At 48.1% G+C, this 57,671-nt stretch carries 54 protein-coding genes and 2 tRNA genes (1 of these 56 running past the window's edge); 20 read left to right on the top strand and 36 right to left on the bottom strand.

Annotated elements, in window-relative coordinates:
• Positions 1–394, top strand: partial view of a LysR family transcriptional regulator gene (locus H503_RS0104240; protein ID WP_014129178.1) — the final stretch only. Its footprint begins 602 nt before the window's first position; the window shows 394 of its 996 coding nt (coding positions 603–996); its start codon lies off the left edge, out of view; its stop codon occupies positions 392–394.
• 52 nt (positions 395–446) lie between these two features.
• On the opposite strand, the gene H503_RS0104235 is transcribed toward H503_RS0104240, so the two are convergent.
• The 4 genes from H503_RS0104235 to H503_RS0104220 form a co-directional block, all read right to left on the bottom strand.
• Positions 447–1,880 (bottom strand): amidohydrolase, encoded by a 1,434-nt coding sequence (locus tag H503_RS0104235; protein ID WP_014129179.1) that lies wholly within the window; start codon positions 1,878–1,880, stop codon positions 447–449.
• A 20-nt stretch (positions 1,881–1,900) separates the two neighbouring features.
• Positions 1,901–2,944 (bottom strand): GTPase, encoded by a 1,044-nt coding sequence (locus H503_RS0104230; protein ID WP_009015027.1) that lies wholly within the window; start codon positions 2,942–2,944, stop codon positions 1,901–1,903.
• Positions 2,928–4,133: a GTPase gene (locus H503_RS0104225; RefSeq protein ID WP_009015026.1), complete on the bottom strand. Its 1,206-nt coding sequence runs from the start codon at positions 4,131–4,133 to the stop codon at positions 2,928–2,930. Before H503_RS0104225 ends, H503_RS0104230 begins: the two co-directional genes overlap by 17 nt.
• 136 nt (positions 4,134–4,269) lie before the next feature.
• Positions 4,270–4,740, bottom strand: a complete 471-nt coding sequence (locus H503_RS0104220) for a hypothetical protein (RefSeq protein ID WP_016459871.1) — start codon at positions 4,738–4,740, stop codon at positions 4,270–4,272.
• A gap of 696 nt (positions 4,741–5,436) precedes the next feature.
• On the opposite strand from H503_RS0104220, the gene H503_RS0104205 reads away from it, so the two are divergent.
• Together H503_RS0104205 and H503_RS0104200 are read left to right on the top strand one after the other, a co-directional pair.
• Positions 5,437–6,450, top strand: coding sequence for an asparaginase (locus H503_RS0104205; protein ID WP_009015024.1), 1,014 nt, complete (start codon positions 5,437–5,439; stop codon positions 6,448–6,450).
• Positions 6,451–6,599: 149 nt separating this feature from the next.
• The gene (locus tag H503_RS0104200) at positions 6,600–7,826 is read left to right on the top strand and encodes an aminotransferase class I/II-fold pyridoxal phosphate-dependent enzyme (RefSeq protein ID WP_009015023.1); all 1,227 of its coding nucleotides are present in this window, start codon (positions 6,600–6,602) and stop codon (positions 7,824–7,826) included.
• A 210-nt stretch (positions 7,827–8,036) separates the two neighbouring features.
• Here H503_RS0104200 and H503_RS12710 read toward each other — a convergent pair whose 3' ends face one another.
• The 9 genes from H503_RS12710 to H503_RS0104155 all read right to left on the bottom strand — a co-directional run bounded on the left by H503_RS12710 (position 8,037) and on the right by H503_RS0104155 (position 18,577).
• On the bottom strand, positions 8,037–8,807 hold the full coding sequence (locus H503_RS12710) for a carboxymuconolactone decarboxylase family protein (RefSeq protein WP_009015022.1): 771 nt from the start codon (positions 8,805–8,807) through the stop codon (positions 8,037–8,039).
• Positions 8,808–8,964: 157 nt separating this feature from the next.
• Positions 8,965–9,708 carry a DUF3824 domain-containing protein gene (locus H503_RS0104190; protein ID WP_009015021.1) on the bottom strand — a complete coding sequence of 248 codons (744 nt, stop codon included), beginning with the start codon at positions 9,706–9,708 and terminating at the stop codon, positions 8,965–8,967.
• Positions 9,709–9,924: 216 nt separating this feature from the next.
• Positions 9,925–10,893, bottom strand: a complete 969-nt coding sequence (locus tag H503_RS0104185; protein ID WP_009015020.1) for a stalk domain-containing protein — start codon at positions 10,891–10,893, stop codon at positions 9,925–9,927.
• A gap of 129 nt (positions 10,894–11,022) precedes the next feature.
• The gene (locus H503_RS0104180) at positions 11,023–11,967 is read right to left on the bottom strand and encodes a LysR family transcriptional regulator (protein ID WP_014129182.1); all 945 of its coding nucleotides are present in this window, start codon (positions 11,965–11,967) and stop codon (positions 11,023–11,025) included.
• 283 nt (positions 11,968–12,250) lie between these two features.
• Positions 12,251–12,940, bottom strand: coding sequence for a response regulator transcription factor (locus H503_RS0104175; RefSeq protein WP_009015018.1), 690 nt, complete (start codon positions 12,938–12,940; stop codon positions 12,251–12,253).
• On the bottom strand, positions 12,937–14,424 hold the full coding sequence (locus H503_RS0104170) for a sensor histidine kinase (RefSeq protein ID WP_014129184.1): 1,488 nt from the start codon (positions 14,422–14,424) through the stop codon (positions 12,937–12,939). The genes H503_RS0104175 and H503_RS0104170 overlap by 4 nt, the downstream gene beginning before the upstream one ends.
• A gap of 91 nt (positions 14,425–14,515) precedes the next feature.
• Positions 14,516–15,997 (bottom strand): ArnT family glycosyltransferase, encoded by a 1,482-nt coding sequence (locus tag H503_RS0104165; protein ID WP_009015016.1) that lies wholly within the window; start codon positions 15,995–15,997, stop codon positions 14,516–14,518.
• Positions 15,994–16,941, bottom strand: a complete 948-nt coding sequence (locus tag H503_RS0104160; protein ID WP_009015015.1) for an NAD-dependent epimerase/dehydratase family protein — start codon at positions 16,939–16,941, stop codon at positions 15,994–15,996. The genes H503_RS0104165 and H503_RS0104160 overlap by 4 nt, the downstream gene beginning before the upstream one ends.
• A 364-nt stretch (positions 16,942–17,305) precedes the next feature.
• Positions 17,306–18,577, bottom strand: coding sequence for an S-layer homology domain-containing protein (locus H503_RS0104155; protein WP_009015014.1), 1,272 nt, complete (start codon positions 18,575–18,577; stop codon positions 17,306–17,308).
• A gap of 252 nt (positions 18,578–18,829) precedes the next feature.
• Here H503_RS0104155 and H503_RS0104150 point away from each other — a divergent pair, with 252 nt between their 5' ends.
• Complete coding sequence (locus H503_RS0104150) at positions 18,830–19,429, top strand: GNAT family N-acetyltransferase (RefSeq protein ID WP_009015013.1); 600 nt, start codon at positions 18,830–18,832, stop codon at positions 19,427–19,429.
• 309 nt (positions 19,430–19,738) lie between these two features.
• Here the strand turns inward: H503_RS0104150 and H503_RS0104145 are convergent.
• From H503_RS0104145 to H503_RS0104130, 4 genes are all read right to left on the bottom strand, one after another.
• A tRNA-Val gene (locus H503_RS0104145) sits at positions 19,739–19,815 on the bottom strand.
• Positions 19,816–19,867: 52 nt separating this feature from the next.
• Positions 19,868–20,557, bottom strand: coding sequence for a DUF554 domain-containing protein (locus tag H503_RS0104140; RefSeq protein ID WP_009015012.1), 690 nt, complete (start codon positions 20,555–20,557; stop codon positions 19,868–19,870).
• Positions 20,558–20,567: 10 nt separating this feature from the next.
• Positions 20,568–21,548 carry a ParB/RepB/Spo0J family partition protein gene (locus H503_RS0104135; RefSeq protein ID WP_009015011.1) on the bottom strand — a complete coding sequence of 327 codons (981 nt, stop codon included), beginning with the start codon at positions 21,546–21,548 and terminating at the stop codon, positions 20,568–20,570.
• Entirely contained in the window at positions 21,538–22,326 is a 789-nt protein-coding gene (locus H503_RS0104130; RefSeq protein WP_014129187.1) for a ParA family protein, read from the bottom strand. Before H503_RS0104130 ends, H503_RS0104135 begins: the two co-directional genes overlap by 11 nt.
• An 824-nt stretch (positions 22,327–23,150) precedes the next feature.
• Between H503_RS0104130 and H503_RS0104120 the strand changes: the two genes are divergently transcribed.
• Positions 23,151–24,269, top strand: a complete 1,119-nt coding sequence (locus H503_RS0104120) for a 5-methyltetrahydropteroyltriglutamate--homocysteine S-methyltransferase (RefSeq protein ID WP_009015009.1) — start codon at positions 23,151–23,153, stop codon at positions 24,267–24,269.
• Between the two features lie 68 nt (positions 24,270–24,337).
• Positions 24,338–25,162 (top strand): MetQ/NlpA family ABC transporter substrate-binding protein, encoded by an 825-nt coding sequence (locus H503_RS0104115; RefSeq protein WP_009015008.1) that lies wholly within the window; start codon positions 24,338–24,340, stop codon positions 25,160–25,162.
• A 325-nt stretch (positions 25,163–25,487) separates the two neighbouring features.
• Here the strand turns inward: H503_RS0104115 and H503_RS11770 are convergent, their stop codons facing one another.
• The 12 genes from H503_RS11770 to H503_RS0104055 form a co-directional block, all read right to left on the bottom strand.
• The gene (locus H503_RS11770; protein WP_016459866.1) at positions 25,488–25,694 is read right to left on the bottom strand and encodes a hypothetical protein; all 207 of its coding nucleotides are present in this window, start codon (positions 25,692–25,694) and stop codon (positions 25,488–25,490) included.
• Positions 25,695–25,752: 58 nt separating this feature from the next.
• Positions 25,753–26,022 carry a hypothetical protein gene (locus tag H503_RS0104100; protein WP_009015007.1) on the bottom strand — a complete coding sequence of 90 codons (270 nt, stop codon included), beginning with the start codon at positions 26,020–26,022 and terminating at the stop codon, positions 25,753–25,755.
• 9 nt (positions 26,023–26,031) lie between these two features.
• Entirely contained in the window at positions 26,032–26,319 is a 288-nt protein-coding gene (locus tag H503_RS0104095; RefSeq protein WP_009015006.1) for a helix-turn-helix domain-containing protein, read from the bottom strand.
• Positions 26,320–26,565: 246 nt separating this feature from the next.
• Positions 26,566–27,294: a 16S rRNA (guanine(527)-N(7))-methyltransferase RsmG gene (rsmG, locus tag H503_RS0104090; RefSeq protein WP_014129189.1), complete on the bottom strand. Its 729-nt coding sequence runs from the start codon at positions 27,292–27,294 to the stop codon at positions 26,566–26,568.
• Complete coding sequence (mnmG, locus tag H503_RS0104085; protein ID WP_009015004.1) at positions 27,291–29,171, bottom strand: tRNA uridine-5-carboxymethylaminomethyl(34) synthesis enzyme MnmG; 1,881 nt, start codon at positions 29,169–29,171, stop codon at positions 27,291–27,293. Before mnmG ends, rsmG begins: the two co-directional genes overlap by 4 nt.
• Positions 29,172–29,199: 28 nt before the next feature.
• A complete protein-coding gene (gene mnmE / locus H503_RS0104080) occupies positions 29,200–30,567 on the bottom strand; it encodes a tRNA uridine-5-carboxymethylaminomethyl(34) synthesis GTPase MnmE (RefSeq protein ID WP_009015003.1) in 1,368 nt (455 codons plus the stop codon).
• Between the two features lie 59 nt (positions 30,568–30,626).
• Positions 30,627–31,385 carry an RNA-binding cell elongation regulator Jag/EloR gene (gene jag, locus H503_RS0104075; protein WP_016459865.1) on the bottom strand — a complete coding sequence of 253 codons (759 nt, stop codon included), beginning with the start codon at positions 31,383–31,385 and terminating at the stop codon, positions 30,627–30,629.
• Positions 31,386–31,422: 37 nt separating this feature from the next.
• The gene (locus tag H503_RS0104070) at positions 31,423–32,055 is read right to left on the bottom strand and encodes a YidC/Oxa1 family membrane protein insertase (protein ID WP_009015001.1); all 633 of its coding nucleotides are present in this window, start codon (positions 32,053–32,055) and stop codon (positions 31,423–31,425) included.
• 27 nt (positions 32,056–32,082) lie between these two features.
• A complete protein-coding gene (gene yidD, locus H503_RS12205; protein ID WP_009015000.1) occupies positions 32,083–32,292 on the bottom strand; it encodes a membrane protein insertion efficiency factor YidD in 210 nt (69 codons plus the stop codon).
• Between the two features lie 14 nt (positions 32,293–32,306).
• Complete coding sequence (gene rnpA, locus H503_RS0104065) at positions 32,307–32,672, bottom strand: ribonuclease P protein component (protein ID WP_242603459.1); 366 nt, start codon at positions 32,670–32,672, stop codon at positions 32,307–32,309.
• A gap of 60 nt (positions 32,673–32,732) precedes the next feature.
• On the bottom strand, positions 32,733–32,867 hold the full coding sequence (gene rpmH, locus H503_RS0104060) for a 50S ribosomal protein L34 (RefSeq protein WP_009014998.1): 135 nt from the start codon (positions 32,865–32,867) through the stop codon (positions 32,733–32,735).
• Between the two features lie 129 nt (positions 32,868–32,996).
• The gene (locus H503_RS0104055) at positions 32,997–33,737 is read right to left on the bottom strand and encodes a gamma-glutamyl-gamma-aminobutyrate hydrolase family protein (RefSeq protein WP_009014997.1); all 741 of its coding nucleotides are present in this window, start codon (positions 33,735–33,737) and stop codon (positions 32,997–32,999) included.
• Between the two features lie 599 nt (positions 33,738–34,336).
• Here H503_RS0104055 and H503_RS0104045 point away from each other — a divergent pair.
• Positions 34,337–35,788 (top strand): phosphoethanolamine transferase, encoded by a 1,452-nt coding sequence (locus H503_RS0104045; RefSeq protein WP_226828519.1) that lies wholly within the window; start codon positions 34,337–34,339, stop codon positions 35,786–35,788.
• Between the two features lie 69 nt (positions 35,789–35,857).
• On the opposite strand, the gene H503_RS0104040 is transcribed toward H503_RS0104045, so the two are convergent.
• Complete coding sequence (locus H503_RS0104040; protein ID WP_227077600.1) at positions 35,858–37,102, bottom strand: MerR family DNA-binding protein; 1,245 nt, start codon at positions 37,100–37,102, stop codon at positions 35,858–35,860.
• 216 nt (positions 37,103–37,318) lie between these two features.
• Here H503_RS0104040 and H503_RS0104035 point away from each other — a divergent pair, with 216 nt between their 5' ends.
• Positions 37,319–38,740, top strand: a complete 1,422-nt coding sequence (locus H503_RS0104035) for an alanine/glycine:cation symporter family protein (RefSeq protein ID WP_009014994.1) — start codon at positions 37,319–37,321, stop codon at positions 38,738–38,740.
• Between the two features lie 25 nt (positions 38,741–38,765).
• Positions 38,766–39,515 carry a gamma-glutamyl-gamma-aminobutyrate hydrolase family protein gene (locus tag H503_RS0104030; protein WP_009014993.1) on the top strand — a complete coding sequence of 250 codons (750 nt, stop codon included), beginning with the start codon at positions 38,766–38,768 and terminating at the stop codon, positions 39,513–39,515.
• A gap of 221 nt (positions 39,516–39,736) precedes the next feature.
• Here H503_RS0104030 and H503_RS12425 read toward each other — a convergent pair whose 3' ends face one another.
• From H503_RS12425 to H503_RS0104005, 5 genes are all read right to left on the bottom strand, one after another.
• Positions 39,737–39,937 (bottom strand): hypothetical protein, encoded by a 201-nt coding sequence (locus H503_RS12425; RefSeq protein WP_131219498.1) that lies wholly within the window; start codon positions 39,935–39,937, stop codon positions 39,737–39,739.
• A gap of 452 nt (positions 39,938–40,389) precedes the next feature.
• Positions 40,390–41,313: an AEC family transporter gene (locus H503_RS0104025; RefSeq protein WP_009014992.1), complete on the bottom strand. Its 924-nt coding sequence runs from the start codon at positions 41,311–41,313 to the stop codon at positions 40,390–40,392.
• Positions 41,314–41,334: 21 nt separating this feature from the next.
• On the bottom strand, positions 41,335–42,654 hold the full coding sequence (locus H503_RS0104020) for a uracil-xanthine permease family protein (RefSeq protein WP_009014991.1): 1,320 nt from the start codon (positions 42,652–42,654) through the stop codon (positions 41,335–41,337).
• Positions 42,655–42,669: 15 nt separating this feature from the next.
• Positions 42,670–43,254 carry a xanthine phosphoribosyltransferase gene (locus H503_RS0104015; RefSeq protein WP_009014990.1) on the bottom strand — a complete coding sequence of 195 codons (585 nt, stop codon included), beginning with the start codon at positions 43,252–43,254 and terminating at the stop codon, positions 42,670–42,672.
• A gap of 457 nt (positions 43,255–43,711) precedes the next feature.
• Positions 43,712–44,692 carry an alpha/beta hydrolase gene (locus tag H503_RS0104005; RefSeq protein ID WP_009014989.1) on the bottom strand — a complete coding sequence of 327 codons (981 nt, stop codon included), beginning with the start codon at positions 44,690–44,692 and terminating at the stop codon, positions 43,712–43,714.
• A gap of 124 nt (positions 44,693–44,816) precedes the next feature.
• Between H503_RS0104005 and H503_RS0104000 the strand changes: the two genes are divergently transcribed.
• The 11 genes from H503_RS0104000 to H503_RS0103940 all read left to right on the top strand — a co-directional run bounded on the left by H503_RS0104000 (position 44,817) and on the right by H503_RS0103940 (position 57,324).
• Positions 44,817–44,890, top strand: a tRNA-Gly gene (locus H503_RS0104000).
• A gap of 887 nt (positions 44,891–45,777) precedes the next feature.
• On the top strand, positions 45,778–47,154 hold the full coding sequence (gene dnaA, locus H503_RS0103990) for a chromosomal replication initiator protein DnaA (RefSeq protein WP_009014987.1): 1,377 nt from the start codon (positions 45,778–45,780) through the stop codon (positions 47,152–47,154).
• A gap of 277 nt (positions 47,155–47,431) precedes the next feature.
• On the top strand, positions 47,432–48,550 hold the full coding sequence (dnaN, locus tag H503_RS0103980) for a DNA polymerase III subunit beta (RefSeq protein WP_009014986.1): 1,119 nt from the start codon (positions 47,432–47,434) through the stop codon (positions 48,548–48,550).
• A gap of 5 nt (positions 48,551–48,555) precedes the next feature.
• Positions 48,556–49,704 (top strand): DNA replication/repair protein RecF, encoded by a 1,149-nt coding sequence (recF, locus tag H503_RS0103975; protein WP_014127984.1) that lies wholly within the window; start codon positions 48,556–48,558, stop codon positions 49,702–49,704.
• A complete protein-coding gene (locus tag H503_RS0103970) occupies positions 49,691–50,440 on the top strand; it encodes a DciA family protein (RefSeq protein WP_009014984.1) in 750 nt (249 codons plus the stop codon). The genes recF and H503_RS0103970 overlap by 14 nt, the downstream gene beginning before the upstream one ends.
• Positions 50,400–50,627 (top strand): extracellular matrix regulator RemB, encoded by a 228-nt coding sequence (gene remB / locus H503_RS0103965; RefSeq protein ID WP_014127986.1) that lies wholly within the window; start codon positions 50,400–50,402, stop codon positions 50,625–50,627. The genes H503_RS0103970 and remB overlap by 41 nt, the downstream gene beginning before the upstream one ends.
• Before the next feature lie 25 nt (positions 50,628–50,652).
• On the top strand, positions 50,653–52,599 hold the full coding sequence (gene gyrB / locus H503_RS0103960; RefSeq protein WP_009014982.1) for a DNA topoisomerase (ATP-hydrolyzing) subunit B: 1,947 nt from the start codon (positions 50,653–50,655) through the stop codon (positions 52,597–52,599).
• A gap of 11 nt (positions 52,600–52,610) precedes the next feature.
• On the top strand, positions 52,611–53,300 hold the full coding sequence (locus tag H503_RS0103955; protein ID WP_009014981.1) for a thiamine diphosphokinase: 690 nt from the start codon (positions 52,611–52,613) through the stop codon (positions 53,298–53,300).
• 5 nt (positions 53,301–53,305) lie between these two features.
• The gene (locus H503_RS0103950; protein ID WP_009014980.1) at positions 53,306–54,070 is read left to right on the top strand and encodes a sulfite exporter TauE/SafE family protein; all 765 of its coding nucleotides are present in this window, start codon (positions 53,306–53,308) and stop codon (positions 54,068–54,070) included.
• A 77-nt stretch (positions 54,071–54,147) separates the two neighbouring features.
• Positions 54,148–56,676, top strand: a complete 2,529-nt coding sequence (gene gyrA, locus H503_RS0103945) for a DNA gyrase subunit A (RefSeq protein ID WP_051201273.1) — start codon at positions 54,148–54,150, stop codon at positions 56,674–56,676.
• Positions 56,677–56,856: 180 nt separating this feature from the next.
• Positions 56,857–57,324 (top strand): type III secretion system chaperone family protein, encoded by a 468-nt coding sequence (locus H503_RS0103940; RefSeq protein ID WP_009014978.1) that lies wholly within the window; start codon positions 56,857–56,859, stop codon positions 57,322–57,324.
• 63 nt (positions 57,325–57,387) lie between these two features.
• Here H503_RS0103940 and H503_RS0103935 read toward each other — a convergent pair.
• A partial coding sequence (locus H503_RS0103935) for an IS3 family transposase (RefSeq protein ID WP_026385417.1) occupies positions 57,388–57,671 on the bottom strand: 284 nt, incomplete at its 5' end.

Below are 57,671 nucleotides of genomic sequence, written 5' to 3'. Positions count from 1 at the left end.
TCTTGTCCTTGGACATTCTGCTTCCACTACGACGACAGCCGTCTCAAATTTTCTGATGCAAAAGCATATTGCTGCCTCCCTGCCTATTCAGGTCAGCAACTTCAGCATTATGATTGATTTATGCAGAAGCGGTCACTATTCAACCATTTGTGCCCAATTGAACCTGCAGCAGCTCGATTGGACAGGGATACTTCCGACAAAGGAAAGACTGCATATCCTTCGCATCAAAGGACTTACCTATGAGTTAACAAATGTTATTGTATCCCATAGGGATAGCCAAAGTCTTCATTATGTTGATGAATTCAAGGATCTGCTCAAAAAATTCATCCATCTTGAGAATGCCTATGTAGCTTTACAGCTGCAAAAACTGCAAAACACAATGATCAGTAGATAAAAAAGGAACCCTGCAACAGATTTCTCACTGCTGCAGGGTTCCTTCCGTGTCCTTATTTTATTTTTGCGTATTTGGTTGGCCACACATCCTTGGGGATGGGGCATTCATAGGATGTTCCACCCAGCCGGCCGGACAGTTCCTGTTTGGCCCGGTCAAGAAGTGCAGGCTCTTCCATGACTTTCTTCGTGCTTTCCGCCATGACGCGAGCCGCGTAGTACATCCCCGAAAGAGCTACTGGACTCTGACCCATAGCCACCCACTGCCAGGAATGAGCGGTTGTACCAATAGGGAAGGTTGCCGTGTAGCACTGGGCAAGAGGAGTCACATAACTTACGTCCCCTGTATCAGACGATCCCATTTGAGTAATGGAATTGGGCTGGAAGGGAACAATGAATTCTCCAAAACGATCCTTCTTGATAAGATTTTCCAAAAACTCCCGATCAAGAAGGGGCGTCATACCCGGATCATGAAGGATATTTTCTTCTGGCACGGTCTTTTGGAATTTTTCCAAATACGCTTTTTCTTCCGCCGTGCGTTTCGGTGCGCCCACTTCCACCATGGCTTCATGCATAACCGCTGCAAGCGTATCGTTCCGCACCAAATTTGATACGGCCTTGTCAAAACGGAGGGAAACGGATGTTTCCGTCATAAGAGCCGCCCCTTGGGCAATCTTCTGTACCCTTTTATAAAGCCGTTTCGCTTCGGCGTTGCTCTTGCTGCGGATAAGATAGAGAACCTCGGCATGCTCCTGAACGACATTCGGGGAAACCCCGCCCGTATCAAGGACTGCATAATGGACGCGTTCATAATCTGCCATATGTTCCCGAAGATAGTTCACGCCCACATTCATCAGTTCCACCGCGTCAAGGGCACTGCGGCCCTTTTCTGGAGAGGCTGCCGCGTGGGAAGCCTGACCGGTAAAGGTAAAGGCCGCCTGGATATTGGCTTGGTTACTGCCTGTTGCAACAGCATTCATCGTTGCCGGATGCCACGTAAAGGCAGCATCCACATCGTCAAAAAGGCCTTCCCTCGCCATATAGGCCTTCCCGCTTCCGCCTTCTTCGGCAGGACAGCCATAGACCCGCACCGTCCCCTTGTCAGGATGGGCTTTTAAATAATCCCGGAGCAAAAGACCAGCTCCAATGGCGGCCGTTCCCAAAAGACAGTGGCCGCAGCCGTGTCCGCACGAGGTCCCAGACCGTGGCTTTTTTTCTGCCACGTCAAGTTCTTGGCTAAGACCGGACAGGGCGTCATATTCGGCGAGGATGCCGATAATGGGATGCCCAGACCCAAATTCCGCTACATAGGAGGTTTTCATGCCAGCAAGACCTTCTTTTACGGTAAAGCCTTCCTGACGCAGAAAATCCGTCATGGCCTTAGCCGATTTTGTCTCGGCAAATTTCAGTTCAGCCGCGTCCCAGATCACGGCATTGAGGGCCTTTAGTTTTTCCTCGTAGTTATGGGGAAGATATGCTGTCTGTTCCATGCTGCTACCTCTTTTCCTTGTTATGATCTCCGGGCATCAAGGGCCGACAGCAGCCGCTCCCGGGCAAGTTCATAACAGGCATTGACATAATCACGGCCCGTCTTGTTCACAAGTTTGTAGCCAATAAGGGCCGCCGTCGCCTGCCCCACAACGGGAACGACTTTGAGAAAGGTCCGGGCCACGAGCTGCCGACCTGCATTCTTTAGGATAAGATTGATGCCTTCCCTGCTCATGCCGCCTAGGACAAGGCGTTTATCCTTATCAGACACTTTTTTGCTTGACGCAATGATTTCTTCCGTAATGCCAAAGGTCTCCCGAATGTTGTTATAAAGCTGATACAAGATCATAAAATCCACAGCCGCATCAACAGCGATGATAGGATTGAGTCCATTATACGCAGAATAAGTAGCACTGCGCTTGACAAAAGTCATGGCCGCCGCCTTTTTGGCCTCAAGCTGTTCCTTTGTCCGCGCTTCAGCTGTCAGGATATATTTTTCTCTCCGAGCTTCATTCATCTTGCTCATGATGACATCATTCAGGACATCGATGCCCACCGGCCGATCCCTACGGGCCGACACAAAAACCAGATCGATATCCCGCGTACCCAGCTGCGTTTCCACATCACGGCGGATAACGGCCTCACACTCTTCCAAGGTCCGGCCTTCCTCATAGATCAAGTCAATTTTGCTGCGAACAAAGATGCAGGGCTTTTTCAGGGCTTCCAACATGCAGAATAGCCGTGTGTCAGCAGCCCGCAGCTTATCAGAAAAGACGCAGAGAAAAAGGTCGTATTGAAAAGGCCGGAACCGTTCGAGAAAAGCTTCTTCCGGGAATCCATCCGTTCCATAGCCAGGAAGATCGATAAACGTCACATCCCCATTTTCCACAACCACAGCGTCGGTCGTCGGTTCCATCAGTTCACCCGTCTTTACAGCCTCCCGTCCGCAGACGGCATTGATCAGGCTTGATTTCCCGCTTCCAGGTTGGCCAAAAAGGACAATGCGCACATTCTCCTCATCAATTTCTTTTTCAATTTTCTTGATATCTTCACGTTCTGTGCTCATGGGTCCCCCACTCGATTTCTGTCTGGAGCCGTCTGCGGGCATACTCGTAACAGATCCTGACATATTCTTTTCCAACATAATACATACTGCCCGCATTCATCAATGAAGCGGCAGCGGCCCCGGCAAGGGGAATAAATTTGGCTGCCTTCTCTCCGGCCCGTTTGCGTAAGAGGAGGCTCAGGCCCTTGGTCACGCGCTCGCCTGTAACCCCACCGGCCACTTTTTTTACAAGATTTACTCGGTTTCCTTCGATAGGAAGATCCCATTTCCCTAAGCCAAAATCCGTCCGGATTCCCTGATACATTTCCTTGAGGATACGCGCGTCAATAACAGCATCCATACCGACAACAGGATTAAGGCCGTTGGCGGCCGCCATGGCTGTATACTTACGCACCCGACGGTCTGCCGCCCGACGCTTCAAAAGAAGGGTATGCTCCGTATACGCTTTTGCATGACGGGCATACCGGTCTTTCAAAGCCGGCTCCAAATGATCCATGATGGCTTCCTGAAGATTCGGGATGCCTCGTTTTTGGGCATTGCCCCAATCCTTTCGGCAGCTCGTAAAATAAAGCGGAGCACAAGGTCCTACCTGATGACGGACATCTTTTTGGATTTCCTCTTCAAGACTTTTTAAGGACCGAAAAGGAGCATAAAGCCCATCGATCTTATTGCGCACAAAAAGGCAGACCCTGCCCAGCCGCTGGAGACGGGAAAAAAATTCTGTATCAGCCTCCGTAAGCTTGCCCGAAAAAATGCAGAGAAAAAGGTCGTATTGGAGGGGATCAAAATGGCTGAAATAGCCTTTTTTGGGAAAACGCGCCGTATCATAGCCAGGCAGGTCCACGTAGACAACACTTCCCGATTCGATGACTTGGGCCTCCTTGGTCGTATCCGTCCCGGTTCCAACCTTGGCTTTTTTCTCCCCTATCAGTTCATTGATAAGGGAACTTTTGCCGGCACCGGGCTGCCCAAAAAGGCAAATCCGAACTTTTTGTTCCTTTTCTTTCTGCCAGGCTTCCAAAAAACGAAAAGCAAGTTCACCATAGACATCATGGGGAATCTTGGAGGCAGGGGCAGTTGGTTTGACCGCGTCCGTGCGAAAAGAGGCAGCCTTTTTCTTATGGAACGGACCTGTAAAACGGCTCGCAAGGTCCATCAAATATGCTTTTCTAAGCTGGGAAAGCTTCATCTTTCCACCGTCCTTTGCGTGCTATGGGCCCCAGGCCCAATGGGATGTTCCAAATTGGGATAGATTATCTTTTATTATAGCATAAGCAGGGCACTTCCTGCGGAAACTTCCCCCGATTCCCATCCTACTTTGAGACTCAAGGTTTAGGGACAAAAATTTGGACAGCCCCCGGTCTTGAAGGAAAAGAGGCAGCCTGACGCTGGGGCGTGCCGCTGTAGGGACGGGGCTGGCGCACCAAAAATGGCTGCTTTTCCTCGGGCCCCACAGCCGTAGGAAGGTGGGCGCTTTGGGGCGGGAGGAGGGGCCGTACCGTGCGAAAGACAGGGGTCCTCCTGCGCATGATGCCATAAATAGGACGATAAAATCCAGTTTCAGGCGCCAACAGTCCCTGCGGCTGATTGCGCAGCCGGATGGTCCAAAGGGGCGGGTCATCATAAAAAGAAGGACGCTCTACCGTAAGGGGCATGAGATCTTCCCTGTAAAGCGGCAGGGATCCGTATTTTGTAAGAATTTTCGCCGCACTTACGTTCCCGTTGCTGAAAAAAAGCAGGGAAATCGTCAAAAGGCTCCCTCCAAGCCACCTGATCCACAGTCTTTGTTTTTCCATGTTTCTCACCTCATTTTCTGTTGGGGCCATTCCCCAAAAAAAGAAAGAAGGAACCCTGATTCCCCAGAGTTCCCCTATGAGTTATATTTTATCAAAAGAACGGAGCGGAGGAAAGGGGCCTTTCCCTAAGCGTAAAATGTTTCTTGATAGGGTATACATAATACTTGCAAAATAAAGGAGAGCCCCCTATTGTTAAGATAGTGTTGACGGCACGAATATCAGGACAAGGGAAGATCTCCCATAGAATGGATTATATCAGATGTCATCAAAATAATAAAAAAGGAGGGTAAGAACAAAATTGGGATGAAGGAAGGTCCTTTGGGCCTTCCTTCTAAACACCATGATTGCCATTATTGTCCTTTTCCCAAATCGGTCATAAAAGACCTACTTATGATATAATAAGACTGTTTCTCATCCTTAAAAGAGCTCCGATTGGTTCACTGCTGGCTTTCGCCGCTCTTTATGGAAGGGCAGGAGCACGTCCCAAGACCAATGGTCAAGAACATATGGAGGAACAAATTTACAGCCTTGACGGGATTTTTCTGTCATCTGCCGATTCAGGATTTTCTGTTAGAGGGGCAGATGCTGCGAAGGGTTACCATCTTTATTTGGTTTTGCAGATCTGGTGCCTTACTCGTTCTCATGTGATATCACCGAGTTTGCTGTAATCATTATTTTACTGGAAATCTATTTATTTTGGAAAGTGAGGTGAATGGGGCATTTCTCCCCGACCTAAAAAGCCGGGGTATCCTGCCCCACATCGAAATGAAAAAAATCCTCTTTTTGACGACAGGCGGCACCATTTCCTGCGTTGCCACGGAAGATGGCCTGGAGCCTACCCTTTCCGGCAATGACATCCTTACATCCGTCCCTGAGCTGCGCACGCTTGGAGAAATTACCGTAAAAGACCTGACCAAGATCGATTCCAGCAATGTGGTCCCGCAAGACTGGAGCAGCTGGGCGACCCTTATTGGGGATAACTATACGGAATATGATGGCTTCGTCCTTACCCATGGAACGGATACCATGGCCTACACAGCCTCTGCGCTCTCCTACATGCTTGTAAATCTGGGAAAACCAGTCGTCCTCACCGGCTCACAAGTACCTTTGTCACTATCCAACTCCGATGCCCGCAGCAACTTGGAACTGGCCTTTACCATCGCGTCAAGCGGCCTTCCCGGCGTATTTGTCGCCTTTGGCAATAAAGTCATCAAAGGCGACTGCTGCAAAAAAATCTTTACCCGCAATTTCAATGCTTTTGAGAGCGTCAATGAAGCACCGGTTCTCTTTTTTGATAAAAACGGCATTAAAAAGAACCTCCCCGACCGACGGAATGTGGGAGGGTTCCGTGTTGAAAGCAAGATGGAAGAGAAAGTCATGGCACTTACGGTTACGCCTGGACTCAAACCTGACATCATCGACTATGCGGTCCAACGCGGCTACAAGGGCATCGTCCTTGAATGCTATGGCGCGGGCGGCGTCAATACAGGCCGGGATAACCTCCTGCCCGCCATCCGCCGAGCCATCAAGGCCGGAGTACGTATGGTCTGTGTCTCCCAGTGCCTTTTTGATGGAGTTGACCTGTCCCTTTATCCCATGGGGATCCTCGCCGCCCAAGCAGGGGTCGAATCAGGCGGTCCCATGACCTTGGAAGCAGCCGTCACCAAACTTATGTGGAGCCTTGCCAATCCGGCCCTAGAGAAAAACTGAAGGTAAGGTCTAGCAACCACAGGGGAAAGCCAGTCTTTCCCCTGTATTTTCTTTCCTATTTACGTTAACCTTATTTATTAAAATGGTATACATATTTTTTGATTGGGGCTATACTACTCCTATCCTATCGACCTAAGGAGGGTTCCCCATTGCAATCCACATATTCTCATGCTCCCCTTGCCAGCTCCTCTGGAGCACGCCTTCGGCACCGCGTCGAAAAAAGGCTCCGCACCCTGCACGCAGCCGGTCTTGCGCGGACCATCACAGACCTTGACATGATTGGTCCCGTTACGGCAAGAAGCCGCAGCGGCCAGATCTATACCGTCTTTTCAAGCAACAATTATCTCGGCTTGACCCACCATCCAAAAGTACTGCAGGCCGCGGCTGACGCCTTGATAAAAGGGGGAACGTCCTCCACGGGATCGCGCCTCATTTCAGGAGGAATCGCCCGAGGAAGTGACCTTGAAAAAAAACTTGCCCGCTTCAAAGGCTGTGAAGCAGCGCTTCTTTTCAATACCGGCTACCTGGCGAACTTAGGCGCCCTCTACACACTTCTCAAAAAAGGTGACCTTGTTTTCAGTGATGAGCTGAACCATGCCAGCATCATCGATGGCTGCCGGATCAGTGGCGCCGAGGTCATCGTCTATCGTCATAATGATATGACGGACCTGGAACAAAAGCTAGCTGCCTACGCCAGCAATCAAACAGCTGTCAAACTCATTGTTACAGACGGCGTTTTCAGTATGGATGGCGACCTTTGCAGGCTGCCGGAACTGGCAGCGCTCAAAAATCGATATGGAACGCTCCTGATGGTGGACGACGCCCACGCAGAAGGCGTCATTGGACCTGGTGGAAGAGGAACGGAAGCCTATTTTGGTCTTCAAGGCACCATCGATATCCAAACAGGGACTCTCAGTAAAAGCCTCGCCTCAGAAGGAGGCTATGTGGCTTCCTCCAAGGAAATCATTGCCTACCTTACTTGCCGCGCCAGGCCCTTTGTTTTTAGCACCTTCATCAGCCCCCATGATACAGCGGCGGCTTATGCCGCACTCCAAGTCCTTCAGGAAGAAGGGCCCATCCTCATGAAAACACTGCGCGAACACACAAGGTTCATGCGGGAGGGACTCCACACCTTGAAGCTCCCCGTTCTTCCAGGAATAACGCCCCTGATTCCCATTATAGTTGGGTCTGTAGAAAGAGCAGCCGCCATTGATGCCTTTCTCAAGGAAAGAGGCATCCTGCTATCTGCTATCCGACCGCCGTCTGTTCCCATGGGTACCGCCAGGCTACGTCTCACGCTTTCAGCAGCCCACACAAAGCCTCAGCTTCAGCAGGTTCTTTCCCTTCTCAAAGAAGCTTGGCAGCAAATTCCATAAACAAGGCTCCGCTAAAAAGGATCTTTTTTAGCGGAGCCCTATTCATAAGAAAAAAGCATATACAGGATATTTTCATTACTGCAGCCACGTGTCGCCGGCTTTGCCCCATCCCAGTAAGAAGAGAATGAGTTTTTTCATGATGAGGACCTTCTTTCTTCGTAATCCCCGTTCAGCAAGTTCCCCACCGTCTGATTCCGTCCTGCCTTCGATTTACGTTAAAGCAGCCAAAGTTTTTTCATATTGCGCATCCGACACTTCCTCAAGCCACTCATTGGATGTATTGACGCCTTCGGGATCCATGGCCAGATGGCTGAACCAGGCATCGGTCACGGCACCATGCCAGTGCTTGACCCCCGCTGGAATGTGAACGACCGATCCTGGCAGCATGAGGACGGGTTTCTTCCCCCAAGCTTGATAGATACCTTTTCCGCCGACACAGATGAGAAGCTGGCCCCCTCCTTTATCGGCGTGGTGGATATGCCAGTTATTCCGGCATTTAGGTTCAAAGGTCACATTGTAAATGGGAACCTGTTCCGTCGAAACAGGGGCCAGATAGCTTTGCCCCTTGAAATATTTGGCATAGGCGTCATTTGGCCCACCAATCGGAAACATGAGCTCTTGAGCAAACCGCTCCTTTTCAGTAAGGGCGGGAGCCGCATCTTTCCATACAGCCCCAGCAAGTCCAAAAGCAGCCCAGGCCTTGGGCCAGCCCGCATAAAAGCCAACCTGGGTCAAGATACCGGCGATTTCCGCTTTGCTGACACCATGATTCTTGGCATTTTGGAGATGGTAAGACAAGGATCCATCCGTTATCCCCATGGACACAAGGCTCGTCACCGTAATAATGCAGCGCGTTTTGACATCCACACTGGGGTCGTTCCACACCTTGCCAAAAAGAAAATCATCATTGGCCTCGGCAAAAAGCGGGGCAAAATCCCCTAATTGGGTCCGTCCAGCAGTCTGGACAATCTTTTTCTCCATATAGATTCAACTCCTTATTGATTACGCAGTCCTTTGCACAGATATCGCTGCCTTTGAGTATAAAGAGATTGAATACCCATTTCCAATACTTCTTTTTCATCCTTGCCCATGCTCCAAAAGCATAGGCAAGGAGATGGTGCTCATTACCCTTGAGGCATCAGGAAAAAAGCTTTTCCACAATGCCCTTTTGATGAACCTTGCTGTGGAGGATTTCCCCAGTCTGTGCGTTTAGAAGGAACTCATAACTCATATTTCCTTGATCCACTCTGGCTTCGTAGAATACAGGACGATGGGAACCCATCGGTCCTGCCATAGGCTGCATGCCTTGAGGAGGAAGTGCCTTGTTTTGTGCAGTCGGTGCAGCAAAATCAGCAGGATTGCCGCCCGTAGGAGCGGGGGCCTGATCAGATGCCTTATTGGGGCCTTCCTGAGGGGTCAATTGAGGCGTCCTTGGGTCCTCCCCTCCCCTTACACGGTCACGATTGTCATGATCTTTTTTGAAGAACTTGCGATCATGATCCCTTTTTTCTTTATCTTTATGCTCTTTGTGCTCCCGCAAATCAGGTTTTGCCTCTGCAAGGCGCAGTCCTTTCAGCGTAACGCTCCCTTCATCAGTACCGAGCAGGCTCGCAATCTTACCGAGCACTTCATCACTTGAAAGAAGGGGTTCATTTCGCTCCACTGCCAGTTTTTGGGCAAGTTCCACTTTGGCAGCAGCTTCCGCCTGCCGACGGTCAAAACGCATCTTTTTCAAGGTCACCTTTCCTGCTCCCGCAGCTACAGCAACAAGAACAACCACGGCTGCCCCTTTCTTAAGGTTGCGGGGTGAAAACCCTTTTTTGCAAAGGGCGGTCATTTTCTTTGACACACATTCCCATTTTTCAATTTTTTTCTCATCCATGATAAGATTCCTCCCTTTTTCCGGATAAGGTAACGGGATCTGCCCGTTTTATTGAATCCGTGTTGTTGAACCTTATCATAGAGGGAACGCATGAAGTCCCTATGAAAGAAACTTGAACATCTTATTACATGTCATAAAAATTTTAAAAACAAATGAAAAGGGCTGTGAAACGATGAAAAGCTCATACAGCTTCACAGCCCCTTAAGGCACAAGGCGTTATTTTCCACGAACGATTTGATTGGCAGCCGCTTTGGTCAGCGCGCTCTGGGAATGATAGGAATAGGTATAGATGCCATCTTCCCAAGTAAGGGTCCGGTAGGCATCTTTATCACCGCGGCCGCGGATTTTATAGGAACCATCGATCCAATGGGTATCAACGGCATACTTGGTGTAATCCCCACTGATATCACCAGCCGATCCCTTTTGTGTCCTGTACAGGGATCCATCTGCATAGTTGATCTGGGCAAGGCCATCCGAAAAGAGATACATGCCGGCAACCTTTTTATTTTTCAAAGAAGCCGGTACCTTAATCGTATGCCCCACCTTCTTTTCCATTTCGGTCAGGGAGCTGTATTCCACCATGGGATTGGGGGCTTGTGTTTGGCTTTTTTCAGCAGCGGCTTCTGTTAACAGACGTGCCGCATCCTGAAGCTGGGATTTTTGTACGGTAATGGAAATCGTTTTGCCTTCAATCTTTACCTCATTGAAAAAGACACCAAAAAGGGACACGGGAACGTATGTCACGCCCTCAACGACCTGGGGCGCATTCGTAAATTTATACGCGGCATCAAGGTTTATAACTTTAAGCTTGCCTTTTCTCTGATAGAGGGTTTCACCGGGACGAAATTCCATGGACGCAATACTCATATCCAGTTTGGAAGATGCCGTTTCTGGATTCCAGGAAACAGTATACCCCAATGCTTCTGCCACAAGACGCAGTGGAACCATGGTTTCCTTTTGACGCACAAGAACTGGCGTTGGCAATGAGGCGGCATCAAGGGTCTTGCCGTTTACAATGAGGACATGGTCTTTCTGGAAGACGCCAACCTCCTCCTTCGGACTGCTTTTTACTACAGCTGCCGGAGCCGCGTCTTTAGACGCGCTAGGGGAAGCGGCGGCGGCAAAGCTAAGGGAAGGAGCGGCAAGAAAGCCGCAAAGAACAAGGGCTGTCAGTCTTTGATTCATAGCAATTCCTTCTTTCTATCGTAACGATGTTCTCTTTTCATTGTACCACAAAGAATAGACAATGCAGGGATAAATCGCTTCCTTCGTCTGCCGCTCAGCGGTTTGTCCTAAGCATCTATCCTTTCAAGATCAGCCCTTATCAGAGGCAAACACATCCCGGATCATGACTTCCAGTTGACGGATATAAAGCGGTTGATCTGCCTCACGGTGCGTGACAAGATCAAGACGCAAGGTTTCTGTCAGCTCCTTGATGGCAAGAATACGCAGGGGATTTCCCGCTGTTTCCGCTCCGTGGAAACGGGCCATTTCGACAAGACTTTCCGCCAGGTACATCCCTACAAGCCCCGTCCCGCAAAGCCGGATCTGCGCATTGGAATCGCTGACCCTCACAAGCGTATCCTGAACGAGGTTCCGCTTTTTTTCATAACGCTCCACAACGGTGACAAGGGTACTTGCTTCCGCATTCTGTACGAGAGGGAGCGTATCATACTCCTTCATGTCGATGATGCCGGTCCGCAGTGTCTTGGGATAAGCGCCTGGACTTTTGGCGTGGGCTTTAAGGTAGGAATCCGTTGCAAGGAAAAAAACCTTCTCTTCCTTTAACGGGGTGAAGACAAGATCCCTGTCCACGGGACAGTTGACGCCTACCAGAAAGTCAATTTTCCCATCAAGAAGGCGACGAGCTTGGTTTTTCACATCATCAATGACCACCTTCAGCGTCACATGAGGAAATTTTCGATGGTATGCTTCATACAAACGCGGCAGAAAGAACTGGACACGCCCGGCATTCATGCCAAGGGTCACTTCCCCCTGCGTCCCTTCCCGAATGGCTTCGATATTTTCCCGGCAGGATCGCTCAATCAATTCAATGCGGCGCAGGGAGCGATAAAGAACCTTACCGGCAGGGGTCAGCGCCATGTAAGGGACTCGTTCAAAAAGGGGCGCCCCCATTCGTATTTCCAGTTTCTTGATATGGGCACTCAAGCACTGCTGAGTCACATAGGCCCGTTTAGCGGCACGGGTAAAGTTCAGTTCCTCCGCGGCAAGGAGAAACATTTCCGAGTCCGTATCCAATCACATCACCTCCAAGATGAGGTTATTATATCACAAATAAATAATTGTGATGCTCTATATATTTCCTTTTAATCTATTGTAGAATCTCCTCTTTCATGGTAGAGTATGACCATCAAAGGAACCGCGACTTCCTTTGATGCCATGTATGGAGATCACGAGAGTGGAAGGGCCTCCACGATTATCTTCTCTCTTGTGCACTGCATGAGTGAACCCCCTTTCAACATTTTCCTTTTCTAATGACAAAGAACCCCTGCGCAGCGGCGTGCGCAGGGGTTCTTTGTCATTACCGGCGAAAACGGTAACCGGCACCCCAAACCGTTTCAATATAGTACGGTTTGGATGAATCCTCCTCAATCTTTTCCCGGATTCGATTGATATGAACGGAGACAGTAGAGGTATCACCCAAGGAATCTTCGCCCCATACCCGCTCAAAGAGCGTATCCTTGCTGAATACGATGCCTGGATTCTTGGCAAGAAAAGCAAGCAGTTCAAATTCTTTGTTGGGAAGAAGGATTTCTTTATCCTGTAAAAAGACCTGATGTGAAGATAAGTCTATGACCAGGTTTCCGCAGCGAAGCACTTGGGGCCTACTAGACTCCCGATTGGTCAGCTGTTCATAACGGGAAATATGGCTTTTAACCCGGGCCACGAGTTCAGTTGGACTAAAGGGTTTGACAATATAGTCGTCGGCACCCAGTCCCAATCCCCTGATTTTATCGATATCTTCCTGTCTTGCGGAGACCATCAGGATAGGGATATCTTTTTCTGCTCGGATTTCGCGGCAAACCTGGAAACCATCTTCTCCGGGAAGCATAATATCCAAAAGAATCAAATCAACAGGAGAACTCAGGGCTGCTTTTTTTCCCGAAAGACCCGTAAATGCCATCTGGACTTCAAATCCATTGGCTTCCAAATAATCCCTCTCCAGTTCAGCAATCCCTTTATCATCCTCGATAATCAGTACCTTTTTCATGCTTCCTCCTTTGCTAATGGAAACTCCATGACAATCTTCAAGCCATGGGGCGTTTCATTTTCAGCCCAAATGATACCCTTCATTCCCTTCACTAGCTCCCGTACGACGGCAAGCCCAAGTCCACTACCCTTGGCCGGATTGGTCCTTGCTTTATCAGTACGGTAGAAACTTTCAAACAGATGGCTTAAATCACTGGGCGCAACCCCTGGCCCATCATCGCTAAAAGCCAGCTGAACCCACTGTTTCCTTGGAACCGACAAACTCATGACCACATGCCCCAAATCAGCCGTCTTATATTTGATGCTGTTGGAAAGAAGGTTCGTTACAATCCGGGAAAACTGAATCCGGTCAAGAAGGACTACGCATTCCTCCCGGGGAGCCTCCACCTTGAGTAAGAGTCCTTGGCTCTTGAAGTGTTCCGACTGTTCCTCAACATAGTCTTCCAAATATGCCTTAAGAGGAACCTTCTCCATATGGTATTCCATCTGCCCCAGGTCCAGCTTGGAAAAAAGGAACAAGCTTTGGACCAAGTTTCCCATATGCCTTGCCGTATCAATGATCATCCGAAAATAATGGTCTTTTTTCTCCGGTGTATCTGCAATCCCGTCTCGCAGGCCGCAGGCATACCCTTCGATCTTGGTCAGAGGGGTTGAAAGGTCATGGGAAATTCCTGCAATCATTTCCTTGCGGTTCCGTTCATATCGATCCCGGGTTTCCCGTGCCATCTTAAGCTGGCGGCGCGTCAGTTCAAAGGCCATCATCGTCATCCCAATTTCGTCTTCGCTATCTACAGGAACCGGCGTATCAAGATCCCCTTGGGCAATATGACTGGCCGTCACCTGCAGGACCTGCAGCGGTTCAATGATCTGTCTGCCAAGATACCGGGACAGCTTCCAGCCAATGATGAGGATCAGCAAGGTAACCAAGCCGCAGACCACATAAAAGCTCTTTTTTAGTAGAGCCTTGGAACTGATATCGATCAGTTCCCCGTCCACGACCAAAGGCCCTTCTCCAATTACGGCAAGACGGACCCCACTCTCATCAGAAAAATAATGGAACGCAAGGCCCTTTTCCCCCCAGGAGATGGAACCTCTTCCGCTGGGAGCTTCCGAAAGTGCTTGGGAAAGGGTTTCCATGCCCTGTGTATCTTCTGTTTGATAGATGATGGCACCCTGCTTTCCAACGATGACCACCCGACATCCCAACGCCTCCAGATGATGGGCAGAGTCCACGAGGTCCTTGCTCTTTTTCTTAAACTGATCGGCTCGGACACGGAACCGGGTCAATTCAAATTGGGTTGAAAGTGTCGGCCCACTTTCCGGCCAAAGAAAGGAGAGGATTGTTGACCGATTCAAATTACCAAACTGAAGGCTCAAGAAGACAAGGGCACTTAACAGGGCCATAAAGATCACGGGGATGATGATCATGAAAAAATTAGAAAACAGCAGCCGCTTTTTTATGGAAAAATCTCGTATATGTATCATGCGTCCTCCTACACAAACACGCTGGAATCCACTTTTTTATTATACTACAAAAAGAAGGGATTCCTGCTAAGAGGAATCCCCTTTATCGGGGTCATCGTACAACTTTTCTAAGAACCATCCACATTCCATCATCATGGACGCATTCCCAGATTCCGTCAATATCTGTCTCAAAATCTTGCAGGTCCCCGCTCCGCACAACGGCAAGGATGTCCTTATCTTCTGAAAGGGATTCTATAGAAGCAAAAGGCATCATGTTCTTTGCGTTCCAGTCCAATGCGCCCGGAAGCAGCTCTGGAATTTCATCCTTCCATTTGAGCCGTTTGGCCACATAACCCGAATAATAGGTAAGGGAAACCGGATAGCGTCCGCCATAGGTAACGACTGTTGTGTCATTTCTGATCATGGTTCTAACTATCTGGGCCGCATCATAAGCAGAAGCTTTCCGGCATTGCGGGATGGCTACCATATAAGTAAGAATCAGATACACGGTCAAAGCGCCTCCCGCCAGTCCTTTTACAAGCCGTTCATGTTGGACCAAAAAGGAGGAAAAGAAGACGGCAAACGGCAGCATATAAGGAAACGTATAGGTCATATATTTTGTCTGGACAAGTTCAAAGATAAAAACCGTCACAAAAGCCCAGGAGGCAAAAAAAGCCGTCCGAACATCCACTTCGGGGAGCTTTTTCTGATAGGCTGCATGCCTGCAGAAATTCCGGATTTTAAGGGTCCACTCCCGCCTTGATCCTGAAAGGGGCAGGGTAAAAGACCAAGGGGCCCAGCCCAAAAGAAAAACAAAGAAATAGTAGTACCAAACATTTTGGCGTGGGTGTTCCGAAACGGTAGCCCTCAAAAAATTATGGACGCCAAAGAAATTCAGAAGAAAGTCATGACCATGCAGGACCGTCATGGGTCCATACCAAAGGCCGGTCAAGATCAAATAGAGAAGCCCTCCGGAAACCAGTTTCATGTGCGCCAAGGCTTTTATGTCCCGCCGCCACCAGAGGAAAAAAAGGATGATAAGGCCAGGAAGCCCCAGTCCTATCGGGCCTTTGACCAAGGTCCCGATGGCAGCGGCCGTATAGGCCGCATAGTACCAGCTGGATTTTTTCTGCGTATAGCCTAGATAAAATGCCATCAGTGTCATTTCTAAAAAGACAAAGAGCGTCATATCCGTAATGATGGCCTTTCCAATGTAAAAATATTCAGCACTGGTCAAAAGGAGCAAAGAAGCCGCCATGGCCCGTTTAGCTGAATACAACCGCTTCACAAAAAAGTAGGACAGCTCAATCCCTAGAAGGCCAAATAAAGCAGAACCAAGGCGTGCAGCAAAGGAAGTTACGCCAAATAGCTTAAAGGAAAGGAGCAGTTCCCAATAATAAAAAATGGGCTTGTCATACCAATAATGACCATAGATCATTGGGGAAAACCAATCCCCACTTCGAAGCATTTCAAGCGCGGTTTCAGCATAATTTGATTCAACCGGGTCGGTCACAAGAAGGTCCTGGTTCCCGGCAAATAAAAGGATGGCCCCTAAGACCAAAAGGAGCCAAGGATAAGCACGTTCTTTTTTCATGACTGAACTTCCTCCTGACGGGCTTGATCCTGAGCAAACCGAAAGGTTCGAAAAAGTCCTTCTTCCAAGGTCATCTTTGGGATCCATGCCAATAAAGTCCTTGCCTTTGCGCAGCTCAGCACGGAACGATGGATGTCTCCGTACCGCTTAGGACCTTGTTCATGAGGAACACTGTACCCGGCTGTCCTTTCGAGCATCGCCAGTACCGTTTTCAAGGAAACTTCTTTTCCCGTACTAATATTGTAGACCGCATCACCACGTATTGTTACAAGGCTCTTTGCAAGAGCTTCGGCTACGTCACGGACATAGATCCAATCCCTGGTAGGATCAGTTGCTCCAAAAAGGGTGATGGGGCGATGACGCGCAATCTGATTGGCAAAAATCTGAATGACACCACCGGGATCCTTACGGACTTCCCGCTCTCCATATACATTGGCAAAGCGAAGAATCACCCATTCCATAGAAAAAGAAGGTGCCAGCATACGGATATAGTTTTCTGCCGTCACCTTGCTCAATCCATAAGGAGACAGCGGACATAAAGGCGCTTCTTCCGCCAGCGGCAGGAGTGCTTCTGACGGATGACCATAAACGGCTGCGGAAGAAGCAAAGACGAACCGGCTGACATGGGCCTTTCTGGCACCTTCCAAGACGGCAAGGGTCCCACCAATATTAAGGGAGGCATCCCGCAGCGGATCTCGTTCCGAAGAAGCAACTTCAATTTGGGCGGCCAAATGGATCACCGCGTCAAAATGTCTGGCTGCCATAAATTCCTGAAACTGAGGCGTCAGGATATCGATTGGATAAAAATGAGCTTCCAAAGGAAGCAGTCCTGCATTGCCTCGCGAAAGATCGTCGACAACGGTTACATCATATCCTTTTTCGATTAGATACCTTACAGTGTGATTGCCGATGAATCCGGCTCCTCCAGTGACCAGCACGTTCATGGGACCACTCCTTTGATTCCTTGATTTTCATCAGTATAAAAGCTGAATCTAAACAAAGCCTAAACAAAGGAATAAGCTTTCCGTAAGCCCCTGCAAAATCCTTGTAAGGAAGCCGCCTTGATTGTCTTGACGAAATACGATCAGGAAGAGCAGCCATATACAAAACATATTGTTTCACGTGAAACAATAAAAAAGTCTCCCCGGATCATCCAAGGAGACTTTTTAAGGTAACATTGATGTTAAGTTGGGGTGACACAGGCACACGATTCTTGCAATGAAGACGGTTGCCCTTTTCAGAAATTGTTCCCGTTGCGCTCCAGGAACGACCCTATATTAGATAAAATTCCCAAAGGGGAGCTTATCATTAGAAAGTAACAACGAGCTGGCTCCAGAGCGTACGGGCATGTTTATCGGAGGTTTCTCCCCGTTTGCCCTTCAAATCATAGTAGTCAACTTCAGCCACCATATTCTTGGCAAGGGTCAAGTTGGCTCCCACCTTATAGCCTTTGAAGCCATAACCTGCAAAGGCATCCCATGCACCATCCATAGTGTGGGCAATAACCGTCGGAGCAGACTGATCATAATAAGTTGCAATCAGGCCCCAGCTGCCCGGCTTATCTTCCTCAGCACCGCCATAGGTCAGACCAACGACGTAACCGTCATCATCGCCGTCTCGATATTCGGAAAGAAGGACATCTTTATCACCTTTCAGGTACATACCGGAAAGATTCAGCTTGCCAGCGGTATAATCAGCGCCAACCGTCCAAATTTTATTGTCACCATTCAGGCCAAAATCTTCAAATTTAACGTCCTTGGCCTTAAGGTAGGAAGCCGCCAGATTGAGGTTGCCCCAAGTCCCGCCCAACTCCGCTTGGTAGAACGTATCAGCAACGGAAGCATCCGTATCATCGTTCCAGCCAAAATCACTTTCACTGGCCATTTTTCCATAGGCTGCCGAGAGATAGGCATTACCGAAAGGTACGGTCGCCCGAACCGCGTCGACCTGGCTATCATAGATATTGCCATTGCCGAGGAATTCATCATAGCGGCCAGCTTTGATACCGACAACTCCAATGTTTCCTTCCAAGAAGGCTCGCTGGAAATCGGTATCACTGTCGCCAGATTCATTCTTGCCTTGAAAATACTGATGATTTTCAAGCATGGCCGTATAGTGCCAGTTATCGTTCACTTCACCAGTGAACCAAAGACGGGTTCTCAGGTCCGATTCAGAATTGCTTTCCCCATCGTCCTTGAATATACCGCCTTTATTGCTTGCATAGCTCATCTGGACCTCGCCAGTCACACGAACATGATCCGCATTCTTTTCGAGTTTTGCAACTCTAACTCCAAGATTATCGAGCTCATCGGCAAATTCACCAACAAGCTTATCATCAGCACCGATAGCTCCCTTAGCCAGTGCCTTTGCAACAATCTGGGCCATTTCATAACGGGTCATGGTACGGTCGCCTTTATAGGTGCCGTCAGGATAACCATCGACAATCCCTGCCGCGGCCAGCTTGGCAACAGCGGCATAAGCCCAATGACCAGCGGGAACGTCAGAAAAAGGATTGGCTGCAAGTGCTGTGCCGCTGATTCCCAGGGCAAGAACCAGGGCTGTGACAAATTGTTTTTTCATTGTTTCCTCCTTTTACACCAAAAGAAAGGAGTAAGCAAAGTTTCCAAGTTTCCTTCACTTACTATCTTTTGTTTTAGTTAGTTTAATCTAACATGATTAGTATACCGGACATTGCCGCTTTTGACAAGCCCTTTTTTATTATCCTTACGGCCTTCTATCCGGCTCCGTCCTAGATAGAAAAAATATATGGGTTCCATTGCTTTTCCGCGTGCTATAATGATTCTAATCTAATACTGAAAGAAGATGAAATCGATGAAGCCCTTTGTTTCATTCCCTCCTCTTGTCATCCGTCCTGCAAGTCCGGATGATGCTGCGCTTTTGCGTTTGATTTATGCTCCTTATATCCAAGAAACAGCCATAACATTTGAAAAAACGGTTCCCTCTTTAAAGGAATTTCGAGAGCGGATCGTCCATACCCTTCAGCAATATCCTTACCTTGTCTGTGAAGAAAACCAAGAAGTCGTAGGATATGCCTACTTAAGCGCATTTAATCCCAGATCTGCTTACCGCCACTGTGCAGAAACCAGCATCTACGTAAAAAAGAATATGCGACATCATGGAGTAGGAAAAGCCCTTTACCAAGCTCTCGAAAAGTCTGCTCAATCCATGGGAATCCTAAATCTAAATGCCTGCATCGCCTATCCATCAAACGAAAAGAAAGCAGATCCCTTTTTAAGCCTAGATAGTCCTCACTTCCATGAGCACCTAGGCTATACAGTTGTCGGGCGCTTTCATCAATGTGGATTTAAATTCGGTCGCTATTATGATATGATTTGGATGGAAAAGATGATTGGCCGCCATGACAAATCGCCTCATCCCTTTACTCCCTATCCTGAACTATCTGCAAAATGAACAAAATGATGGATGGGGTAATAGGGAGAGAAGAATCTTCTTATTTTTGAGGGATTCCTCATATCCCTTCAAAAATCCTTTCTGAGCGTTTTTATTGTTTTCCTTATAGATTGAGTCGTATTTTAAGAAAAATCCATTGAGAAATGATTTTTACGCAAGTATTGAGATGAGAGTTCTTTAAAAAATTCCTGTCAACTAATTTTCCCCTTTGCCAGCATGCGAAAAGAAATGGGGCCCAGTGGTTGATCCACTGGGCCCCATTTCTTTATAAAAAAAGGACCGCTTCCGCGTGCCCTATAGGGATTCAATTGGTGGGGTTATGCGGGTTCGAACCGTAGACCTCATCGATGTGAGCGATGCGCTCTAACCAACTGAGCTATAACCCCGATGTACCCGTCCATTATACTCCTTAGAGAAGAAATTGACAAGTCTTCATTCCTATCCAAAAAAATACGTCATAACGGCAACAATAAATAGGCCAGGAATCATATTTCCTACTCGCATCGCTATTATCTTTGACATTGTAAGTCCGATACCAAAAATAAGGATTCCCCCTGCTGCCGAAATCTCTTGGGCCACTGCATCTGTAACAAAAGGTCCAATGAAACTGGAAAGAAGTGTCAGTGTCCCTTGATAAAAAAAGACAGATAAAGCAGATGCCATAACCCCCGCTCCCATATTGGCACCATACATGATGGCGCTCAGACCATCAATCATCGCTTTTGTATACAGCGTTGATGCATCCCCATTTAATCCATCTTGAATGGATCCAACAATAGCCATGGCACCAACACAATAAATAAGGCTTGTCGTTAAGAATCCTTTTGCAAAGGCTCCGGTCTCCCCTTTTTGGGAAAACCGTTTTCCCAGATAAAGGCCTACTTGTTCCAGTTTTCCCTCAATATTCAGCGCCTCCCCTACGAGGATTCCCAGGACGAGACCAGAAATGACAAAAAGGGTATGCTGCCCAGCAAGAGCCATCTTGAGTCCCAGGACCATTACACAGAGACTCAGTCCATGGATAACGGTCTCCTGGTACCGAACTTTGATGCCGCGTCCCGCCAAAAGACCCAGAGCTCCACCTGCAGCAATGGCCACAGCATTGACCACCGTACCTGTTCCCATCATGATGCTTCACCTACACCGTAAACGGTTTTCCTTCTTCTTGCAAAGCAGGTCCTTCTTTTTTTAGAAGTTCCATGACCCGTTCCAGATCGCCTTCATTATAGTATTCAATGACGATACGGCCTCCATGTTCCTTCTTATCAGGCTGGACCTTGACTTTTGTCCCAAAATATTGGGTTAGATCTTCTTGGATAGCCTTCACATAGATGCTTTGACTTTCCTTGACAGACCGTCTTGCTTTATCCTTCGCTTTTTTCCCATTTTTAGCGGTCTGTTGGGCTTCCAGTTTCTCAGCTTGTTCCTTTTCAGAAAGGCCTTCCTTTTCACTGGTAACGTATTCTTCTACCATACGAGCAGACCAACCTTCTTCTGCTGCACGAAGCGCGAGCTTATCAATTTGCTGGGGATCCGTCAAACTAAGGAGCGGACGAACTTGACCCGCAGTCAATTTTTTATCCGTCACCAGTTGGGCCGCTCCTTCAGGAAGCTTTAAAAGCCGCAGACTGTTTGCCAAAGCAGCCCGGCTCATACCAAGGCGTTTGGCCGCTTCTTCTTGAGTGACCTTAAGAGCGTCCATCATATTCTTGATGCCCCGAGCCTCTTCTATGGGGTCAAGATCGCTGCGCTGCATGTTTTCAACAAGAGCGACTTCCATCATAGTGGCGTCATCATAATCACGGATGACAACAGGAACCTTGACGAGCCCCGCTGCCTTGGCAGCTCGCCAACGGCGCTCTCCGGCAACAATTTCATAGGTTCTCCCCTTTTTGCGGACAATAAGGGGTTGGATAATGCCGCTTTCCTGAACCGATTGGGTAAGTTCTTCCAAAGCCTTTTCATCAAAAGTGTGACGCGGCTGGTAGGGATTGGGAATTAAGTTTTTAACAGCCAATTCCCCTACATTTTCACCCGCCTGCCGTTCTTTGACCACTTTCTTAACCGGTTCAAACATCACATCAAGACCATTTTTCCCCAATCCTCTTTTACTTGGCACGGCGCTTCACCTCCCTTGATAGAGCCCGATATGCATCAGAAGCCTTGCATTTCGGATCATAGGCAATGATGGGTTCCCCGTAGCTAGGTGCTTCTCCAAGGCGTACACTGCGAGGAATCATCGTCTTATAAAGAAGATCTGGGAAATGCTCATGGACGGCTGTCACAACATCATTGGAAAGGTTCGTTCTCGTATCCGCCATGGTCATGACAATTCCTTCTACGGAAAGATTAGGGTTGCTCGTTTCCCGAATACGATCAACGGTCTGGATGAGCTGGGTGACCCCTTCCAAGGCGTAGAATTCACACTGGATGGGAATCAGTACTGAGTCTGCCGCTGTAAGGGCATTGATAGTCAATAAGCTTAAGGAAGGCGGGCAGTCAATTAGGACATAGTCATAACTTTCCTTGACCTTATCCAACTGTTTTTTTAGACTTAAGGCCCGGTTTTTCTTCTCAATCAATTCAATCTCCGCGCCGGCCAGGTTCATTGTAGCCGGAGCCACGCTGAGATTTTTCCATTTTGTTTCTACAACGACCTTATCCATATGGATTCCATGGATGAGGACATCATACATATCTTTTTCAAGGGTATTTTTATCGATTCCAAGGCCGCTTGTTGCATTTCCTTGGGAATCAAGGTCCACAAGGAGGACTCTCGTTCTCGTGTTTGCAAGACAGGCTGCAAGGTTGATACTTGTTGTTGTCTTACCGACACCCCCCTTTTGGTTGGCGATGGCAATGATCTGCGTCATGACATTTTTTCTCTCCTTATTCATAGGTTCACGTCCTATTCTATCACAAATTACATCATCAAGGGAAAAAATCCCTGTTCACCTTGTCCATTTTTTTGAATGTTTCACGTGAAACATTCAAAAAAAATCTTAAATCCATTCTTTTTGGTGCCTGTCTCCCATTTTTTAGCTGTCTCGGAGAATTAGGCGAATGTTTCACGTGAAACATTCGCCTAATTCCCATGTTTTAAAAGCCTTCCCATTGGGACACCACCGTTCCCCGTTTCTATTCCTCCCCAAGAGGAAAGCAAGAGGACTAAAGAAGCAAAACAGATTCCTCCCTCGTATCCATAGGATTCCCCCTTCTGGAGCCATCCCAGAAGATCAGCATTTGGTCATGGATCGAGCTTTTCCCAGCGTATGATCGCATAAAGCCTCCTTCCTATGGATACTAAGACAGTAATGCCGTACCAAAGAAGTTTTTCTTCTGCTCCGATACTTATTTATATCCTCAGAAACAGGCCTAATCATATGAGCCCGTTTCTATTCTTCCGATTTGATGCCGTTACCCAAAAGGTCACTTATATGCTTTTGCCAGATTACAATCTTTCACTTTTATTTTTAACAGCTTCCACAACTAAATGGACAGATGTGCGACTGTCATCAACATTTCCTATAATTGACGCATCCGTTTCTTCCCATCTATTATTCATTTTTTCTTATGATAAATTGAAGTATGCTGATTTTGCTATGCGTTAAAGTTATATCCATTCATTCTTTTTTGGGATTATACAAATAATCCTTGATGAGATACAATACCCTACATCAATACTATGAATCAGAATATTAGAGCAAAAGGGGACGATACAATGACTGCCACCGCACCATTTCGTTACGATATTGTTGGAAGCTTCCTGAGACCGGCCTCTCTCAAAGCGGCAAGAAAAGCCTTTGAAGAAGGGACCCTTTCCCTAGAAGCACTCTCGAAAGCCGAAGATGAGGCCATCCTTGACCTTGTAGAAAAGGAAAAAGCCTGCGGCCTCAAAGCCGTCACAGACGGCGAATTCCGTCGCCGCTACTGGCATCTGGACTTTTTGGCTGCCCTTGATGGTGTCACGGAAGTCCATGCCGATCATTGGTCTGTTGCATTTAAGGGTGCGCAGCCTAAAGCATCCACCATCGCCATTACAGGGAAAATTGATTTTACGGACCATCCCTTCCTGAATCATTTCCGTTTTCTTAAAAAGGCAGCAGGGGAGACCCTAGCCAAGATGACCATTCCTTCTCCATCCATGCTTCACCTCATCGCCTGCGTGCGGACGGAATCCTACACACCGATTGAACGCTATCGCGATGAAGCCGTGCTTTTTGAAGACATTGCCGCTGCCTACCAAAAAGCGGTCCTGGCCTTCTATGACGCAGGCTGCCGTTATCTCCAGCTGGACGATACGTCCTGGGGCGAATTCTGTGATGAAGATAAACGCGAAGCCTATGCCAAACGCGGTTTTGACCTGGACCGTATTGCCAAAGAATATGTCAAGGTCCTCAACAAGGTCCTTGCCGTTAAACCCAAGGATATGGTCATTACCATGCATATCTGCCGCGGCAATTTCCGTTCCACCTGGTTTTCTTCCGGCGGATATGGGCCCATTGCCAAGACCCTCTTTGCGCACTGTCTTGTCGATGGATTCTTTCTCGAATACGATACGGATAGGGCAGGGGACTTCAATCCGCTCCACCATATCAAGGACCAAAAGGTTGTTCTGGGCCTTGTTACCTCAAAATCGGCAGACCTTGAAAATTCGGAAGCCATCAAAAGACGGATCAAGGAAGCAAGCGCCCTGGTTCCCCTGGATCAGCTGGCCCTTAGCCCGCAATGCGGCTTTGCTTCCACGGAAGAAGGCAATCTCCTCACGGAAGAAGACGAGTGGAAGAAGCTCACCCTTATCCGCAGCATTGCCCGTGAAGTCTGGCCCGATGCCGATTGAGTTCCGCTTATCCTAAAAGCAATGTTTCACGTGAAACATCTAGTCGAATCAGAAAGGAAGTCTTTTCTATGCAAAAACGCGTTCTTACCCTTCTTGCTGTCAGTCTTCTCGGGCTCGCTCTCGTAAGCGGCTGCGGCAGCAGTGAAAAGAAAGAAGCCAGTACGCCGCAGAACAAGGTCATCAAGATTGGTGCGACGGCCGGTCCTCATGCCGACGTTGTGCACGCCGTCGCTGACGAAGCAAAAAAGCAGGGAATCAATGTGGAAGTCATCGAATTCTCTGATTATATTACGCCGGACAAAGCCTTGGCGGAAGGTGATTTAGACCTCAACAGCTATCAGCACGCACCATTTCTGGCAAATTTTGCCAAGCAGAACAATGCCAAGCTCGTTCCTATTGGCAATACCATTCTCATGCGTATGGGCATCTATTCCAACAAGATTCATGATATCAATGCCGTTCCTGACGGCAGCGTCGTGGCCATCCCCAATGACCCAACAAACGGCGGGCGTGGCCTCGTCCTTCTTGAAAAAGCAGGTCTCATCAAGCTAAAGGAAGGCGTCGGTTTCAAAGCAACAGCAGCCGATGTGGCAGAAAATCCAAAGCACCTCAAATTCAAAGAACTGGAAGCAGCTCAGCTGCCCCGCAGTCTGGATGATGTAGACCTTGCCGTCATTACCATGAACTATGTCATGAGCAGCGGAATGGATGTCAAGAAACAGGGCCTTTTCTGGGAAAAGGATGATGAGCCCCTTGCAGTCATGGTCCTTGCTGCTCGCGAAAAAGATAAGGACAACCCGACCTATAAAAAGATTGCGGACCTTTTCCATTCCGACGCAGTAAAGAAATTCATTGGAGAAAAGTTCAAAGGAACCATCATTCCTGCAAAATAATGTAAAAAAAGAACCGATCAGAAAGAAGATTATTCCTTCTGGTCGGTTCTTTTTGTCGTAGGGGAGGGGCCTTTGGCCCATTTTTGTTGTACCTTCTTCTTGCAGCCTGCGGATGGCTTCCTCATTGAGCCAGTACCATTCCTCTCGAGAAAGTTTGGTACTTTGCAGGGCATCATAATAGGCAGCGACCCGGCAAAGGAGAGGCCGCTTTTTATGAATGAGACACAAATGAGTCTTTTCATCATAATGGCGGAACACGCCATTGCTGCAATCCAGGGTGGCTCCTTCAGAGATGGTGTCCACACGTTCAAAGAAAAGGCTAAATTTACTGCAGGAAAAGGGCATGATTTCCTTCAATCTTGATGATGGCTTTCCCTGATTCTTCCGTCAACGTCCCGTTTTCGCGAAGGAGGGGCATATCAATGAGGATTTTCAACGTCTTATCAAGTAGAGTTGCCTTTCCGACAGTCTTTTTTTCCTCGCCTCCATCCATCCGCCAATCCGCCCCTTCTCGTCGGATGATAAGTTTCATTTCTGATGCCGCCCATTTCAAAATGAACTTCGAGTTTTCCCATGATATCTCAGATCTGCTAGGCCCGCGTCTCAATGGTTTCAAGAAATGCAATACGGCTCTCGCACACTTCTAGCAATTTCCGCGACTCGGCGAGGAAGCTTCGGGCATCATCTATCGCTTCATCAGCCTTATTTTCCATGAAAACATCCGCTACAAGAAGAGCAGAGGCCGCAACAATCCTGCCGAGGTCAGCCGTTCCGCCAGCAGCAAGGATGGCATTGGTTGCCGCCGCATCGTTGAGGCCGGCAATGGCCGTTCCCATCGACGCACTGGCAAGGGATCCCACTAAAATTCTTTATGCTTCGTTCTCCTTTTCCCAATGAAGAAGTTTTTTTCCCGTTTCCGTCAGTGTCATCAGTTCCGATACATCAATGCCCAAAGCATCGGAAATATCCATGAGCGTTGACAGAGGGATGCTGTCATGATAGGTTCCCCGCTCAATCCGGGAAATCGTATCCGGATGAAGATGGGCCAAACTCCCCAGGTCTGCCTGACCGAATCCGTTATGCACGACAGCCCGCAGCATCCGGTAATAGCGGATCTTGGCCCCAATGAATCGACAAAGCTTATGTTTTTTGTCCATTATGCGGCGTCTCTTACACGCTCACCAACCTTTCTCTCATCCTGTCTTTCAAACTTGCATATCCTCCTTCCCTATTTATCGCATTGTATCATGGCAGGATATGATTATGGGGGATTTTTTTAGTACTCATTCCTTAAAAGCCCGATTTCAAGGGAAATTTAGAAATAAATCAGTATGATAGAGTAAAAAAGGACTGGGTCCGAAGTCATTCCGGTCCAGTCCACAGTTAAGGTATCTTCTATTTTATTATTTAGGTTTCACAGCAAGTGGACGCTTAGTCGCAATACCCGGCCGTCTGGGATACTGCTCGCCCGTAGGACGGATTTTTTCAATGGTAATGATATAACGCTTATCGTCAAGGCCGGGCAGGGTCAGATGGCGAATATCAACAATCTTTCCGCCCAAGATGGAAATGGCCTGACGGCCTTCTTCTGCTTCTTCCATGCCCTTGCTGCCCTTCATGGCGTAGAAGACGCCGCCAACCCGCACAAGGGGCAGGCAGTATTCCGCAAGGACGGGCATAGGCGCTACAGCCCGGGCAACGACAACATCAAATTTCTCGCGCAGCTTCGGGTCCCGCCCCGCTTCTTCGGCTCGCGCATGGTGACAGCGAATCTGGCCAAGGCCCATGTCCTTTGCCACCTTCTCAAGGAAGGCAAGGCGCTTTGCCAAGGAATCGATGAGGGTGAGACGCATAGTCGGATCGTAGATCTTCAGAGGCAGTCCTGGAAATCCCGCTCCCGTTCCCACATCGGCAATCGTCCGATTATGGAAGCGCTTTTCGTTATAGATAGTCAGGGAATCAACCATATGCTTTACCGCCACTTCTTCCGGGTCTGTAATGGCTGTCAGGTTAAGGAAGCGATTTGTCTCCAGGAGTTCATCCTTATAGATTTCAAAACGCCGGAGCGCTTCGTCAGAAAGGGTCAGGCCAATTGCTTCGGCACTTTGCTTCAAGGTCTCCAAATAGGTCATGCTTCTTCTCCTTTGCGTCTCCGCGATTCCAAATAGACCATAAGGACGCTGATATCAGCAGGGGAAACACCGGAAATACGGCTGGCCTGACCAATGGAAAGGGGCCGCTGCTTTTCCAGTTTTTCCGCTGCCTCCGAAGATAGTTCATGGAGGGCACTATAGTCGATATCGTCCGGGAGCAGGCGGTTTTCGAGCTTCATGGCCCGCATGACTTCCTGTTTCTGCTTATCGATATAGCCCTTGTACTTGACTTCTACGTCCACTTCCTCTGCAGCAACGGGGGAGAGGGGTTCGAGGTCAAAGGCTTGCTGGAGCTTTTCGTAGGTAATTTCCGGACGGCGCAAAAGTTCCATCATGTTGATAGAGCTCTTTAAGGGCACGGAGCCCATAGCCATAATCTTTTGCTGATTTTCTTCCGACGGGGCCAAGTTCTTTTTCGAAAGGGCAAAAAGTGCCCGTTCGATTTCGTCCCGTTTCTTCGTAAAGGCAGTATAGCGGTCGTCCTTGACAAGGCCCACATTGCGGCCTTTCTGCGTCAGGCGCAGATCGGCATTATCCTGCCGCAGAAGCAGGCGGTACTCGGCACGGCTTGTCATCATGCGGTACGGTTCCGTCGTTCCTTTCGTCACGAGGTCATCAATGAGGACACCAATATAGGCATCGCTCCGTCCCAAAATGAAAGGCGGCCGGTGATCAAGCTTCAAGGCGGCGTTGATGCCTGCCATAAGGCCCTGGGCCGCTGCTTCTTCGTAGCCACTCGTGCCGTTTGCCTGCCCGCAGCTAAAGAGCCCCTTGATGGCTTTATGTTCGAGGCTTGCCGTAAGCTGCAGGGGATCGAGGCAGTCATACTCAATCGCATATCCAGCCCGCATCATCTTGCAGTGCTCCAGACCCGGAATGGTCTGCATGAAAGCAACCTGGATTTCGGCGGGGAGAGAGGAGCTCATGCCCTGGACATAGATTTCATTGGTCCTGAGCCCTTCCGGTTCCAAAAAAAGCTGATGACGGCTCTTATCGGCAAAACGGACGATTTTTGCTTCAATGCTCGGGCAGTAGCGAGGGCCTACACCTTCGATGGTTCCGTTGAACATGCAGCTCCGGTCAAGGTTGTCCCGAATGATCTGATGGGTCCGGGGGTTGGTATAGGTCAAGTAACAAGGAACCTGCTGACGTTCCGTAATAGGGCTGATAAAGGAGAAATTCCGCACCGCTTCATCACCGTACTGCGGCTCGGTCCGCGAAAAATCAATGGTCCGACGGTCCACACGAGCCGGTGTACCGGTCTTGAAGCGCATGAGCGTAAGCCCGGCTTTCACGAGGGAATCGGTCAGTTTCATGGCTGAACGCTGCCCATTAGGGCCTGCCATATAGGCAACTTCCCCATATAGGATACGCCCCCTTAAATAGGTCCCTGTGGCAAGGATGACGCAGGGAGCTTCAAAGACTTCCCCTGTTTCAGCAACGATACCTTCTACAGCACCGCCGCGAACAAGGAGCTCATCGATCATGAGCTGCTTGACGTCGAGGTTTTCTGTGTTTTCCACGACTTCCTTCATAATGGTATGGTAGAGCGGCTTATCTGCCTGGGCCCGGAGCGCCTGGACAGCATAACCCTTGCCTGTATTGAGCATGCGCATCTGGATGCAGGCTTCATCAGCCGCAATCCCCATTTGCCCACCCAAGGCATCGATTTCCCTCACCAAATGGCCTTTGGCCGGTCCCCCTACAGACGGATTGCAGGGCATGAGGGCAATATTATCCATGGAAAGGGTCGCAAGGAGGGTCTTTTTTCCCATCCGAGCTGCCGCTAGGGCTGCTTCGCAGCCAGCATGGCCCGCACCTACGACAACAACATCATAATGATCCACAACGATCATGCTACTTTTTATCCTCCTCTACCGCGTCCTATTTTCCGACGCAGAACTGTGCAAAGATCTCATTGATGATTTCCTCAGGCACATCATCACCCGTAATTTCGCCCAGCTCATGAAGAACCTGGGTCAGGTCAATCGTGAGGCAGTCGTAGGGGAGATGGGCCCGCGCATCGCGAAGCGTCTCTGCAAGATGATGGGCTGCCTGTTCAAGCAGCATTCCCTGACGGGCATTTTGGGTCATCAGTCCCATTTCGGCATCGGATCCTTCGCCCATGACAAAATGACGGAGATGGATTCCGACCTGATCCATTCCAGCACCATCTTTAACGGAAAGAGAAAGGACGTCGCCGCCCGAAAGAGCTTCCACTTCCTCCCGCGAAAGGGCCGGTGCAAGGTCACTTTTATTGAGGAGCACCAGATGGGGACGGTTCTTGACCGCTGCAAGGAGTTTCCGGTCTTCGTCCGTGAGGGGACTTGCGCTGTCCAAGACGACAAGGACCAGTTCCGCGTCTTCCAAAATGGCGCGGCTGCGTTTTACACCAATCTGCTCCACATAGTCTTCTGTATCCCGCAGACCTGCCGTATCGGTCAGTACTAAGGGGATCCCGTCAAGGGTCATCTGCTCTTCAATGATGTCCCGCGTCGTGCCGGGGATATTGGAAACGATGGCCCGGTCCGTCTGGAGCAGGCGATTCAGGAGACTTGATTTGCCAACATTGGGGCGGCCCACAATGGCTATCCGCAGGCCCTCGCGAAGGATCTGCCCCGTCTCTCCTTTCTTGCGCAGCTGCATGACTGCATCATAGCACTGCTGCAGCACACCTTCGGTTTCGTCATAGGTCACGTCTTCAATATCATCTTCCGGATAGTCGATGATGGCTTCCAGATGGACCACCAAATCCCGCAGGCGGCCGCGGATTTCCCTGATGGAACGGGACAGGGCCCCTTTATGGCCTCTTCCGGCTGCAACAAGGGCACGGCGGCTCTTGGCATTGATGATATCCATGACCGCTTCTGCTTCCGTAAGGTCAAGACGGCCATTAAGAAAAGCCCGTTTTGTAAATTCTCCAGGTTCTGCTGGTCTTGCCCCTTCGCTAAAGGTCAGCCGCAGGATTTCTTTCAGCGCTTCCCGTCCGCCATGGCACTGGATTTCCACCACGTCTTCTCCCGTGTAGGAATGGGGGCCCGGCATATAGACTGCCAGGACCTCATCCACATCGACACCCTTCCCGTCATGGATATGACCATACTGCAGATAACGGGGACGGGAAGAGGAAAGGGGTTCTTTTGCCCGAAAAATCCGATTGACGAGACGGAGACTTTCCGGTCCGCTGACGCGGATGATGCCCACGGCGCCAACGCCCAGGGCGGTCGCAATGGCACTGATTGTATCTTCCATGATTCCTCCAAAAAAAAGCTCCGAACAAGGGTCCGGAGCACGTAACGTTCAAGTGTGATTTATTTAAGGTCGATGACGACTTTACGGTAAGGTTCTTCGCCTTCACTGTAGGTCACGATCCCGGGCTCGTTTTGCAGGGCCTCATGAACGATCTTCCGTTCATAAGGATTCATCGGTTCAAGAAGCGCCTTGCGGCCCGTCCGCTTGACGCGATGGGCAAGGTTGTGAGCCAGTTTTTCCAATGTATCCCGGCGGCGTTTCCGGTAGTTTTCGGCATCAAGGACAATGCGGTGCCATTCTTTCTTTCCTTTATTGGCTGCAAGGTTTGTCAAATATTGCAAACTGTCCAGCGTTTGGCCATGCTTGCCAATAAGGACACCCAGCCCATCCCCATGGAGTTTCAGTTCAATTTCACCATCCTTGCGATTGATGAACTTTTCGATGATGAGATCCATCCCCATGGCCTTGAAAAGGGTTTCCAGAAAGGTCTTGGCATCTTGGGCAGCGGCTTTCCGTTCTTCCTCAGCATCAGAAGAAACAGGCGCTTCGGTGACTTCAGGTTCCTCTTTCGGAGCAGGTCCTTCCGGCGTTTCCGGGACCGTTTCTAGTTGTTCTTCAAAAGAGTCCGGTGCCGCAGCCTTTTCCGCTTCCTTTACAGTAACCCGTACCTTGGCGTCCCGCTTGATGAGTCCAAAAAGGGCATCCTTGCCTTCTTCCAGGACCTCAATGAGGACATCTTCACGGCTTACGCCGAGTTCCTTGAGGGCAGCCTGGACAGCATCGTCCACGGTACGCCCCGTCTTTTCAATGCGATTCATATCCATGCCTCCTTGCCGCTTGGCATTGTCTACTCTTTTAGGCTTTCTTATCGGCCCGGTCCATAAAGAACTGCTGACCAATCTGCATGAGGTTCATCACGACCCAGTAGAGAACCAGACCAGCCGGGAATTTCAAGCTGATATAGCCAATGAACAAGGGCATGAAATAAAGCATGACCTTCCCCGTCGGATTATCGGACGGCGGCATGCTCTGCCGAGATTGGATATAGGTCGTCAAAGCAGACAGGATAGGAAGGATATAATACGGATCGGGCTGACCGATACTCTGCATCCAAAGGAAGCTGCTCGGCCCTTCATAGTTAAAATCACGGATTCCGTAGAAAATGCCAATCATGATTGGCATCTGGATGACAAGGGGAAGGCATCCAGCCAGGGGATTGACCCCTTCTTTCTTGTACAGCTTGGACAGCTCTTCATTGAGCTTCATCTTATCATCGCGATAACGCATCTGAAGTTCCTTCATACGAGGCTGGATGCGACTCATAGCCTTTGTTGAGGCGATTTGACGCTTCGTCAAAGGGTAGAGGAGCAATTTGATGAGGATGGTCATGATGATGATGGCAAGCCCGTAACTCGGCTCTCCAATCATGCGGGTTGCTTCATAGATGGCAGAAACCACCTGCTGCACAAACGAACTTAAGAATTCCAAGTTTTTTCTCCTTTTCTCCTGCTGCGGTCAGGGTACCGGGTCATACCCGCCCTTATGGAAGGGATGACATTTCAGTAATCTTTTCGTAGCCAGATAGGTTCCTTTCAGAAAACCATACTTTTTCACCGCTTCCAGCGCATATTGGGAGCACGTAGGATAGAACCTGCAGCGAGGCGCGAGAAGAGGGGAAATGCAAATCTGATAAAAACGAATCAGGAAGATTGCGATCGTTTTCATAGGCCTCTCCGGATCTATAACAGTCCGGCTTTCTTTGCCAGACGCAAAAACACAGTCTCATACATAGCAAAGGGTGCATGGGCCAACCGACGTCTGGCTACCCAGACGATGGAAACGGGCTTTTTAAGGCGGTACTGGTGCTGACGAAAGGTTTCCCTCATCCGCCGTTTGATCTTGTTGCGCAAGACCGCATTTCCCAGTTTCTTCCCTACGGCTGTTCCCAGCTGGGAATGGTCATGAGGAGAAGGCAGAAAATAAAAAACGCCATAGCCATCCACAACGGATTGACCCTTGTCATGGATCTTTTGGAAATCCTCATGGGCCTTGACCCGATGAGCCTGCGTATAGGTGTTTTTTCTGGGCATTTGTTCTTGTTCCAAAGCGATTGGCACCTGCCTCATAGAGTAAAATAGGCCGCGAAAGGCGGCCCATCTCATAGTTTATGCAGATAATCTCTTTCTGCCCTTCGCACGTCTTCTTTTCAAGACTTGTTTTCCACCCAAAGTCTTCATTCTTTCTCTGAAGCCATGAGTTCTTTTTCTTCTCGTGTTGTTAGGTTGGAACGTTCTCTTCATCTATTAACCCTCCTTACTTCAAAGGTGATTTGCCAAGATCGATCAAAAAATCATTTGACAGCTCATACAATTATATGCTATGGGACGGGGTGTGTCAACCGATTTTCCCGCTCAATCTTTGTGTTTCTCTTATTTTTGCACGCTTTTCTCAACGCGTGCAATGAACTGTTCGAAAAGAGCCCGCATTTCCGGATGCTCGCGCCACATATTCTCCGGATGCCACTGTACGGCAGCAACTTGGTCACTGCCTGCTGATTCTATGCCCTCAATGACACCATCCGGTGCCATAGCCGTAACAACAAGACCCTTGGCTACATCCTTCAAGGCCTGATGATGCCGAGAGTTTACATAGGCCGTATCCCCCAAGGCCGCATGGAGCAAGCTGCCTTTCTTGACATTTACATGGTGGACGGGATAGGCCCCGTAGGCTTTTTGGCTGTGGCCGATGTAAGCACTGGGGCAGTCAGCCTGAAGATCTTGATAAACCGTACCGCCAAGGGCAATATTGAGGACCTGGATGCCGCGGCAAATGCCAAAAATGGGTTTTCCTGCCTCATAAAAGGCCCGAATGAGATCGATTTCAAAGCGGTCCATCTTGTAATCCGCACCGCCCACTTTCCACGTCGGTTCTTCTCCAAAAAGGGTCGGGTCCACATCCTGTCCGCCGGGAAGAAAAAGTGCGTCGGCAAGGTCCACATAATCCTTTCCACTAGCGCCTTCCACATCGGGAAAAACAATGGGAAGCGCGCTCAGTTCACCCAGAATGGTCACAATATCCCGTGGCACGTAGGGTGCCTTTTGGTAAGTAGGTACCTCGTCCCGTAAGGTCAAAGTCCTGCTCACAAGACCAATTCGAATTTTTTTGCTCATGAAAATCACTCCTTCAGTTTCATGCTCATACGCCGCATTATACCATATTTTAAGGAAAACATAAGCGGCATCTCATTTTCCATCCCTTTTTCCGCCCTTTTATCTGGAAAAGTCGCCCTTTTTTGCCTAATATCTATTTCTGTCCATTTTATCTCCCCACTAAAAGCAAAAAAAAGTTGTATGATATAAGGCGTTATATTTATTACAATTTTTTCTAGTTTTATCTTATTATTGCATGAATTTATAACCAAGATGGAGGTCTAGCCGTGCGTTCTTTTCAAATTCATTTCTCCCAATCCCAGAATCATTTCCTGCTTGCTTTTTCTTCTTATGCTATTTTATTCTTTCTTTTTGAATATTTTCTCGGGCAGCCTCTTTCTCAATCCTATAAGTTAGTCCTTTTTGAATCGCTTTTCTTTGCCTTGCTAGGGTATATGATGAACTTTTCTACAGCCTTTCTAAAAAGTTGGACCGTCCTTTTCCTTCTCTATGAAAGTCCAATCCTTGTGCTTTCGCAGAACCCCCAAAGCACTCTTTTTCCTCGTGACGCCGTCCTTGCCTCCGGTCTGGTTCTTTTTGGCTATGGAGGAAGTCTTCTTTTGGAATGTCTTGCAGAGCATACATCCTACAAGAAAATAATCACTTGCATTTCCAGATTCTTATTCATATCCGCAATTGTTTTTCCCTTGCCCACATTGGTTTATCTTTTGATCAGCGGTGGGAAGGCACTTTCTTCAGATATTATGCTGACACTCTTTCAAACAAATGAGGAAGAAGCCTTAGCTTATATCAAGAGTCTTCCTTCCGCAGCTCTGGTCGGAAGCCTTCTCCTTTTTTCTCTGCTCGGTGCCTTAGGCCATGATCTCTTAAAACTCCGGCAACAGGTTCTTTCAAAAAAGAGGCCCGACTTTCCTGTTAAACTAATCGTATTTCTTACTTTATGCCTTATCATCTTTCCCGTAAAAGCAAAAAGTTACTCCTTTTTTGTAGCCATGAAAGAGACAAAAGAAATTCTTGCTGACTACAGTCATTACGAGAAATCACGTAATAAACGGCTTGACCGCCTAGAACAATTGAAAGGCCTTTCTGTTTCACCTAAAGCAAAAGGCCTCTATGTCCTTGTCATTGGTGAGTCAGCCACAAGGGATCATATGGAAAGCTATGGATACAAACGCCATACAACACCATTTCTGGAAAGCTTCAAAAAAGACCCAGGAACCCTGCTTTTTTCTAAAGCATTTTCCAATCATACGCATACCGTCCCCGTTCTCACCTATGCGTTAAGTCAAAAGAATCAATACAACAATATTCCTTTACAAAAAGCATATTTCTTGATTGAAATAGCTAAAAAAGCAGGATATGAGACCTATTGGATCAGCAACCAGCGAAAATATGGAGCATGGGACACACCCACATCAGAAATGGCCGGAACAGCAGATCACCAAGTGTTTATCAATGGCCGTGCGGGAAAAGGAGTGGGTTCCACTTATTATGACAAGGCCCTGTTGGATCATGTACCGATTGTCGATAGCGCTCATCCTACTCTTATTGTTTTTCACGTGATGGGGAGCCATGCTTCTTATGAAGATCGATATCCAAAAAATGAAACCTATTTTTCTGGGGGCAACAATCATATCGATACCTATGACAACACCATCCTTTATACGGACCAGTTCCTGAAACAACTCTATGTTAAATTAAAGAAAATGCAAGATTTTCGTGGCCTAGTCTACTTCTCCGACCATGGTGAGGACAGCCGTAAAGGCATCGGTCACAACGCCACTCAATATGAACCCATCATGACCCATATTCCTTTTGTTGTCCATCTTTCATCGGAAAGCCGAAAAGAGAGGCCTCTTTTATGGCAGGTTCTTCAATCCCATAAGGACTGCTGGTGGACCAATGACCTTCTCTATAATTTTATGGTGACACTTCTTGGTATCGAAAACGCGCCAGAAAGTGACTCTTCCCTTGATATCGCATCACCTAATTATAATCTTCCCCTTGAAAAGGCTCGGACACTTCACGGCAAAAAGAAATTGGATCCCTAAATAAAAAGGATCGTTGGACATTTTTCCAACGATCCTTTTTATTTAGGGAAAATGAGCAATCCTAATGATTCACTTTTTAAAAGATGGATCCCTGGATGCATGAAAACAACTAATCTGTAATTTTTCCCCATCCACATGATTACGATAGGCGAATTTTTTCCGGATGACTTCCATCTCTCCAATGGCTTGTTCCTGCCATCGAAACCCCAGTTTTTCATAAGCATTGCAGGTCATGCCCCGACAATAGCCGTTTCCATTTCCTTCCGGATAGCTTTGACGAAGCCGCTTCAAACTAAGGGCTCGTGAATCATATTCCAGCTTTGCTCCCAATACATGGGCAGAAGGGCTCAAATAAGGTTCACAATCAGCAATATAGGAAGAACGGAAATACAAACTGTGTTCATTGTCTCCTGTAAAACTGATCAATAGGTCGACACTTCCTTTTTTTAGTGGCGGCGTGGTACTTGCATCGGCAATATAAAGGATATTTCGTTCCAAATGAAGCTGCTCCAAATTGGATTTGTACATTTTCAATACTTCCGGATATTTGTCAATCAAGATGTACAGACAATCTGGATCAAGAGCCTTGAGATTCGTGTATAGAAAAAAGTACCCGTTGATATGGCCCTCTAATACAACCTTTCCTTTAATGGCCCGGCCTTTCATCCTTGAAACAATATAATCGGAGCATTTTTGCAGATGAGTGGCGAGATTCTCATTGATATCATAATAGATTCTCCGCTGGAGATCAGGTCGATCATAATCACCTTTGTACACATTCCCCGTTTGGATGATTCCCTCCTGGATCTGCATTTCACAGCCACAGGCACATTGCAGTCTTCCCTGATAGATATAACGATGATCGAGAACAGCATCTGTCAAGGTAAAGGATCGGCCGCAATGAGGACATGAAAGCAAGGACAAAGAGAAAAGAGGAGCCCCTGTCCTGAGTTTTTCGCAGTCGGGCTTTCCAATTTTCCCCAACAAATCTGCAATTTCATTTTCAGCAAACTGCAGCTCTGCTCTCTTTTTCTTGAGTTCTTCCAATTTACCTGCAAGGAGTCGCTTGACATCTGTTAAGCTCTCTTCCTCCACCATATTATTCATTCTATGGATATCCAAATATTCATGGATTTCATGAAGGGAGAAATAGAGGTGCTTCATTTTTAAGATTATTTCCATATCATTTTGTTCTCGTATACCAAAAGACAGCTGCGCACCTTGGCTGTTAGGAATCAATAAGCCCAAGGAAATATAATAGCGGATGGTATCGACACTCACGCCGACAGAACGTGAAAAATCACCTATTTTCATACTGATTCCTCCCGTAAGGTTTTCCATATCTTCCGTTTCAGTAATTATTGTATCAGGCCCCTGCTTTTTTTGCATAGTTTCTTCGAAAAAAGGTGGAGTCAACTCCATCTTTTTCTTGATTTTAGATAATTCTGTAATTGACATCAAGCCTCATCCATCCCCTACGATAGTAATAGATAGGATGTCGACAGCCTGATAAAAAAAGGAGGCTCATTCATGAACGCATTGTTGGAGGCTATTTTGACCTTTACCAATTGGATATGGGGGATTCCCATGCTGATTCTTCTTGTCGGCGGCGGGTGCTTTCTTGCCGTAAGACTGAACATGCTCCCTTATCGGAAATTGCCATTTATTCTGACACACACCATTGGAAAATCATTCACGAAAATTGAAGGTTCCGACGGTCAATTCAGCGGATGGCAAGCGGCCAGTGGTGCACTCGCTTCAACCCTGGGAGCGGGGAACATTGTGGGGACCGCCATGGCAATTGCTTTTGGAGGACCGGGCAGTGTTTTTTGGCTCTGGATTGCCGGCCTTGCTGCATGCGCCGTAAAATACACGGAAGTAACAACGGCCATGCTCTACCGCGAAATTGACCAAAAAGGCAATTGGGTGGGAGGGCCCCAGTATTATTTAGGAAACGCCACCGGATGGAAGTGGACAGGAGAACTATATACGATTCTCTGCCTGTTTGCCCTATTTTTCGCAGCTTCTGCCCAAATTGGATCAGGAGTCGATCACTTAGTCGCCTTAGGAGCCAATCGTACCCTTTCAGCCCTCATTCTCACCCTTTTCTGCATTGCCGTGGTTGTTGGTGGAATGCGCAATCTTCTGGCAGTCAGTGAAAAAATCGTGCCTTTCATGAGTATCCTGTATGTTGGGGGTGCGCTCCTTGTTATCTTACTGAATATCGAAAACTTTCCTCATGCTTTTTACTCCATTTTTCGTTATGCCTTTACAGGAAAAGCCGCAGTAGGAGGGTTTGCAGGCGCTACGCTGGCTGCCTGTATCAGATGGGGCATCTGCCGTGGAGTCTATTCCAATGACGCAGGAACCGGTTACACGACAATGGTCCATACCGTTGCAGCTGTGAACCATCCCGTTCAGCAAGGCATGTGGGGAGTCTTTGAAGCCTTTTTTGATACCTTGGTTGTCTGTAATCTCACCTGTTTTGCGATTTTATGCACTGGCATCTGGACAAGTCCCGGTGTAACCGCCTCCACGATGACGGCGGCCGCTTTTTCCTCTGCCATTGGAACGGCTGGTTCGTGGATTGTATCAATTGCATTGCTTCTGTTTACTTTTACCACGGCTTGCGCGCAAATTGAATTTTCCTGTGTAGCCCTCGTCAAACTGATTGGTCAAAAAGGAAAGACGTATGGCCGCTGGGTTCTCTTATTTATGACCTTTATTGGCGGCATGATGGGCATTGAAACGATGATCAATTATGTAGATTTTGGAACGGCCCTGATGACAACCATCAATATGGTCTGTATTCTTTTATGCCATCAGCATGTCGTAAAGGCATCCAAAGAGTACTTCGCCGATCCCGAAAAATGGGAACACATGAAATGGCCTAAATGGGAAGCTATGGAACGCAGTTTTCATCAAAACCAATCTTCTGAGAATAAACAATGACAGACCATGAAAGGAAGGTATCAAAATGAAACCAATTATTGGAATTACTTGTAACTATGATCCCAGGGATACCGTCATCGGCGTTCCTGGCCTAGGACTTCCTGGCCAAGATTGGGAATTCCTAGCAGCGGACTATATCTACACCATTGAAAAAGCGGGTGGGATTCCCACCATCATCCCCTATTGCAGGGAAAAAAAGAATATTATTGCCCTTCTCGAAAAAGTCGACGGAATCCTTATCAGCGGGGGGCATGACATCGATCCGCTCCGGTATGGTGCGCGTCCCATGCCGTATTGTGGGCGGATTGTACCCGAACGGGATGAATATGACCTTACAATATTCCATTATGGCTATGAACACAAGCTTCCCATGCTTGGAATCTGCCGCGGCATACAGATCATGAACGTCGCAATGGGAGGAACTGTCTATCAAGATCTAGGTCAAGAAGCTCATTTGACACACCGCTATATGGGAGATATGGCTCCCAAAAATTATCCCTCCCATGAAACACTTTTTTCTTCAGGTTCCCTTCTCCATACAATTTTCGGGGATAAGATCCGTACCAATAGTTTTCATCACCAAGGGGTCTGCGAACCAGGCAAGAACGTCACCATCACGGCCCTTGCAGAAGATCAGGCCGTAGAAGGCATTGAAATTACAGGCGGCGCCTCGTTCATCGTTGGGGTCCAATGGCATCCAGAAATGATGTTTGATGCGCCTGAACAACTGAAATTGTTCCAAGCCTTCATCAATTCCTGTAAAAAAAACAATTAAAAAAATAGGTACTTCACGTATTTTTGTGGGATGCCAAATCATACGTAGGTAAAGACCGGTACCGAATCAAGGTAAAAAAGTACCGGTCGTTCTTGTACCCATATGCGTGTTCGGCAGTTTTAATCTTGTGGTATCCTCCCAATCAGCCTGTGTCAATAGGGCATTTGGCATGGTTTGCCAGACCGTCGATTCGCTTTTCCTTCAGCTTGGCGAATCGTGTTTCAATGGATGCCTGTTATCTTCTGCACTCCGATAGTCGTAAATCCCTGGGCGAGCAGCGATGGAATCCACACAGCGGCCTGTTTGGTGATTCTCGTTTCAGGACATCTGTACGGATTGAGTTCCGTAACCGTTTCCTGACGGCAAGGGCACCGGAAGCGGTGCCCCTCGAAGAGGACAGTGCGCCTGGCATTTGGCTGCATAGGCACCGTCCTTAGGCGGGTTCGGTACGTGCCATAGATATGCATCGGCTCTCCGCAGTGAGAGCAGAGAAAATCGGTATGGCGTTTCTACCTGGTAACCACCCATACCGTGGAATCGTCTAAAGGATCTTCGGGGAGCCCAACAAGGTAATCGGGGTCTTGACAAAACAGGTCTGCTTAAATAATGTACTAAATAGAGGACATCTCAATTCTCCTTTACTTGGGTTTAGCCACCTTATATTTTGGAGAATTTGATGTCCTTTTTCAATATCCATCTGTCTATGACCCCACAAATTTCCGTGAAGAACCCATTTTTATTATATGCTGATTATATAATAAAAATGAGCATCACCAAGACTATCCACGGTGGATTTATGGCTTCCGTGGGCATCGATTCCACGCAGTCACCTGCCATTCATTTCCTACCTTAAAGAAGGGAATCTTCTGGCGGATTAAGATAAATGGACGAGATAAATCCAAAGAGGAAGAGTTACCATGGAAAGAAGAACAGAAAGAATGACACAGCTAGTCCCCAGGCGTGCGTCACCGCCATAAAGGGAAGGAAAAATCGATGTCGTCGCTCCGGCTGGCATGCCCATCATAAGGACAGCGACACCCAGACTGGCACCGGATAATCCCATAACGCGTCCCAGGAATAAGGTTAATAAAGGCAGGAAAATAAGCCGGATTACGCAGTAATAAACCGTATCAAAATCAAAGATTTTCCACGTGGGAGCTTCTGCAAGGACCGTTCCCACAACAAACATAGCAATGGCAGAATTACATTTACTGATAGCAAGAACGGTCACCTTAAGGACGCTTGGCAGGTTGATTCTCAAAATCATGACAGCAAGGCTCAGAAAAACAGCAATGAGGCAGGGATGGGTAATAACCTTTCGGCATAACTCCTTTTTGCTCATGCCTTCCTGGGCCATGAAATAACTTGTTCCAAAAGACCACATGAAAATACGGACAGGAATCAGAAAAATCGCGGCATAAAGGACCCCTAGATCATGATAGACTCCCTCTGCAATTGGCGTACCCAAAAAACCGCTGTTGGGAACGAGCGTCCCATATTGAAGAACCTTGCGTTTCTCCCCGCTGTAACGCCGATAAAGCACTTGGTTAAAGAATAAGGACCCCACTTCAATGACAAGGGAAAGCAAAAGCAAAAGGGCACCAACAGCTGCAAAATTGGTCCCCGTATCGACAAAACAGGACTTAAAGATTGTACAGGGAAGGATCACATAGACAACAAGATCCGTCAGACAGCGCTTTCCTTCTTTGGTAATGACTCCTTTTTTGGTCAAATAAGCGCCAAGAAGCATCAAGAGGAAAAGGGTCCCCTGCAAGGTTAGCAGATCACCTAAGTCCATGGTTCCATTCCTTTCTGGGAGTTACTGATTCATTTTTTCCATTTCAAGTTCACTGGGGAAGATGAGATTCAGCGCAAAAGCAACAACAAAGACAACGGCCACACAGTTTTCAGCAAAGACGGACTTGATGATTGTCGGAAACATCTTGAAAATAGCTGGCGTTTGCGTAAAACCAATTCCAATGGAAAGAGAAAGCGCCGCAATGCTCATATTGCGCTGAGTAAAACCACAGCCGGCAAGCATCCGAACGCCGCTGACGACAATGGAGCCAAACATCATAAGAGTACATCCACCAAGAACAGCGTCAGGAAGGGAGGCCAAGATAACTCCAAAAGCAGGGAAAAGGCCAGCAAGGATCATGATCAGGGCGCCGCTGGCAATGGCCTTACGATTAACAACATGGGTCATGGCGACAAGACCGACATTCTGGCTGAAGGACGTAATGGGAAGGCAGCCAAAAAGACTGGACAAGGAACTAATAAACCCGTCAACGGCAATGGATCCTCGGATTTCACCATCTGACGCATCCCTTCCCATGCCCATGGCAGCTAGGGCCGAAGTATCCCCTAAGGTTTCCGTAGCAGAGACAAGGAAAATAAGGAATACAGAAAAAATGGCATCAGGTCGAAATTCCAAAGCATAGGGAAGCGGCATCGGCAGGGAAAAAAGTCCCACCTGAGTCATCCTTGATAAATCCACCATGCCAAGAAAAGCAGCTGCAATATACCCTACAACAAGACCAAACAGAACAGAAAGCTGCTTATAAAAATGTTTGGCCTTGATATTGAAGATAAGACAGCTGAGAAGGGTAATGGTCCCTACGATGAGGAATTTGGGTTCCCCGAAATGAGGATTGCCAAAGCCGCCGCCAAAAGAGTTGGCTCCAATACCTAAGAGGGAAAACCCGATGGCCGTGACGACACTGGCCGAAACAATAGGAGGAATGAATCGGCGCCAGTACTTAGCCCCCATTCCAATAAGACCTTCAAGAAGGCCGCCTACAAGGGCCGCGCCCAAAACAGCACCATAACCATATTTAGCACCAATGACGCAGAAGGTAGAGACAAAAGTGAAACTGATTCCCATGATGATGGGAAGTCCTGAACCCAGGGGCCCTAGCGGATAGAGCTGAAAAAGGGAACCAATCCCGGCAATGATCATGGCTGCCTGGACAAGAGCACCCGTTTCCTCTGTAGATAATTTGACAGCACCCGCTACAATCAGGATCGGAGCAATATTGGCAACAAACATGGCAAGGACATGCTGGAGCCCAAAAGGAATCGCTTTTTCAAAGGAAATCTTTCCATCCAGTTCGTAGATTGGATCTTTTTCTCTATCCATCAGCAGCCTCCTTCATCAGCGGAACACAATGGTTCCCGTCTTGGCATCCATTTTTTCAATGATAGCAAGGCTCTTGAGATTGACGCCTTTTTTCCGCAGGGCATCACCGCCTCCTTGGAATCCTTTTTCAATACAGATACCAACCCCTTCGACAGTCCCGCCAGCTTGGTCGACAAGGTCCATCAATCCTTCAACGGCACAGCCATTGGCAAGAAAATCATCGATGATAAGGATATGATCTCCGCCGTTGAGATATTTTTTGGAAACAATGACATGATTTGTTTTATTATGGGTGAAGGACTTGATTTCCGTGCTGTATACATCGGCATCCATGTTGCTGCCCGCTGATTTTTTAGCAAAGACCACTGGTACACCCATATGGATTGCTGTCAGACAAGCAATCCCAATGCCCGATGCCTCAATGGTGAGGATTTTTGTAACTGGACGGCTGGCAAAGAGTTTCTTGAAGATTTTCCCCAGTTCGCTGATAAAAGGAACATCGATCTGATGATTCAGGAAGCTGTCCACCTTGAGGACATCCCCACTCTTGATGATACCGTCAGCGAGAATCTTTTTTTGCAGTAAATTCAATTCAGCCATGACTTACCCCTTTCCAATCATAAAAACACGCTTATGTAAAGTAGCATTATATCATAAAGTCCCGCCCCGTGGGACACTCCCTTCCCAAAATACAGGTTCTTTTTTGCTTTTGACAAGTGTGAGTTTGTCATAGTAAACTAGGGAAAAGGATTGTTTGATAAAGGAGGCCCATGATGAAAGCACATAAAACATTTGCTTGGCTGAACGTTCTTTTCTTTTCCCTTACGATGATGACAGGCTTAAAGCGAAAATAAGGCAAAGGAACTCCGACGCAAAAGGCGGGGCAGACATCCATTCATTGCGGTTTGACGCTGCTTTTTCCTTTATTTTTTAGGGAGAAGATTCCCCGCACCGCACGATAGACTTTCGTCAACGACTGGAACAACAAAAGAGGCTGTGAGGAAATGAAGGGAATCCAGATACCGTCATTTTTCACAGCCTTTTTTTCTGCCGTCGCTTAGCCTTTGAGATAGCGGTCAAAATAAGCGGTAATCGTTTCAAGTACCTTGGGCTGGATCCAGTAGACGCCGCCATGAGGCGCATGGGGAACTAGATAGCGCTCACTGGGAATCTTCTTTTTCTGGAGGGCTTGAAAAAGGATATCTGTCTGACTGGGCGAAACTACCGTATCGGCCGTGCCATGCATGAGCATCAAAGGAGCCGAGGTCGAAGAAATGTATGTAATGGGATTAGCCTGCTGTGCGGCCTTTTGATCGGCAGAAATACCGCCATCCTTGCCGCCAAAAACACCGCTTCCATTGACCCACAGGGCTTCTGTAGCGCCACTGGAAGCATGAAGGGCCTGTACCTGTTTGGAATAATCAGCCCCAATCCGGGTCAAATCGGAAAGACCATACAGGTCAACAGCACAGGTGATATCACTTTTTTCATGAAGATAATCTCCCTTATCAAATTCCCTGCTGCCGCTGGTCGTTGCCATGAGAGCGGTTAAATAACCACCGGCACTGCCGCCAACGACGCCGACCCGCTGGGGATCAATGCCATACTGGTCTTGATGGGCCCTTAGAAAGCGCAGGGCCGCCTTGATATCTTCCAAAGGAGCAGGGAATTTGACCGTAGGTGCCACACGGTACTCAACCGCGGCCACGACATAGCCTTGTTCTGCCAAATGGTTCACGAGCTGTGGCATGTTGTTCTTATTGGCCGAGATGAAGCCGCCGCCTGGAATATAAAGAATGAGTGGCTTTTTATCCTTCGTCTCAGGAATGAATAAGTCCATTTTCATCGCTCTGCTAGGATATCCCCGCTGAGGGACCTGCTCATAGACCACGTCAGGAATGGAAGTGATCTTATTTCTCGTAAGCGTGACATCAAGGATCTTGCTGGGTATGGCCTCAGTTGGTTTTACTGCAGCAAACGCATTGCCACTAAAGGAAATAATTCCCAGCAAAAGGGCCAGAATCATTTTATCTTTCATTGGAAAAGCCTCCTTTGAATTTTTTTTCATTATAGCATCAAGTGAACCTTTTGAAATCATCCTAAGATTCCTCTTGCTTTTCCCTTTACAAACACCGCTTTCTTTGGTAAAATAGTGTTGTTATGCGGGCATAGTTCATTGGTAGAATGAAAGCTTCCCAAGCTTTAGAGGTGGGTTCGATTCCCATTGCCCGCTCCACTTCAAAAAATGTGTTGCCGCCAATAGGGCGGCTTTTTTTTTTTACCATTTTAAGAAAAAGAATGCATTTCCCGAACAATTCCCTCCTTTTTCCTTTCATCCACCGGACTTATACACAGGCTGTTTTCAAAAAGCTGTGTATAAGTCCTCTTTTTTCCACAAGGCCCAGCCTTTTTCCACCGTGATTCCTACTTTATCTATTTCAATTTGCCCACGGGGACAGGGTTTGAAAGTTTTCCACAAACTTCTGGGGATAACCGTTAAAAGCTGTGGATAACTGTGTATAAGTCCGGTCTTTTTCTTCTTGCCTGTGGAAAAAGCAGAAAAACCTGCTTTTTTATCCACAGACAGAGTAATAGGCATTTCCATAGGAAAATAGGGATGTTTCCTCACATAAAGGGGAAATTTTCCCATTTCCGAACATTAACGATTTATACACAGAAAAGAACCTTTTCTTTTCTCCTTTTCCTTTTCGTTTTCCTCATCTATTATGCGATACAAAATCATCATATAAAAATAGAATATCTTACCAAAATGTTGTTTCTGTCCATTTCACAAAAACGAGGCCCTGACTATCCCTTTTCACCTTCATGTAAATTATATACAAAACATATATTCGGGAACATGCTAAAACCATTGATTTTTTCATACTTTTCCCCAAAGTTATACACACCTGTGGATAACTTTCTGTGCATAAGCTTTTTTCTTGTGCACAAAGTCAGTATTCCCTTGATTTCGGTCTTTTTTATCTTTTTGTTTTACATAACTTAAAAAGTTATCCACATGTCCACAATGTTTTCCACAGGTTGGCAAAGTTCCTCCCCAAAGTTCACCCCGAATATGCTATAATATGGATTCGAGAAAATGATGATAAAGGTGGTTTACTTATGGAGAATGACGTCCTTTCTTCCTTATGGGAGACCCTTCTAAATGGGGATCAGTCCATTCCTAAGATGTCGGGATGCAAAAAATGGCTTTCTCAGGCCGTTCCGCGTTCCCTTACAGAAGATACGCTGCTCCTTGACGTAATGAATGATTTCACCAAAGAGTGGATCATAAATAATTATAAAGAGCCTATTGAGGCATTCCTTAAAAGTCAGTTCAATCGGCCCATGACCCTTGATGTAGAGATTCGTCCTGACCTGGCAAATAAAGAAGAGGATCTTTTTCCTGGACACGGGGCTGCAGCACCCAAAGCAAAGGAGCCCCTCATTCCCAAAAAGGGACCGCGTCAGGATTTTTCTTCCAACCTGTCTCCTAAATACGTCTTTGAAAACTTCGTCATCGGCAATTCCAATCGCTTTGCCCATGCCGCTTCAAAAGCCGTTGCCGAAGCGCCGGCCAAGGTCTATAACCCGCTTTTTCTTTACAGCGATTCAGGACTTGGCAAGACGCACCTCATGAATGCCATAGGCAACAAGATTCACCAGGACCATCCGGAAATGAAGATCCTTTATACATCCAGTGAGACTTTCACCAATGAACTGATCAATTCCATCCAGAACAATGCAACAGAAGCCTTTCGCAATAAATACCGCAACATCGATGTCCTGCTCATTGACGATATCCAGTTTTTGAGAAAAAAGGAATCGACGCAGGAAGAATTCTTCCATACCTTCGAAACACTCTACAAAGCAGAAAAACAGATCATCATTTCCAGTGACCGCAAACCATCGGAACTGGATACACTGGAAGAGCGCCTCAAAAGCCGATTTACGTGGGGACTTATTGCGGATATCCAGCCGCCGGACCTTGAAACGAGGATTGCCATCTTGAAGAACATGGCCCTCAAGGATCATATCAGCGTACCAGACAGCGTAACAAACCTAATTGCCAGCAATATTTCCACCAACATCCGGGAACTGGAAGGCGCCTATACCAAGGTTCGAGCCTATTCTCAATTTTCCAATGAACCCATTACGGAAGAACTTGCCATCGAAGCCCTCAAGGATCTCAATCTAACACCGGTTTCAAGGACTATTACCATTGAAGCCATCCAGCAGTACATTGCATCGTATTACAACATCACCTTGAATGACCTGCTTTCCAAGAAACGAACAGCTAATATCACCCTGCCCCGTCAGATTGGTATGTATCTGGCACGAACCCTGACGGACCTTTCCCTACCCCGTATTGGCGAATCCTTTGGCGGCCGTGACCACACAACAGTCCTTCACGCCTGTGACAAGATTCTTTCCAAGAGCAAGGAAAAGACCGAATTTGCCAAGGAAATCGAAAAGCATATCACTCATCTGAAAGGCTGATCTTTTTAATTTCCTTCAATTAATAATCATCCACAGAATTATGCACAGGTCGTGGATAACTTTGTGGAAAAACTGTGGATGAATCTGTTTATAACTTCTTTTCCCCAAAATCCTGTGGACTTGTGGATAGCCATCAACAACTTTCCCACACCTTTATCAACAGCGAAATAGACGGCCACATCAAGGATTTCAGGATTTTTGAACAAATTCACAGCCCCTACTACTAAGGCGGCTATCTTTTAATATTTTAGAGTTCTCACTTAAAGGAGGTTTTCTCATGCAGTTTTCCTGTGAAAGTGCCCAGCTTGCCAAAGCTGTCAATACCGTTAAAAAAGCAATTTCCTCAAGCCCCAACGCACCTATTTTTTCTGGTATCCATATGAGCCTTAACGGCAACACTTTGGAACTTGTTGCTATGGATGTCAACTTCAGCATGAAAAAGGTTTTGGAAGTCAATGGCAATGAAGACGGAGTCATCCTTGTTCCTGCACAATCCTTAGGGGATCTTTTGGCCAAGTTTTCTACGGACATTCTCACGTTGACCCAAAAAGAAGGCACCCAGGAACTGACGCTTACTAGTGAAACGGGTACTTATCATATTCCCCTGATTGGAAGTGACGATTATCCGTCTTTTCCTGAATTTGAAGGAGAACGGATCCTGACCTTGCCCGAAGATCTGCTGGGACAGCTCATCCGTCAAACCGTCTATGCTTGTTCTACTGATGAATCACGGCCTCTTTTTACGGGCGTCTTCATGGAGAAAAAAGGGCAGCACATCACTTGTGTCGGAACCAATACACATCGTCTGGCCATCAAGTCGGCTGATCCAGAAACGGCTGACGACAGCGAGTATTCCCTGCTCATTCCGGCCCGCGTCCTTAAGGAAATTGCCAATAACCTGACTGGGGAGCTGCCGGAAGATGTAGCCATCATCCAAAAAGACAGCAAGATCTTGGTCCGTATGGGAAGCCTCAGCCTTGTATCTAGTCTCATCGAAGGAACTTTTCCTGATTATTCAAGACCGATTCCTCCGTCTTTCAAGAATCGGTCGGTTCTCAATCGCCAGGATCTGGAACGGGCCATTCAGCGAGTTTCCCTTTTTGCACAAGGGGAATACAACATCATCCGTCTCAACATCGAAGCCGATCGGGTGATCCTTTCCAGTGCAGCCAGCGACCGCGGGCAAGGCATGGAAATCATGGAAGGCGTAACGACAGGAGAAGAACTGCCGCTCAATATTGCCTTTAACTCCAAGTATCTGATGGATTTCTGCAAGAACATTTCCTGTGATCAAGTGGTCCTTGAAACCAATTCCTCCCTTTCACCTGCCCGTATGATGCCCGTTGATGATCCTTCCTACACCTATATCATTACGCCTGTGCGCGTAATTTTCTAAGCAGCATGAGACTTTCGTCACTGCGTCTCCATCATTTTCGCAATTATGGGGACCTTACGATGAACCTATCCCATGACTTGACGGTCATCTATGGCCGCAATGCCCAAGGCAAGACCAATCTTTTGGAGGGGCTCTATTATGCGGCGATGGGGTTTTCGTTTCGCAGCCGTCATGATGAGGAATTGGTGAAATTTGGTGAGACTGATTGTGCGGCAGAAGTGACTTACTGTGACCGCTATGGGGAAAATCGGCTCCTTGTCAAACGGATCCAGGAAGGGAAAAGGACCCGCAAACAGGCCCAACGAAATGGTACTCCCATTTCTCCAAAGGAGCACTATGGTTCTTTGAATCTGGTTCTTTTCACGCCGGATGATCTGCAGCTTGTCAAGGGGGACCCTTCCCTGCGGCGACGTTTCCTCGATATGGAAATTGCCCAGACAAGCCGGTTTTACTATGAAGCCCTGCAAAATTACAATCGAGTCCTGCAGCAGCGAAATCGTTTCCTGCGCCATTGCCGCGACCAGGAAAAATTGGATGAAGGTCAGCTTTTTGTATGGGATGAAGCGCTCTCTCGAAGTGCCGCGGTCATCGTATTCGAACGGCTGAAAGCCATGGAAGAAATTGAACGGGCTGCAGGGCTTGTCTATGGAACCATTACTCAGGACCGTGAGAAGATGACCCTATCCTATCTGCAGAAACGGTCGGATGGGGAGGGGGTTCCTCCCAAGGGGCTTTCTCTTTCTGAGTGGCAGGCATTTTACCAAGAAGAACTGAAAAAGCGGCATCGTCTTGATTACGTGAGGGGATATACCAGTATGGGACCGCATCGGGATGATCTCGAAATCCTGCAGGAGGGCCGGCCCCTGCGTTCCTTTGGGTCCCAAGGTCAGCAGCGGACAGCGGCCCTGGCACTTAAACTTTCGGAACTGGAATTCATTTTTCACAGCAAGGAAGAGTATCCTATCCTGCTTCTTGACGATGTGCTCAGTGAGCTTGACGAAGGGCGCCGTCGCATGCTCCTTGATGGCATGGGCGGTAAGGTTCAGACCCTTCTCACGGTCAATGACCGCGCCTTGGCCCGTTCCAGTGGTGATGTGGTCTTTTACGAAGTTCGTTCCGGCTGGGTGGAGGAAGATGCTCATGAAGGACATTGATTGTTTGATTATGGCAGCGCTCAAGACGGATCTTGCCAAGGAAAAATATGTTCTTTACCGGCTTCGAAAAGACTGGGCGTTGATCGTTGGGGAGGCGGCAGCCCGTCATTCCCAGCCTTACCGCCTTCAGCACGCAACCCTGTTTATTCATACGGATAACCCTAGTTGGTCCCATAATTTCCTGACCATGCAGGGCAAGCTGCTTGCTGCGATTGGTAAGGCCCTGCCACGAAAAAATGGACGCCGTCTTGTTTCTGTGAAGGTCCTGAAGATGTTCCATGGAGTGTTGGAAGAAGCTCCAGAAGCAAAGGAAAATGAGCGGCCTTTCATGCCTCACCTTGACGCGGCGCGGCGCTGTCCCTGCTGCGGCGTACCTTTGATCGAAGGCGAAACCATCTGCAGCGCCTGTCGGCGCAAAAGAGCCGAAGCGACCCGTCAAAAGATCCATCAGGTTCTAAAAAAAACGCCTTGGATTTCCTACGAAGATTGTCGCCATGCTGTTGAGTGTGATAAAATGACATTTACTGACGTCAAATCCCTTTTGGGGGAATGGGCCATGGGAAAGGCCCTGGATCCCCAGGCCAAGTCCGTTGATAAGGCTTTTGCCGTCATGCTGACCCGCTCCCTTTCTCCGGAACAGCTGTCAGATGAACGAATCGACGCCATCATCGAAAAAGAAAGGAGCCGTCGGACCTATGTACCTGCATCTGGGAAACAACTACGTTATAAAAAATAGCGAAATCATCGGCATCTTTGATATTCGCAACAAGCGGACGAATCTTTATCGGCTGTTTTTGAAACCGCAGCTGGGTACGTCCAAGGTCCTTGATCTGACCGATGCCTATCCGCCGGCGAGCTGCATTGTTACGAGCGATAAGATCATCCTTTCCGGTATTTCGAGCAAGACGCTCATGAATCGTTAACAGAAACACAATTTGGGAGGTTTCCATGACTGAAAAAGACAATGAGAAAACGATAGAAGAGGAAATCGCCGTCCACGGTGAATATGGGGCAGAGCAGATCCAAGTCCTGGAGGGCCTCGAAGCCGTTCGCAAACGGCCAAGCATGTATATCGGCAGTATCAGTGCCCGTGGGCTCCATCATTTGGTTTATGAAGTCATCGATAACTCTATCGATGAGGCCCTGGCCGGTTACTGTGACCATATCCTTGTTGAAATCGGAGAAGATAACAGCATCACCGTTGTCGATAATGGGCGCGGGATTCCTGTTGAAATGCATAAGATCGGCAAACCGGCCATTGAAGTTGTTATGACCATCCTGCACGCTGGCGGTAAATTTGGCGATGGCGGTTATAAGGTCTCCGGCGGTCTTCATGGAGTTGGTGTTTCCTGTGTCAACGCTTTGAGCCGACGCATGGAAGTCGAGGTCAAAAAAGACGGCAAGATTTATGGCATTGAGTTCAGTAAGGGTAAGACCGTTCGTCCTCTTTATGTAAAAGGGGAATGTGATGCCAAGGATACGGGAACAAGCGTCCATTTCTGGCCTGATGACACGATCTTTACGGAAACGGTCTACAGCTATGAAACGCTGAAGCATCGTATCCGGGAGCTGGCCTTTCTCAATAAGGGCGTCAAGATTGAACTGAAGGATGATCGTTCCGGTGCCGATGAAATCTTCCACTACGAAGGCGGAATCATTTCTTTTGTTGAATATATCAACAAGGGCAAGGAAGCCATCTTCAATACGCCGATCTATGTAGAAGGGGAACGGCAGGACACCATCGTGGAAGTGGCCATGCAGTATACGGATGCCTACACAGAAAATATCTATACCTTCGTCAATAATATCAATACAGAAGAAGGTGGGACTCATCTGGCCGGTCTGAAACAGGCCTTGACGAGAAGCATCAACGATTATGCCCGCAAGAACGGTCTCTTAAAGGACAGCGAGGAAAACCTTTCCGGTGATGACGTCCGCGAAGGCCTGACCTGTGTCCTCAGCTTGAAAGTCCGGGAACCGCAGTTTGAAGGGCAGACAAAGACCAAGCTTGGCAACAGCGAAGTCCGCGGAATCGTTGACAATATGGTGAGCGATGCCCTCAATGAGTACTTTGAGGAAAATGCACCGACGGCGAAGAAAATTGTAGAAAAGGCCATTCTCTCAAGCCGTGCCCGAGCGGCTGCCCGCAAGGCCCGTGATCTGACACGGCGCAAGAGCGCGCTGGAAGTAAGCTCCCTGCCGGGGAAACTGGCGGACTGTTCCAGTAAGAATGCGGAAGAAACGGAAATCTACATCGTCGAAGGGGACTCCGCTGGCGGCAGCGCCAAACAGGGCCGTGACCGTGCCTTCCAGGCCATCCTGCCCCTGCGCGGCAAAATCCTCAACGTGGAGAAGGCCCGCCTGGACAAGATGCTGAACAACAATGAAATCCGCTCCATGATCACGGCCTTTGGCTGCGGGATTGGCGATGAATTCGATCTCAGTAAAATCCGTTACGGCAAGATCATCATCATGACCGATGCTGATGTCGATGGGGCCCACATCAGGACGCTGCTCTTGACGTTCTTCTACCGATACATGCAGCCCCTCATCCGAAATGGCAATGTTTTTATTGCCCAGCCGCCCCTTTATCTCATTCGTACGGGCAAGAACCACACGTATGCTTACAGTGACGATGAACTGCAAAAGAAACTTGACGAGGTGGGCCGTCAGAACAATCCTTATGTCCAGCGTTACAAAGGGCTTGGCGAAATGAACCCGGAACAGCTCTGGGAAACGACCATGGATCCTTCCAAGCGGACGGTACTGCAGGTCCATCTGGAGGATGCCGCTTCAGCGGATTCTGTCTTTTCCGTCTTGATGGGCGATAAAGTAGAACCGCGCCGCCAGTTCATTGAGGAAAATGCTGGTAAAGTAACGAATCTGGACTTCTAAGGAGGATTTCCATGGAGCTGCTGCTGCCGCAGGGAAAGCTGATCCTTTCGCGGGGAAAATTGCCCCTTGCCGGCCTTGTTGCAGGCGGTCGGGGTCCTGATCCCAATTGGCTTCTTGCTGCTATGAGAGACCTGCCCCTTTATGGAGCTGATAAAGGCGTCGAGTATTGTGTTCGGGCTGGGCTCTATCCCGTCCTTGCCTGTGGGGACAGGGACAGCGGTCACGCTGGAAGCTGGGAAAAAATCAAGGCGCATGGGACCAAGGTAATGACTTATTTGGTGAATAAGGATGCGACGGATCTTTCCCTACTCCTAAAGGAAATGCCCCCTGTAGGGACGCTGCTGGCAAGCGGCGTCTGGGGGGGACGGGCCGATCACCTTTATGCGAATTTCCTGACCCTTCTCCAGTATCAGAAAAGGACAAAGACCCCCGTCGTACTCCTTGATGAATGGGAGATGCTTGTTTTTTTGGAAAAGGGCGATCGTTTGAGTTTTGAGGCCCAAAAGCTCCCTAAGGCACTTAGTTTGCTGCCTTTCAGCCCCGTCTGTGAGGTTTCTATTGACGGTGTTCGCTGGCCCCTTGAACATGACGTGATCTCCAGCGAAAATCCTTATGCCGTGAGCAACAAGATGGCTGGCAGGAAAACACAAGCTTCGTGTCATGCTGGCATTGCAGGTTTTTATCTGACGTATAAGGAGTAGGAACCATGATTGAATTTTCTTGGGTCCATTTAGGATTCCTCATGCTCGCCGGCTTTGTCGGCTCCTTCATCGATGCCATTGTAGGCGGCGGCGGACTGATCACTCTGCCGGCCTGGATGGCGACTGGCCTTCCTATGGCGTATGCCCTAGGTTCCAACAAAATGGCTTCCGTTGTCGGGGCCATTACGAGCTTCACCACTTTTATGCGAAGCGGACGCGTGGATCGCAGGATGCTGCGCTATATGCCTCTTTCCGTCATTGGTTCTGTCCTTGGGGCTGTGATTGCCAGCTCCCTTCCGGAAATGCTCCTGCGCTATATTGTTATTGCTGCCCTCGTCATTGTAGCCCTCTACACCTTTTTCAAGAAGGAGTGGGGTGGCGCTGACCAGATAGCGTCCTTCTCCACGAAGGACCTTGCGGGAATTCTTTTCATGATTCTCTTTTTGGGCGCCTATGATGGATTTTTTGGACCGGGGACAGGAACCTTCCTGATTTTTGGTTTTCTTTATTTCGGCTACAATTTTGTGACAGCAGCCGGCAACGCCAAGGCCATGAATCTTGCGAGCAATTTAGGTGGGATTGCGGCTTTTCTCTTTCTAGGCAAGGTCTATTTCATCTATGCCATTCCCATGGCCCTTTGTGAGATCATTGGTGCCCATCTGGGGGCAAAGATTGCCATCAGCCGCGGTGTTGGTTTTATCAGGACCCTTTACCTTATCGTAACGGTCCTCCTCATTGGCAAACAGGTTTATGAGGTATTTTTGAGATAAGATGCCCTGTCAGTCAGTCCTGACAGGTATGGATAGATTGCAAGGACGGCCTTCCAAGGGGAAGGCCGCAAGAAAGGATGCGTGACAACGTGGACGATCAGCAAAATGAAGGTCAAACCATCACAGCTGGCAAAGTCATTCCGGTCTACGTCGAAGAGGAAATGCAGAAATCCTATATCGACTATGCCATGAGTGTCATTGTGCAGCGCGCCCTGCCCGATGTGCGGGACGGCCTGAAACCGGTACATCGGCGGATCCTATATGCCATGAATGAAGCCGGCATGCTTCCCAACAAGGCTTACAAGAAATCGGCCCGTATTGTCGGTGACGTCCTTGGTAAGTATCATCCCCATGGGGATTATTCTGTTTATGACGCCATCGTGCGACTTGCACAGGATTTTTCGACCCGCTACCTCATGGTGGATGGACATGGGAACTTTGGTTCCATCGATGGGGATCCTCCGGCTGCTATGCGTTATACAGAAGTCCGTATGGGCAAGATTGCCGTGGAGATGCTTCGCGACATTGAAAAGGATACGGTCGATTTCATCCCGAACTATGATGAATCTTTGAAGGAGCCGACAGTCCTGCCTTCGAAGGTTCCAGCCCTTTTGATCAATGGTTCTGCTGGTATTGCCGTTGGGATGGCAACGAACATTCCGCCCCACAACCTTGGGGAAGTCGTGGATGCCTTGGTCATGCTTATCGATCATCCAGATGCAACCATCGAAGATCTTATGGGCGCCATCAAGGGACCGGACTTTCCAACAGGAGCCCAAATCCTTGGTGTCAGCGGTATTCGTCAGGCCTATACGACGGGCCGCGGGGTTGTCAAGGTCCGTGCCAAGGCTCATGTAGAGCCTATGCCCAAAAACAAGAACCGTATCGTCGTGACCGAGATTCCTTATCAGGTCAATAAAGCCCGCCTCATTGAGAGTATTGCTCATTTGGTGCAGGATAAGACCTTGGAAGGCATTACGGACCTGCGCGATGAATCGGACCGGAAGGGTATGCGTATCGTGATTGAACTGCGCAGTGACATCATTCCGGAAATCATGCTCAATAAGCTCTATAAGCACACGCAGATGCAGGAATCCTTCGGAATCATCCAGCTGGCACTCGTCAAAGGTCATCCACGGATCTTGAATCTCAAGGAAATCCTCGTCTACTACTTGGAGCACCAAAAAGAAGTCATTACCCGCAAGACGCGGTATGAACTCAATAAAGCCAAGGAAAGGGCCCATATCCTGGCCGGACTCAAGATTGCCCTCGATCATCTTGATGAGGTTATTGCGACCATCCGCAGCAGTGCAACGGCCGAGATTGCCCGGGCTTCCTTGATTTCAAAGTTTGGCCTCAGCGAGAAACAGGCCCAGGCTATCCTGGATATGCGTCTCCAGCGCCTCACAGGTCTGGAACGCAAGAAAATCGAAGATGAATACACGGAAGTCATGGCGACCATTGCCTATCTCGAAAGTGTCCTTGCCGATGAGCATAAGATCATGGGGATTGCCAAGGATGATTTTCTTGATGTGAAGAAACGCTTCGGTGATCCCCGCCGCACCTCCATTGTGCCCGATGCTGGTGAAATTGATGCGGAAGATCTTATTGCCGAGGAAGATATTGTCATCACCATCAGCCACCAGAGCTATATCAAGCGTCAGGCTCTGACGAATTTCCGCAATCAGAACCGCGGCGGCCGAGGCGTCAAGGCGGGCAGCGGAAAAATTGTGAAAGAAGACAACAAAGTAACTGGCGACTTTTCTGAACATCTCCTCTTGGCCTCGACCCATGACAACATCCTCTTCTTTACGAACCAAGGACGTGTCTATCGTCAGAAAGGCTATGAAATTCCAGAAGCGGGCCGTCAGGCCAAGGGCACCTTTATCCGGAACCTCCTGCCCCTTGTGGAAAATGAGAAAATCACCGCGATTATTGCCGTTAAGACGGGAATCAGTGAAGATGAGAACAAATTCCTCTTTATGGCAACCAATAAGGGTGTCATAAAGAAGACAAGCGTCAGTGAATTCAAGACGGCACGTCGGGCAGGCCTTATTGCCATTAACCTGGATGATGATGAAGACCTCATCGATGTCAAGCTCACAAGCGGTCATCATGATATCCTGCTTGCTACGCGCGACGGCTATGCCATCCGCTTCAACGAATCTGATGTCCGTCCTATGGGACGCACAGCCCATGGCGTCCGCGGCATCACCTTGCGGCATCACGACGTATTGGTTTCCATGGATTCTTGTGAAGGTGATTCAGGAGAAGTCCTGACTGTCACGGAAGGGGGGCTGGGCAAGCGAACCGATATTTCCGAGTACCGGCTTCAGACACGCGGCGGAAAGGGCATCATTAACCTGAAGGTGACCAATAAGACGGGTGACATCGTCGGATCGAAACTCGTGAACGACCATCACGATATTCTCCTCATTTCCGCAGCCGGTATCATCATCCGCATGAAAGCCTCCGACATTTCAAGCTACAGTCGCAATGCTCAAGGAGTCAAGATGATGGATCTTGAAAAAGGAGACAAGGTCGCAGCCCTTGCCATTGTGGATACGGTCAGCGATGAAGAAAAGGAAACGGAGAACGCAAAATAATCCACAATTTCTGTGGATGGATTGTGGATAAGTTCCTCATCGTAGGGGTAGGAACAGATACCTACCCCTATATATAGGGGGGACTCCCTAGGGTTATCCACAGATTTTGTGGATAAGTCTTCTATTTTTGTGGAAAACTTGTGTATATCTTTGTGCATAACATAGCGAGGTCGTGGAAAAATGGCAAATGCAAAAGCAGAGGCTTTTAAAAAATTCATTGAAAGTAAGGACAGCGGTGCTTTTGGTGTGGAAGAAATTCCCAAGGATGAGCTCCATACGGTTCTCTTCCATTCCCGGCTCAAAGCAGGGAACGTGGAATATCCATTCATTGTCACCGTGGATGACAGCGTTTTCGTAACGCTTCGAGTCCTCCTTGACCAGGCTGTTGTCAAAGGAGAAAAGCGGGCAGCTGTTTTGGAAGAAATGAATCGCCTCAACCATACGTATAAATCTTTTAAACACTATGTTGACCAAGGGGGCAGTATGGTCCTGGATGCCTGTCTCATCATGCCGGAAAAAATGGAGGGATCCCTGATCTACAACATGCTGACTATGATGATGGAGCATTTGGAACATGTTGGGGACGGCATCCGGAAAGCAGCCGGTATCAAAACGCCTGAAGGGCCGGGACTTTCCATTGTAAAATAAGAAAAAAAGAGATGTGAAGAACGATCTGATGTGTACCCCAAAAACTGGACGCATATAAATTAGTTAAATGGCATTAGTGGATGTTTCCCGATATATTTCGGGAGGCATCCATTTTGTTTTTTTCTGAATCCTTTCCTTGTTGAAATAATGAATGTATTCTTTCACTGCTTTAGCAAATACCTTGAACGAGGTGTATTCTTTTTCGCTTCCGTAATACATTTCATTTTTCATCCGACCAAAAAAGGTCTCCATAATACTGTTGTCATAGCAGTTGCCCTTACGCGACATTGACTGTATAATTCCATGCTTTTTCAATTCACTTCTGTAATATTCATGCTGATACTGCC

The sequence above is a fragment of the Acidaminococcus intestini DSM 21505 genome (assembly GCF_000425045.1).
Lineage (GTDB): Bacteria > Bacillota > Negativicutes > Acidaminococcales > Acidaminococcaceae > Acidaminococcus > Acidaminococcus intestini.
The sequence above is the reverse complement of the archived record's forward strand: the minus strand, read 5'-3'. Positions and strand labels throughout refer to the sequence as shown.

Excerpts from the sequence above, each read along its gene's own strand:
- H503_RS0104235 (WP_014129179.1), bottom strand. The coding sequence starts at position 1,880 with ATGGAACAGACAGCATATCTTCCCCATAACTACGAGGAAAAACTAAAG.
- H503_RS0104230 (WP_009015027.1), bottom strand. The coding sequence starts at position 2,944 with ATGAGCACAGAACGTGAAGATATCAAGAAAATTGAAAAAGAAATTGAT.
- H503_RS0104225 (WP_009015026.1), bottom strand. The coding sequence starts at position 4,133 with ATGAAGCTTTCCCAGCTTAGAAAAGCATATTTGATGGACCTTGCGAGC.
- H503_RS0104220 (WP_016459871.1), bottom strand. The coding sequence starts at position 4,740 with ATGGAAAAACAAAGACTGTGGATCAGGTGGCTTGGAGGGAGCCTTTTG.
- H503_RS12710 (WP_009015022.1), bottom strand. The coding sequence starts at position 8,807 with ATGGAGAAAAAGATTGTCCAGACTGCTGGACGGACCCAATTAGGGGAT.
- H503_RS0104190 (WP_009015021.1), bottom strand. The coding sequence starts at position 9,708 with ATGGATGAGAAAAAAATTGAAAAATGGGAATGTGTGTCAAAGAAAATG.
- H503_RS0104185 (WP_009015020.1), bottom strand. The coding sequence starts at position 10,893 with ATGAATCAAAGACTGACAGCCCTTGTTCTTTGCGGCTTTCTTGCCGCT.
- H503_RS0104175 (WP_009015018.1), bottom strand. The coding sequence starts at position 12,940 with ATGAAAAAGGTACTGATTATCGAGGATGATAAAGGGATTGCTGAACTG.
- H503_RS0104170 (WP_014129184.1), bottom strand. The coding sequence starts at position 14,424 with ATGATACATATACGAGATTTTTCCATAAAAAAGCGGCTGCTGTTTTCT.
- H503_RS0104165 (WP_009015016.1), bottom strand. The coding sequence starts at position 15,997 with ATGAAAAAAGAACGTGCTTATCCTTGGCTCCTTTTGGTCTTAGGGGCC.
- H503_RS0104160 (WP_009015015.1), bottom strand. The coding sequence starts at position 16,941 with ATGAACGTGCTGGTCACTGGAGGAGCCGGATTCATCGGCAATCACACT.
- H503_RS0104155 (WP_009015014.1), bottom strand. The coding sequence starts at position 18,577 with ATGAAAAAACAATTTGTCACAGCCCTGGTTCTTGCCCTGGGAATCAGC.
- H503_RS0104150 (WP_009015013.1), top strand. The coding sequence starts at position 18,830 with ATGAAGCCCTTTGTTTCATTCCCTCCTCTTGTCATCCGTCCTGCAAGT.
- H503_RS0104140 (WP_009015012.1), bottom strand. The coding sequence starts at position 20,557 with ATGATGGGAACAGGTACGGTGGTCAATGCTGTGGCCATTGCTGCAGGT.
- H503_RS0104130 (WP_014129187.1), bottom strand. The coding sequence starts at position 22,326 with ATGAATAAGGAGAGAAAAAATGTCATGACGCAGATCATTGCCATCGCC.
- H503_RS0104120 (WP_009015009.1), top strand. The coding sequence starts at position 23,151 with ATGACTGCCACCGCACCATTTCGTTACGATATTGTTGGAAGCTTCCTG.
- H503_RS0104115 (WP_009015008.1), top strand. The coding sequence starts at position 24,338 with ATGCAAAAACGCGTTCTTACCCTTCTTGCTGTCAGTCTTCTCGGGCTC.
- H503_RS11770 (WP_016459866.1), bottom strand. The coding sequence starts at position 25,694 with ATGAAACTTATCATCCGACGAGAAGGGGCGGATTGGCGGATGGATGGA.
- H503_RS0104095 (WP_009015006.1), bottom strand. The coding sequence starts at position 26,319 with ATGGACAAAAAACATAAGCTTTGTCGATTCATTGGGGCCAAGATCCGC.
- rsmG (WP_014129189.1), bottom strand. The coding sequence starts at position 27,294 with ATGACCTATTTGGAGACCTTGAAGCAAAGTGCCGAAGCAATTGGCCTG.
- mnmG (WP_009015004.1), bottom strand. The coding sequence starts at position 29,171 with ATGATCGTTGTGGATCATTATGATGTTGTTGTCGTAGGTGCGGGCCAT.
- mnmE (WP_009015003.1), bottom strand. The coding sequence starts at position 30,567 with ATGGAAGATACAATCAGTGCCATTGCGACCGCCCTGGGCGTTGGCGCC.
- jag (WP_016459865.1), bottom strand. The coding sequence starts at position 31,385 with ATGAATCGCATTGAAAAGACGGGGCGTACCGTGGACGATGCTGTCCAG.
- yidD (WP_009015000.1), bottom strand. The coding sequence starts at position 32,292 with ATGAAAACGATCGCAATCTTCCTGATTCGTTTTTATCAGATTTGCATT.
- rpmH (WP_009014998.1), bottom strand. The coding sequence starts at position 32,867 with ATGAAGAGAACGTTCCAACCTAACAACACGAGAAGAAAAAGAACTCAT.
- H503_RS0104055 (WP_009014997.1), bottom strand. The coding sequence starts at position 33,737 with ATGAGCAAAAAAATTCGAATTGGTCTTGTGAGCAGGACTTTGACCTTA.
- H503_RS0104040 (WP_227077600.1), bottom strand. The coding sequence starts at position 37,102 with ATGAAAATAGGTGATTTTTCACGTTCTGTCGGCGTGAGTGTCGATACC.
- H503_RS0104035 (WP_009014994.1), top strand. The coding sequence starts at position 37,319 with ATGAACGCATTGTTGGAGGCTATTTTGACCTTTACCAATTGGATATGG.
- H503_RS0104030 (WP_009014993.1), top strand. The coding sequence starts at position 38,766 with ATGAAACCAATTATTGGAATTACTTGTAACTATGATCCCAGGGATACC.
- H503_RS12425 (WP_131219498.1), bottom strand. The coding sequence starts at position 39,937 with ATGCAGCCAAATGCCAGGCGCACTGTCCTCTTCGAGGGGCACCGCTTC.
- H503_RS0104025 (WP_009014992.1), bottom strand. The coding sequence starts at position 41,313 with ATGGACTTAGGTGATCTGCTAACCTTGCAGGGGACCCTTTTCCTCTTG.
- H503_RS0104020 (WP_009014991.1), bottom strand. The coding sequence starts at position 42,654 with ATGGATAGAGAAAAAGATCCAATCTACGAACTGGATGGAAAGATTTCC.
- H503_RS0104015 (WP_009014990.1), bottom strand. The coding sequence starts at position 43,254 with ATGGCTGAATTGAATTTACTGCAAAAAAAGATTCTCGCTGACGGTATC.
- H503_RS0104005 (WP_009014989.1), bottom strand. The coding sequence starts at position 44,692 with ATGAAAGATAAAATGATTCTGGCCCTTTTGCTGGGAATTATTTCCTTT.
- dnaA (WP_009014987.1), top strand. The coding sequence starts at position 45,778 with ATGGAGAATGACGTCCTTTCTTCCTTATGGGAGACCCTTCTAAATGGG.
- dnaN (WP_009014986.1), top strand. The coding sequence starts at position 47,432 with ATGCAGTTTTCCTGTGAAAGTGCCCAGCTTGCCAAAGCTGTCAATACC.
- recF (WP_014127984.1), top strand. The coding sequence starts at position 48,556 with ATGAGACTTTCGTCACTGCGTCTCCATCATTTTCGCAATTATGGGGAC.
- H503_RS0103970 (WP_009014984.1), top strand. The coding sequence starts at position 49,691 with ATGAAGGACATTGATTGTTTGATTATGGCAGCGCTCAAGACGGATCTT.
- remB (WP_014127986.1), top strand. The coding sequence starts at position 50,400 with ATGTACCTGCATCTGGGAAACAACTACGTTATAAAAAATAGCGAAATC.
- gyrB (WP_009014982.1), top strand. The coding sequence starts at position 50,653 with ATGACTGAAAAAGACAATGAGAAAACGATAGAAGAGGAAATCGCCGTC.
- H503_RS0103955 (WP_009014981.1), top strand. The coding sequence starts at position 52,611 with ATGGAGCTGCTGCTGCCGCAGGGAAAGCTGATCCTTTCGCGGGGAAAA.
- H503_RS0103950 (WP_009014980.1), top strand. The coding sequence starts at position 53,306 with ATGATTGAATTTTCTTGGGTCCATTTAGGATTCCTCATGCTCGCCGGC.
- gyrA (WP_051201273.1), top strand. The coding sequence starts at position 54,148 with ATGCGTGACAACGTGGACGATCAGCAAAATGAAGGTCAAACCATCACA.
- H503_RS0103940 (WP_009014978.1), top strand. The coding sequence starts at position 56,857 with ATGGCAAATGCAAAAGCAGAGGCTTTTAAAAAATTCATTGAAAGTAAG.